Source organism: Pseudomonas sp. 18058 (genome assembly GCF_902706155.1).
In the GTDB taxonomy this organism is placed as follows: Bacteria; Pseudomonadota; Gammaproteobacteria; order Pseudomonadales; family Pseudomonadaceae; genus Aquipseudomonas; species Aquipseudomonas rustica.
Genome location: NZ_CACSJY010000036.1, coordinates 1 through 56,569, shown reverse-complemented (window position 1 = coordinate 56,569; position 56,569 = coordinate 1). Strand labels below are relative to the sequence as shown.

Here is a 56,569-nt window from a genome sequence, read left to right as displayed (position 1 = left end):
AATGGACGCAGCAGCAGGCCTTCGCGAATCAAAAATTGTTTGCTGGCCTCAGTGCCGTCGTCGTCATGGCCGTAGCTGGCGAGTTCTTCGGGAATGCCCGGATCGAAGGTTACGTTGAGCAGCTTTGAGCCGTATTGCAGGCTGCCGAAGTCGCTGGCCTTGACGAAACTGGTGCCAGCGTAATTGCGTTCATCGCCGAGGATGCGGTCGAGTTCCAGCGGGTGGCCGATCGATTCGTGGATCTGCAGCATCATCTGATCCGGCATCAACAGCAGATCGCGCGGGCCTTGCGGGGTGTTTGGCGCGAGCAGCAATTGCAGGGCCTGATCGGCGACTTGCGGGCCGGCGCCGATCAGGCCGCAGCGGCTGATTACATCAGCGCCGCCCTGTTGGCCGAAGTTTTCGCGGCCGAGGCTGCGGGTCTGGCTGTCGTTGCCGTCGTAGGCGGTAACGTCGAGGCCTGGATAGACGAAGCGCTGGGCCTGGCGCAATTCAGCCCCGGCGCTGCTCAGGTAGATCTGTTCGACGTGAGTAATGCCGATGCTCACCTGCCAATTCACCAGGCGCTCATCCTTTGGCACCGAGGCGGATTCCGCGCCGAGCAGCTCAAAGCATTCGTTCAGGGACGGAAAGGGCTGTTCGAGATTGGGTGAAAAGTAATCAGCGCGATCGCTGGACACTGGCTGATCACGCAGGTCGAGCAAGGCGTGCGGTTTCAGGCGGCGGGCCTGAGTTTCGGCGCGTTCAAGCGCAGCTTGCAGACCTTGTTGCGACAGGTCGTTGGTCGCGGCATAGGCCTCAACGCCATTAACGCGAACGGTGAGCATCGCGCCCTCGTCACGGCTCAGGCTTGGCGGTTCGGCGACGTTCTTGCGCACCGACAGGTACTGCCCGGACTCGCGTACATACCGCAGGGAAAAAAACTCAGCGCCCGTGCGCAAGGCAGCGAAGCGCTGCTTGAGCTGGGGGTGGAAATCGAACATTCGGGAACCTCCTTGTCAGGGGGAAGCGGTAAAGCGACGGCGGGGAGGGGGTGAAACGGTTGCGCGAGGTCTAGAGTAGGCCTGCGTGGGGGTAGGATCAAGGGCGGTGCCGAAGAGGGGAATCTGTTGCCGAGTGGACGTTCATCGCGACAGGCGCGCGTGAATTCGTGAGCACGCCAGTCCCGGGCTGCCCACGAGGGGTAACTGTGCACGAAGTACAGGTGTTTAAAATCAGTTATTCAGATAGACGAACGCGAGTAAATAAATCACCAGGCTTGCAAGGAAGCTGGGGAGTATTTTTTTCGTTTTGGCGACGACAACGAATGTTCCTGCCAGCAGCAGTATTTTCAACCCGTCGATTATCTGAAACTGCTGTAGAAAACTCGGCGCATCAAGTTTGTTGAAAGCGGTGTCGTAGATGATCACGCCTAACATGGCTTGGGCGCTGTAACTGACAAAACGGTAGAACGAACCGTTGGTGTGCGTCAGCGCCGGAGTGTTCTTGAAAGCGAATGGCAGAGCCCTGAAAGCAAAAGCTGTTACAGCCGCGAAGCTGATGAGTAACCAGAGCATCATTGACTGGTTGCTCCTTTGCGACTGCAGCAATTTTCAATCATCACTATCAAGCCGCCAATGACGAAGGGCGTTATCAACAGGCTGTAGTCTTTGAACAGCAGGACTAGCAGAGGGGCACTGATAAACCCCAGCCAATAGCTGGAAACTTCCATGTAGTGTGGCCAGTGCTTGCCGGCCAGCGCGGTAAATTGAAGGGGTAGTAGCATGGTAATGGCGGCAGCGATCACCGGTGAGGCCAAACCTGCTCCAGCCACAAATCCGATGTAGGTGCAGATAATCGATACGGCGAAGATCGGTGCGCCTACGCCAAGCAAATACGCAAAAGGGAAGCTGGCGCTTTGTTTGAAACGTGTCATGCAGGCTGTGAAGATTGATGGCGTAAACAAAATCAGCGACGCCAGAATCTGGCGCGTCGACGTCGTTTTCAGATGAGGTACCAGTGTCGCTGAAAGCAAGACAAAACGAGCATTGAGCGCCAGGATGATTGGAATCAGCAACCAGCCGTCGCTATGGTTTTGTATAAGCAGAAACTGCAGTGGGGTGGAAAAAATGAAAAACGTTGTCGCCAGCACCTGACTCAGCGAGAGTGCTTGTGTTGCCCCCAATATCCCGATTGATAGATATAGAAAGATGAACGCGACGCCAAAGCTTATAGCGTCGCGGCCGCCATCTTTAAGCGTTTGCATGAAAGTGGATTGGTGTAGTGGTTGGCAAGCACTCATCAGTTGGCTACCAACAGGGCTGGCTGTTCGTTCAACGAATAGTACTGCTTGCGAGGCCCTTTACTGCGAAACAGCAGGCGTGGTGTTGTAGCAAATGTTGATTCGGCAGCGCGTGAGCGAGCCTCATTGACGCTGATATCAAGCGTGGGGCGCGCATGCAGTACTTTGTTGTTGGCAACGATCAGGAACGTGCCTGTTTCTGCAGTGGAAAGGTTGCATTTCGCGGCTGACAGTCCTGCGCGGATTTTATCCAGCACCTCTTGTCCACCGTTGATTGCCCGCATCCGCTCGCCACTTTGAGCGTCGATACGGAAGTCCAGTGAAAACCGGTAACCATTCCAATCGTCATATTCAACGACATTACGCACTCTTTCTTTCGTCCCGGTGACGTTTTTGCCGGACACAAAAATCGCCCGCATGCCTAATAGAGTTTGCAGTTCTTCGTCGTCGAGGGTGAGCAGCAAGTCGGCAGGATAATAATAAGCGGTCGGCGTTTGGGTTGTGTCTCGGCATACGGTGAGCGCAAGTAAATCGACATTCAGATGTTCATAAAGATCATCAGAGTGCGGCGTAATGTCGCCGTGGCCGTTACCCCATTCCCGAAAGTTTTCACCGAACGGTTTCAGATACAGCGCTTTATGATCTTCATACTCATATTTAATATCGGTCAAGTGGAACAGGTCGGCCAATGCTTCGTGGACAGTGAGGGCCAGTTCGGGAGAGTCGATTTTGAATATGTTTCGGATGCATACGGCGGCAACGCCGCCAGCGCAGCCGATTTTATCAAAATAGGCAGCGTCTTCTGAGTGAAGGTGTTCGAGAAACAAGCTTGTCAGTTTTATTTTGAGGGTGTGTATATCTTGTGCGCTGTTCTTTTTCCACCACGACTCAATGACGCCGCTCAGGTAACTGAAATCAAGAGTAACAGTTGTTTCTCGGGAAAGTTTCTGGCGAAATAAATCGGCAGACATAAATCGTTTATTGCAGTTGAGCGCCATTGGCCTTCCTTGGGTTATGGTTTTTGCTGGCGCGCATACTAATGTTTTTATTTGAAAGCGGTTGTTGGCAATTATTACAAGACTTGTTTGTTCTGCGGATGGCTAATTGCCCAGAGTGAGTTGTGCAAAGCGAATAAAAAAGCCGCCGATTCTATAAAAAGAAACGGCGGCTTTCGATTGCGTGAGTAGCGGGCTGTCAGTGCGCAGCCGGGGTGATATCACGCATCGGCTTGCCCTTCACCGGTGCATCGCCCGCGACGTAGTACGGCGCGGTACTGCGTGGCAGCGGCTGGCGGCCACGGATCTTGTCGGCGATTTTCTCGGCGATCATGATCGTCGGCGCGTTGAGGTTGCCGGTGGTGATGATCGGCATGATCGAAGCATCGACCACACGCAGGCTCTGCATGCCGTGCACGCGACCTTCGCCATCAACCACAGCCATCTCGTCGGTGCCCATCTTGCACGAGCAGGACGGGTGGAACGCGGTTTCGGCGTGCTCGCGGATGAACTTGTCCAGCTGCTCATCGGTTTGCACTTCGATGCCCGGGCTGATTTCGCGGCCACGGAAAGCGTCCAGCGCAGGCTGCTGCATGATTTCACGGGTCAGGCGGATGCCGTCGCGGAATTCCTGCCAGTCCTGCTCGGTGGCCATGTAGTTGAACAGGATGCTCGGGTGCTGGCGCGGGTCTTTCGACTTGGCCTGGATGCGACCACGGCTCGGCGAACGCATGGAACCCATGTGCGCCTGGAAACCGTGCTCTTTCACACCGTTGCTGCCGTTGTAGTTAATCGCCACCGGCAGGAAGTGGTACTGAATGTTCGGCCATTCGAATTCCGGACGCGAACGGATGAAACCGCCGGCTTCGAACTGGTTGCTGGCGCCGATGCCGGTGCCGTTGAACAACCATTCGGCACCGATGGCTGGCTGGTTGTACCAGAGCAGCGACGGGTACAGCGACACCGGTTGGGTGCACGCGTATTGCAGGTACAGTTCAAGGTGATCCTGCAGGTTTTCACCAACGCCTGGCAGGTCGTGAACCACCGGGATGTCGAGGGATTTCAGCAGTTCGGCCGGGCCGACACCGGAGCGCTGCAGAATCTGCGGCGAAGCGATGGCGCCGGAGCACAGCAGCACTTCTTTGCGCGCTTTGACTTCAACGCGCTCTTCAGCCGAACCGACCAGATAACGCACGCCAACCGCACGCTTGCCTTCGAACAGAATCTTGTCGGTCAGGGCGTGGGTGACGATGGTCAGGGTCGAACGCTTTTTCGCGGTGTCGAGGTAGCCACGGGCGGTGGAAGCACGACGGCCGTTCGGCGTCACGGTGCGGTCCATCGGGCCGAAGCCTTCCTGCTGATAACCGTTCAAGTCTTCGGTGCGCGGGTAACCGGCCTGTACGCCCGCTTCAACCATGGCGTGGAATAGCGGGTTGTTGCCAGCCTTCGGCGTGGTCACGCTGACCGGGCCTTCGCCACCGTGGTAATCGTTCGGGCCGATGTCACGGGTTTCGGCTTTGCGGAAGTACGGCAGGCAGTCGAGATACGACCAGTTTTCCAGGCCCGGCAGTTTCGCCCAGCCGTCGTAGTCCATTGCGTTACCACGGATGTAGCACATGCCGTTGATCAGCGAGGAACCGCCGAGGCCTTTGCCGCGACCGCATTCCATCCGGCGACCGTCCATGTGTGGCTCGGCGTCGGTTTCGTAAGCCCAGTTGTAACGACGACCTTGCAGCGGGAACGCCAGAGCGGCCGGCATTTGCGTGCGGAAGTCGAGGCGATAGTCCGGGCCGCCTGCTTCGAGCAGCAGAACGGTGACGCCGGCGTCTTCAGTCAGACGGGTCGCCAGAGTATTACCGGCCGAGCCGGCACCGATGATGATGTAATCGAATTCTTGGGACATTGAATGCACCCTCTTTGAAGTTGGTCAGGTCAACTGTGACCGCGCACCTGTGGCGAGGGGATTTATCCCCGTTCGGCTGCGCAGCAGTCGCAGAGTCAGCGACTGGGTTCTGTCTGGATATTTGCAGTGCCTGGAGGGGGCTGCTTCGCAGCCCAGCGGGGCGGTGCGACGTTTCGCTGAATCCCCTCGCCACAAAGGCCCCATCCAGACTCTGCGTCAGATCAGAACACCGAAACGTAATCGCCCAGCTCGACCTGTACCGATTTGATGCGGGTGAAGTTGTTCAGCGAGCTGATGCCGTTTTCACGGCCAACACCCGACTGCTTGTAGCCGCCGACCGGCATTTTTGCGTCGGACTCGCCCCAGGCGTTGATCCAGCAGATACCGGCTTCCAGTTGATGAATCACGCGGTGCGCGCGGTTCAGGTCTTTGGTGACGATACCGGCGGCCAGGCCGAAGTCGGTGTCGTTGGCGCGGCGGATCACTTCTTCTTCGGTTTCGTAGGAGAGGATCGCCATCACCGGGCCAAAGATTTCTTCACGAACGATGGTCATGTCGTCGGTGCAATCGGTGAACACGGTCGGTGCGACGAATGCGCCTTTGGCGAATTCGCCGTCGGTCAGACGCTCGCCGCCGCACAGGACGCGGGCTCCTTGCTCTTTACCCTTGGCGATGTAGCCCAGCACGCTTTCCATGTGCGCGAAGCTGACCAGCGGGCCGAAGTTGGTGTTTTCGTCTTCCGGGTTGCCGATGCGGATGCGTGCAACGCGTTCAACGATCTTGGCTTCGAAAGCGGCTTTCAGGTGCGCCGGAACGAACACGCGAGTGCCGTTGGTGCAGACCTGACCGGAGCTGTAGAAGTTGGCCATCATCGCGGTGTCGGCAGCGCGATCGAGATCGGCGTCGTCGCAGATGATCAGCGGGGACTTGCCGCCCAGTTCCATGGTCACGTCTTTCAGCGATGAAGCCGAAGCGCTGGCCATTACTTTCTTGCCAGTGTCGGTGCCGCCGGTGAAGGAGATTTTTTCGATGCGCGGGTGCTCGGTCAGCCAGGTACCGACTTCACGGCCGCTGCCGGTCAGGACGTTGAACACGCCGTTTGGCAGACCGGCTTCGGTGAAGATCTCGGCCAGTTTCAGGGTGGTCAGCGAGGTGACTTCGCTTGGCTTGAAGATCATCGCGTTACCGGCAGCCAGGGCTGGCGCGGATTTCCACAGAGCGATCTGGATCGGGTAGTTCCACGCGCCGATACCGGCGACAACGCCCAGCGGCTCGCGACGGGTGTAGACGAAAGAAGTGTCGCGCAGTGGAATCTGCTCGCCTTCGATCGCCGGCACCAGGCCTGCGTAGTATTCCAGCACGTCAGCGCCGGTAACGATGTCGACGTACTTGGTTTCGGAGAAGGATTTACCGGTGTCCAGGGTTTCCAGCGCAGCCAGCTCATCGTTGCGCTCGCGCAGGATGTCGACGGCACGGCGCAGGATGCGCGAACGCTCCATGGCGGTCATCGCGGCCCAGATTTTCTGGCCCTTTTCAGCGGCGACTACAGCGCGCTCGACGTCTTCCTTGGTCGCACGTTGCACCTGTGCGAGGACTTCACCGTTAGCCGGGTTGATGGCTTCGAAGGTGGCATCGCTGCCGGCGTCCGAGTACGCGCCATCGATGTAAAGTTTTTGCAGTTCGAAACGGGCCATAGTGTCCTCGCAAGTGCATTAGTGGTTGGCGTTGACCACCGCGGTGAGGCTGCGGTGGCAGTGAGGGGCCGAGCGTTTTCTGTGTGCTCTAGCTCACCTTCTTGGCCAATTGGAAATCCATGTATTCGTAAGCGATCTGTTGCGCCTGTGCCGTGTCGAAAGCATCTCCCGACAGCGCGCCGCGCAACCACAAACCGTCAATCAACGCTGCCAGGCCACGCGCTGCGGTGCGCGCATCTTCGAGCGGCAACACACGGCGGAACTCGCAGCACAGGTTGGAATACAGACGGTGATCGTTGATCCGCTGCAACCTGTGCAAAGACGGCTGGTGCATGCTGGTGGCCCAAAAGGCCAGCCAGGTTTTCATTGCCGGGCCATTGACCTGGCTGGCGTCGAAGTTGCCTTCGATGATCACCTGCAGATGCGCCCGTGGGCTGTCATCTGCCAGCGCTTGGCGGCGCAGGGTGACGTTCTCGCTGAGGACGCTCATCAGATACCGCATCGTGGCGGCAATCAGGCCGTTCTTGTCCTGAAAGTAATGACTGATGATGCCATTCGAGACACCGGCCAAACGGGCGATCAGCGCAATGCTGGCGTCCCCCATTCCGACCTGATCGACCGCCTGCAAAGTGGCTTCGATCAGTTGTTGGCGGCGGATGGGTTGCATACCGACCTTGGGCATCTTGCACATCTCCTTAGGCCTTCCGAGGGGCGATCAACGCTCATCGGATTGAGGGCCAGTCTATTTTGTTTTGATTGAACGTTCAATCAACAAAGAATAAGATCTGCGACAAATCGTCGCTGCTTACAGATTTTTCCCACATGTGAATGGCGCAAAAACTGACATCCAAAACCGCTCGAACCCTATACGCCACGGCGCTCTCAGGGTTCGGGCTTTTTTCGGGGTGTCTTTATATCACCCGTCGGTCGGCTGCCAACTAACCGATTAGTCGGGTGCCGTGTTGCCTTGTGTTCTTCTCTCGCACTGCCTGGAGCATTTGTGCCATGAGTTCTGCCTCGCTAATAAAGACCCCGCCCGAGAAGGTGACGGTCAACGGTTGGGTGTTTCACACCTCTACCGCGCTGATTCTGTTGTTGACCGCCATTCTGATTATCGCCCCGCAAGAGGCCGGCAGACTGTTGGGTATCGCTCAGGCCTGGTTGTCGCGCAGCTTCGGCTGGTACTACATGGTGGTGATCGCCGCCTATCTGGTCTTTGTCGTCGGTCTGGCGTTTTCCTCGTACGGCAAACTCAAACTGGGCAGCAAGGACGACACCCCGGATTTCAGTTACGGCGCCTGGGCGGGGATGCTGTTCTCGTCGGGTATCGGTATTTCGCTGCTGTACTTCGGCGCGTCCGAGCCGCTGGATCACTACTTCAATCCGCCGGAAGGCGCTTCGGCCACCAACATGGCTGCGCGTCAGGCGGTGCAACTGACCTTCCTGCATTGGGGCCTGCACGGCTGGGCGATTTATGCACTGGTCGGTCTGGCCGTGGCGTACTTTGCTTACCGTCATAACCAGCCGCTGGCGTTGCGTTCGGCGCTGTATCCGCTGGTCGGCGAGCGTTGGGTCAAAGGCGCGGCCGGTCACGCGGTGGACGGCTTCGGCATGTTCGTAACGCTGCTGGGTCTGGTGACGAACCTGGGGATTGGTTCGCTGCAAGTGTCGTCGGGCCTGGAAAACCTGTTCGGCATGGAACACAGCAATACCAACCTTTTGATCGTGATCATCGTGATGAGCACCGTGGCGACCATCGCTGCCGTGTCCGGCGTGGAAAACGGCATTCGTCGTCTGTCCAACCTGAACATCGTGCTGTTCAGCGGTCTGCTGATTTTCGTGCTGTTGTTCGGCCCGACCTTGCACCTGCTCAACGGCTTCGTGCAGAACATCGGCGACTACCTCAACGGCATCGTGCTGAAAACTTTCGACCTCTATGTGTACGAAGGCAGCGCCGAGAAAACCGAACGCTGGATGGGTCTGTGGACTCTGTTCTACTGGGCGTGGTGGATTTCCTGGGCGCCATTCGTCGGCATGTTTATCGCGCGTATTTCCCGTGGTCGCACCGTGCGTGAACTGGTGGCTGGCGTACTGCTGATTCCGCTGGGCTTCACTTTGGCCTGGCTGTCGATCTTCGGTAACTCGGCGCTGGATCTGGTGATCAACCAAGGAGCGGTTGAGCTCGGCAAGACGGCGCTGGAACAGCCGTCGATGGCGATCTACCAAATGCTTGAGCATTACCCGGCGTCGAAAATCGTCATCGGTGTATCGATCTTTGTTGGCTTCGTGCTGTTCCTGACCCCGGCCGATTCTGGCGCGGTGATGATGGCGAACCTGTCCTGCAAGGGCGGCAACGTCGACGAAGATGCGCCGCACTGGCTGCGGATTTTCTGGTCGGCCGTGATCACCCTGGTGACCATCGGCCTGCTGTTCGCCGGTAACTTCGAAGCCATGCAAACCATGGTGGTGCTGGCCGGTCTGCCGTTCTCGGTGGTGTTGGTGTTCTTCATGTTCGGCCTGCACAAGGCGATGCGCCAGGACGTGCAGATCGAACAGGAGCAAGCGCAACTGGCGGAGCGTGGTCGTCGCGGTTTCAGCGAGCGTCTGACGCAACTGGATCTGCAGCCAAGCCAATCGGTGGTGCAGCGTTTCATGGACAAACAAGTCAGCCCGGCGCTGGAAGACGCCACCGCGCAGATGCGTGCGCAGGGTCTGACAGTGCAGACGCTGCTGGGTAAATCCAAGCGTTGCATGGGTGTGCGTGTCGAGATGGAAGAGGGCAACCCTTTCGTTTACGAAGTCAGCCTGGATGGTTATCTGGCGACGCCGACTGAATCGGCGCAGTCCGATGAAGCACGCCAGCGTTACTACCGCGCTGAAGTGTATTTGCACAACGGCAGCCAGGATTACGACCTGATGGGCTTCACGCAGGATCAGATCACGCGGGATGTGCTCGATCAGTTTGAAAGCCATCGGCAGCTCCTTGGCCGGGTGTATAGCTAAACCGCTAAAACAAAAGGGGCTCGATTGAGCCCCTTTTGCATGATCGTTCCCACGCTCCGCGTGGGAATGCATCAATGGACGCTCCGCGTCCGCTGTTGTGGGACGCGGAGCGTCCCGGGCTGCATTCCCACGCAGAGCGTGGAAACGATCACGCCGCGATCCTCTCGCGGCGTTTTTGTCTCCGGGGTTCTTACCCCAGGTTCTTGCCCAGCAACGCGTGATACAACTCGCTGTCGCCCAGGATCCCCACCACATGATTGTTATCGTGCAGCACCAGTTTGTTGCCGGTCTGATAACGAATCTGCAACGCATCGCGCATGCCGATGTTCGAATCCACCAGCGTCGGCTTACGCTCCAGCCCTTCCACCGCTTGCCCCGGCGCCCAGTTCTGCAAATTCAGCACCGAACCGTTCTGCCGCGCACCCTTGATGGTGTTGCCCTCAGCCAGATCCAGCCACGAATCGCCGCCCGGATCCAGGCACACCGAACCATTGATGCGTTTGCAGTTGTCCAGCGTGCGCATCAGGCTGCGGCCGCACAGCACGTTGAGCGGATTGGTGTGCGCGACAAACGTGCGCACATAGTCGTCCGCCGGGTTCAGCACGATCTCTTCCGGCACGCTGTACTGGATGATCCGGCCGTCTTTCATGATCGCGATGCGGCTGCCGAGTTTCAGTGCTTCATCAAGGTCGTGACTCACGAACACAATGGTCTTGCTCAGCTTGCGTTGCAGCTCCAACAACTCATCTTGCAGACCCTGACGGATCAACGGGTCGAGTGCCGAGAACGGTTCGTCCATCAGCAAAATATCGGCGTCCATCGCCAGCGCCCGCGCCAGACCAACGCGTTGCTGCATACCGCCAGAGAGTTCGTCAGGCTTCTTGTTGCGCCATTGCGTCAGGCCGACCAGTTCGAGTTTGTCGTCGACCAGTTTGCGCCGTTCTTTCTCCGGACGGCCCTGCATTTCCAGACCGAAACTGATGTTTTCGCGCACCGTCAGCCACGGCATCAGCGCGAATTTCTGGAAGACCATGGCGATGCGTTGGGTGCGCATCATTTTCAGTTCGGCCGGGGTGCACGAGGCGATGTCGATCTGCTTGCCTTCATGCTCGACGAACAGCTTGCCGCGGCTCACGGTGTTGAGGCCGTTGATGCAGCGCAGCAGGCTCGACTTGCCCGAACCGGACAGGCCCATCAGCACGCAGATTTCGCCCTTGTTGACGTCCAGCGTGGCTTTTTCCACGCCGACGATCTGCCCGGTTTTCTTCAGGATCTCGTTGCGGGTCATGCCCTGATCGAGCAGCTTGAGCGCCTCGCGTGGATCCTTGGAGAAGATTACGTCTACGTCTTCGAAGCGAATTATGCTCATGCGTCACCCCCTACTTTGGCGTCGGGTTGTTTGCAGATACGGTCGAGCATGATCGCCAGCAGTACGATCGCCAGGCCTGCTTCGAAGCCCAGGGCGATATCAGCAGTGTTCAGTGCGTTGACCACCGGTTTGCCGAGTCCGTCGGCGCCCACCAGTGCGGCGATCACCACCATCGACAGCGACAGCATGATGCACTGGGTGATGCCGGCAGCGATGCTCGGCATGGCGTGAGGCAGTTCGATCCGTGAGAGCAATTGGCGACGCGAGCAGCCGAAGGCCTTGCCGGCGTCCATCAGTTCTTGCGGGACATCGCGGATGCCCAGGTAGGTCAGGCGGATCGGCGCAGCGATGGCGAACACCACCGTGGAGATCAGGCCCGGCACCACACCCAGCCCGAAGAGGGTCAGGGTAGGAATGAGGTAAACGAAGGTCGGTACGGTCTGCATCAGATCGAGTACCGGACGCATTAACGTGTAGAACATCGGTTTGTGCGCGGCGACGATGCCCAACGGCACGCCGATGACCACGCAGACCAGGGTCGCGAACAGCACCTGGGCGAGGGTTTCCATGGTTTCCTGCCAGTACCCCAGATTGAGGATCAGCAGAAAGGAAGCGATGACGAAAACGGTCAATCCCCATTTGCGCTGGATGAAATGCGCGAGCAGGGCGATGAGGCCGATCAAGACAAAAGGGTTGAACCAGGTGAGCGCAAACGTCACGCCGTGGATCATCGTTTCCAGTGTCACGGCGATTGCGTCGAAGGTGTTGGCGCCGTGTTGCGTCAACCATTCAACGAAGCCCGCGATGTACTGGCCTAAAGGTATTTTCTGATCAATCAGCATGGTAGTGAACGTCCGCATGCGAGGAAATAAACAGCCCGAGGGAGCAAGCTCCCCCGGCATAAGCGATTACTGATTCAGCTTGGCTTTCACGGCCTCCAGGCCAGGTTTACCGTCAATGGTGGTCACGCCAGCGAGCCAGGTATCGAGCACTTGTGGATTCTTTTTCAGCCAGGCCTTGGCGGCCGCGTCAGGCTTCATCTTGTCGTCGAGGATGTTGCCCATCAGTTCGCTTTCCATGTCGACGTTGAACTCCAGGTTTTTCAGCAACTGACCGACGTTGCTGCATTCCTCGGCGTAACCCTTGCGGGTGTTGGTCGCCACGGTTGCCGCACCGAAATCGGGGCCGAAGAAATCATCGCCACCAGTCAGGTATTGAATCTTGAAGCGTTTGTTCATCGGGTGCGGCGCCCAGCCGAGGAAGACCACGGCGGTGTCGCGTTTTTGCGCGCGATCAACCTGCGAGAGCATGCCCGCTTCCGACGATTCGACGACTTTGAAGCTGGCGGTTTTCAGGCCGAAAGCGTCCTTCTCGATCATGCTCTGGATCAGACGGTTGCCGTCGTTGCCAGGCTCGATCCCGTAGATCTTGCCGTCGAGTTCTTTCTTGAATTTGGCGATGTCGGCGAAGTCGTGCAGACCTTTGTCATACAGGGCTTGCGGCACGGCGAGGGTGTACTTGGCGCCCTTGAGGTTGGTGCGCACGGTTTCCACGGTACCGGCGTCGCGGTAGGCCTTGATGTCGTTCTCCATGGTCGGCATCCAGTTACCGAGGAACACGTCCATGTTCTTGCCGTCGGCCAGCGACTTGTAGGTCACGGGCACGGATATCATGGTGGTCTTGGTTTTGTAGCCGAGGGCGTTGAGAACAACGGAGGTGGTCGCGGTGGTCGCGGTGATGTCAGTCCAGCCGACATCGGAGAAATTCACGGTACTGCACTGCGCCGGTTCTGCAGCTTGCGCCAGTAACGGCAGACTCAGCATGGCGGCCAATAACAACGACGGGGAACCTTTCATGGATGGACTCCTTGGTGTTTTTTTTGGCAGTGTTCCGACTGTGGACCACCGCACTTATAGGTTGCGGTTGGATGGCGTTCTGGAGACAGCTCTACCACGGCGCCTTGCAATCGAGTCATAACGATCATGTACCAGTGAAAATCTGACGCCTACAGGGGGGGTCGTATCCAGTACAGGGATGGTCGTATCTAGTGTCGGTGACGTCGTTTACAGCTTTTTTCTGCCCCGATCAGCCATCTGAACCGCACAAAAACGGCGAAAACCGGGGCGAAAACGGCGCGGCGCTGGTGGACATGAGTGCGTCGGTGCCAGACGTCGTGCGTCCCGACAAAAGCCCGATGATGCGGGCATTCTGGCGGATCGCAGCTTGAGCGTAGCAGCTCCGCCAGCGGGCGCTTTTGCGTCCCGGACCGGCATCCTCAGGAGCTTTGCAGCAATGGCTATCAGCGTTTTCGACCTGTTCAAAATCGGCATCGGCCCGTCCAGTTCCCACACCGTCGGGCCGATGCGCGCGGCGGCGTTGTTTGTCGAGTCGCTGCGGGGCAAGCATCAGCTGGAACAGGTGCGGCGGATCGAGGTGCAACTGTTCGGTTCGCTGTCGGCCACCGGTATCGGTCACGGCAGCGACAACGCGGTGATCATGGGTTTGATGGGTGAGTGGCCGGACGCAATCGACCCGGCGCAGATTGGCCCGCGCATTCAGGCACTGCGTGAAACCGATACGCTGTTATTGGACGGTCGTTTATCAGTGCCGTTTGTCTGGGCGCGAGACATGCGTCTGATCGATGAAAACCTGCCGTTCCATCCCAATGCCATGACGATTGTTGCCGAAGGCGATCACGGTGAATTGCATCGCGACACCTACTATTCAGTTGGCGGCGGTTTTGTCGTGGATGAAGCGCAGGCGTCCAGCGGTGTCGTCGATCTGGATCGCACTGAATTGCCGTATGACTTTTCCAGCGCGGTTGAACTGTTGGATCTATGCAAGAAGAACAACTTGCGCGTCGCTGAATTGATGATGGCTAACGAAAAGGTCTGGCGCAGTGAAGAAGAGATTCGCGCCGGCCTGATGAAGCTATGGCGGGCGATGCAGGATTGCGTCGAACAGGGACTGAAACACGAAGGCATCCTGCCCGGCGGTTTGAATGTACGGCGGCGTGCGGCGAAGTTGCATCGCAGTCTGCAGGAATTGGGCAAGCCCAATGTGATCGGCTCGACGCTCAGCGCGATGGAGTGGGTCAACCTGTTTGCGCTGGCGGTGAATGAAGAGAACGCAGCAGGCGGGCGCATGGTGACGGCGCCGACCAATGGCGCGGCGGGGATCATTCCGGCGGTGCTGCACTACTTTATGAAGTTCAGCGAGGCGGTGACGGACGCCAACGTGGTCGACTACTTCCTGAGTGCGGCGGCGGTGGGGATTCTGTGCAAGAAGAATGCTTCGATCTCGGGTGCCGAAGTCGGCTGTCAGGGTGAAGTCGGTTCGGCGTGCGCAATGGCGGCGGCGGGGCTGGCGGAGATTCTCGGTGCTACGCCGGAGCAGTTGTGCAACGCGGCGGAGATTGGCCTGGAACACAACCTTGGGCTGACCTGCGATCCGGTTGGTGGACTGGTGCAAGTGCCGTGTATCGAGCGCAATGCGATTGCGGCGGTGAAGGCGATTAACGCAGCGCAGATGGCTTTGCGTGGTGATGGTCAGCACTTTATTTCGCTGGATCGGGTGATCCGCACCATGCGCGATACCGGGGCCGACATGCATGACAAATATAAAGAGACCTCGCGGGGTGGGTTGGCGGTTAGTGCGGTTGAGTGCTGAGACCGAGTCGCCTCTATCGCGAGCAGGCTCACTCCTACAATTGGAATGCGTTCCCCTGTAGGAGTGAGCCTGCTCGCGAAGGCGCCAGACCAGTCAAAACTGCTCGCCAAGTGAACACAGCCAATCAAACACGCCACCTTTTAGCGCGTCGCAATCAGATAAGCGCCTTTCTCAGCCACACCGCCCAACCACCACCCCTACCGCCCGTCCCCCGTGCCTGTGGTGACACTCCGATACAAATGCGCTCAGCCCTGTTCCCACAAGTGCTACCGATTTGCTCACGATCCTTTGCGCAGGGCTATCACCCGCCCTGATGGCACTTCGAAACACCTTCCGTCGCACGGCTTGTATAGACACTTCAGCAGGTCGTTTTCAGGAGTTATTGAACGGCCATCCAACTTTAGGCATGGCAATTGCTCTGTCATAACAAAGCCCGTCTCCCACGTGAGAACGATGGCCATAACAAGAGCCTCCGCCTGAGGCCATCACCCGCTTTGTGTGAGGAGATACCGCGATGACGTCGTTCAACTCCGGGGCCCAACCCCAGAACCGTGCGCCTCAATCCATCGGCTTTCTGCTGCTGGACAATTTCACGCTGATTTCTCTGGCCTCCGCAGTAGAACCCCTGCGCATGGCCAACCAATTGTCCGGTCGCGAGCTGTATCGCTGGAGCACCCTCACCGTCGATGGCGGCCAGGTGTGGGCCAGTGACGGTCTGCAAATCACCCCAGACGCCTCCATGCACAAAGCCCCGCCACTGGACACCATCATTGTCTGCGGCGGCATCGGCATTCAACGCACCGTTACCCGTGAACACGTCTCGTGGCTGCAAAGCCAGGCGCGCCAGTCCAAGCGCCTCGGCGCCGTGTGCACCGGCAGTTGGGCACTGGCCTGCGCCGGGTTGCTCGACGGTTTCGATTGCAGCGTGCACTGGGAATGTCTGGCGGCGATGCAGGAAGCTTTTCCGCGCGTGGCCATGAGCACGCGTCTGTTCACCCTTGACCGTAACCGTTTCACCAGTTCTGGCGGCACCGCGCCGCTGGACATGATGCTGCACCTGATCAGCCGCGATCACGGCCGTGAACTGTCCGCCGCGATCTCGGAAATGTTCGTCTACGAGCGCATCCGCAACGAGCAGGATCACCAGCGCGTGCCGCTCAAGCACATGCTCGGCACCAATCAGCCGAAACTGCAGGAAATCGTTGCGCTGATGGAAGCCAATCTGGAAGAGCCGATCGATCTGGATGAATTGGCGGTGTATGTGGCCGTGTCGCGTCGACAGCTGGAGCGCTTGTTCCAGAAATACCTGCATTGCTCGCCGTCGCGTTACTACTTGAAGCTGCGCCTGATCCGCGCCCGGCAATTGCTCAAGCAAACGCCGATGTCGATCATCGAAGTGGCTTCGGTGTGTGGGTTTGTATCGACGCCGCACTTCTCCAAGTGCTACCGCGAATACTTCGGCATTCCGCCGCGTGACGAGCGCGTAGGTTCCAACACCACCCAACAAGTGGCGATGCTGCCGCTGCCGCAAGCGATTGTGATGTCGCCGCTGTCGGGGCCGATGTCGGCGTTGAGTCAGGCGCGCAATGAATCGACGTTTGCCAGCGTAAGGCTCTGATAAGGATCGTTCCCACGCTCTGCGTCCCAAAGGGCCGAACGCGGAGCGTCCGTTGAGGCATTCCCACGCAGAGCGTGGGAACGATCATGCATTCCAATGTAGGAGCTGCCGAAGGCTGCGATCTTTTGATCTGCTTTCAGGCGCTATGGCTTTGCTGATAGTCCGCCAATGCTGGCAACAACTGCTTGTCGATCGCCTGCCGCACTGCCGGCTGAATACTGGCGCCGCTCGTGTACATGTCCTTGACCATCTTGCGCAGTTCAAACGCACGAACATTATCCAGACCCCGCACCGCGCACTCGCAGGCCTGCTCGGCTGTTGAACCGCTCGGCACCTGAAAACCCAAGGCCTTGAGCTGTCCCAACAGGTCTTCCTGGTCAATCAAATCGGCGTACATCATCACGCAAATCCTTCTGTGGCAACGGAGGTCTTGGCTTGATTCTGTAAGGCCGGAACGGGGACGGCAAGGGCGTTTTGTCTGTGTGGCTGCGACGACTATGAACAGGTCGTTTTCGGCTAACTCGACAGACAGGGGAGTGGGCACACTGGCGCAAGCTCGCTTCACGAAGGTTTGGTCACCCTCGCACGGCAGCTCCTCAACAGTAGCTTGAGCCCCGATCCGGTCACGGCTGGTATCGGGGCTTTTTTTGGACTGGTGAAAAGCAAAAGATCGCAGCCTTCGGCAGCTCCTACATTGGAATGCGTTTCTCTGTAGGAGCTGCCGAAGGCTGCGATCTTTTTACGGTCTAACGCTGCAACACGAGAATCCGCGACAACAACTCATCCCGGTCGATATAGCAGCCCTGAAAATGCCGCGCCCCGGTGGCCGGGTCAAAAGCATTGCGCGCATGCAACGTGCGGCGATTATCAAAGCACCACAGCTCGCCGGGATTGAGCCGCTGCATCAGCCGAAAGCGTGGCTCGCGGGTCATCGCGATAAATCGCCGATACGCCCGATACAACAGCGGCATCTGTTCCACCGACGTATCAAACGCCCCGCGCAAGAAGTTCGCCATGCGAATCTCCTCCACGCTCCCCAGCGCATCCAAAGCAATGATCGGCGCCAGGCAGCGATAGTCGCTATGCCGATCCTTATTGCGAAACTCCACGGGGATTTCACACAGGGCCTGAAACGACGCCGGGTCTTCACTGCGCAACGCATCAGCAATCGCAAAGCCATCGACAAAAATACTCTCGCCACCCTCGGCGTCATTCACCAGACAATGCAGAAATTGCAGCCCCGGTTGCAGCTCACGGGTGGGTAGATCCGTGTGCAATGGCAGGTTGAATGCGGTGTAGGCATTGCTGTCGGCATCGGCCTTGGATTGCACGTTGAACAGCACGCCGAAATTGCTCTCGCGGATGAATGAAATGCGCTGGGCGATGAGTTTCAGTGAACCGGGTTCGGTGGGTACGACGCGTACTTGGGTCAGACCGATGTCGCGAATGGCGAGTATCCATTGCAGGAGGGCGGCGTTGTCGTTCATCAGCGCCGCGTACTCGAACACCGGCAACTGCAAATCGCTGCGCCACAGGTAGGGCTTGGGTTTGGCTTCCATACGTTCTGCGCGGGATTCATCGTCGTAGGCGTGAGCGCGTAGCCAGCCCGGATCAAAACGGCTGAGGTGGCCGTCCTGCCAATCGATGCGTAAGCAGCCATCGGTGTCGATGTGTGAGGCGGCAGGTTTCAGGTCTATGGCGGCATCGACGATCTCGAAAACCTGTTCGCGCGTAACGTTGTAAACGCATTGCTGACACGGGCAATTGTCCCGTAACCAGACATGGTGAAACGGGCTGACGCGGCCGTCAGCCCACTCGATGGCAACACGATCCGCCAGGCTCTGCACGCCGCTTAGCGCGCTGATCAACGGATAAGTACGGAAGTCGGCAACAGCAGCAGCGGTGTTCATGGCGGCTCCTTGCGATCGATGGAATTACCGGGCGGGTGGCAGCGCGATGACGCGGCCGATGTAAGCGGGAGCGGGCAGGTCTTTCTGCTCCGTGACGATGGCTTGCAGACGGCTCAAGGTGTCGGCGCTGAACGGTGCCGAACGTGGCCCGGCGAGGTCGACGTGGAGGAGCATTTGCTCGTTGCCGGCCAGTTCCTGATCGTCACCGACCTTGTGCAGGCTGTGATAGAGGTGCAGGCGTTTGCTGTCGTGGCCGATGATTTGTGTGCGCACCTCGACTTCGGTATCGAGCTTCACTTCGTGGAGATAGTTGAGGTGCAGTTCGAGGGTGAACAGCGAGTGGCCGCTGGCTTCGCGGTTGTTGCTGTCCATGCCGAGGCGATCCATCAGGGCATCGGTGGCGTAGCTGAAAATCAGCAGGTAGAAGGCATCGCGCAGGTGGCCGTTGTAGTCGACCCAGTCGGGGATGATTTTGGTTTGGTAGGTGATGAGGCGGGGCATGGTTTGGGTTCCGGGCATTGGGCGGGTTTTTAAGATCAAGAGCTACCCCCTCACCCCAGCCCTCTCCCCCAAGGGGGCGAGGGGGAAAGGGAGCCGATTTTTATGCTATTCAAAACTTGAGTTCGGCTCGGTGGTGCAAGTCGGCGTAACTCTAACAATCAATTCGGTCAGTCCCCTCTACCTCTGGGAGAGGGCTAGGGTGAGGGCGGCGGTTTGAAGCGAGCCCATTACTCGCTGAACGCCATGCCATGCTTTTCCTTGGTGGTCTTCACCGCCTCAAGGACCGCCAGCAAGCAATCATCACGATAGCGCTCCAGCGCCGAAATGCTGTGCCGACCGAGCTGATCGCTGGTGCCATCGACCACATCATCAATCAACTTGTCAGTCAGTTCCGGCGCCGGCAGATACGTCCACGGCAACTGCAACGCCGGGCCGAATTGCGACATGAAGTGGCGCATGCCCGCATCGCCGCCGGCCAAGGTGTAAGTCAGGAAAGTCCCCATAAACGACCAGCGCAATCCAGCGCCAAAACGGATCGCATCGTCGATCTCGCCCGTGGTCGCGACACCGTCGTTAACCAGGTGCAACGCCTCACGCCACAGCGCTTCGAGCAAGCGGTCGGCGATGAATCCTGGCACTTCCTTGCGCACATGCAACGGGCGCATGCCGAGGGATTCGTAGACTTTCATTGCTGCTTGCACAGCTTCCGGCGCAGTGTTCTTGCCGCCAACAACCTCAACCAGCGGCAACAGATAAACCGGGTTGAACGGGTGGCCGACCACGCAACGTTCCGGATGCGTCGAACTCTCGTAAAACTCACTCGGCAACAGCCCCGAAGTGCTCGAACCAATCAATGCATTCGGCTTGGCCGCTGCGCTGATTTTGCTGTGCAGATCGAGTTTCAGCTCCAGACGTTCCGGAGCGCTTTCCTGAATGAAATCGGCATCGCGCACGCATTCTTCGATGGTCGCGACAAAGCGTAGACGATCCTGCGAAGCACCCGGTGCCAGTCCGTTTTTCTCCAGCGCACCCCAGGCATTGGCGACGCGTTTGCGCAGCGCCGCTTCAGCGCCGGGCGCCGGATCCCAGGCCACGACGTCGAGGCCATGGGCGAGGGCACGGGCGACCCAGCCACTGCCGATGACACCGCTGCCCAGCGCAGCGAAGGTTTTGATTTCGGTGATAAAGCTCATAGGAATTTTCCCGTGGAAAGTAATCCCTGTAGGAGCTGCCGAAGGCTGCGATCTTTTGATCTTGATCTAAAAAAACAAGATCAAAAGATCGCAGCCTTCGGCAGCTCCTACAGGTGAAATTGGGGGGCTGTGAGAGCCCCATTTTTTGGCTGAGGCTTAGCCGCGCTGGGTCAGGCCCATCTTCTTGCGGCCTTCCGCCGGGGTCAGAACGCGGGCGCCGAGGCGGCTGAGGATTTCGCTGGCGCGTTCGACCAATTGGCCGTTGGTCGCCAGCACGCCTTTGTCCAGCCACAGGTTGTCTTCCAGCCCGACCCGCACGTTGCCGCCAAGCAGCACCGCTTGCGCCGCCATCGGCATCTGCATCCGGCCAATGCCGAACCCTGCCCACACTGCATCGGCGGGCAAGTTATCGACCATGGCTTTCATCGTCGTGGTATCCGCCGGTGCGCCCCATGGAATGCCCAGGCACAGCTGAAACAGCGGGTTATCCAGCAAGCCTTCCTTGATCATCTGCTTGGCAAACCACAGATGCCCGGTGTCGAAAATTTCCAGCTCAGCCTTCACGCCCAGCTCGGTAATGCGCTTGGCGCCGGCGCGCAGTTGCGCCGGAGTGGACACGTAAATAGTGTCGCCATCGCCAAAATTCAGGGTGCCGCAATCGAGGGTGCAGATTTCCGGGAGCAATTCTTCTACGTGCGCCAGTCGGGTCAATGGGCCGACCAGATCGGTGTTCGGGCCGAACTCCATCGGGTTCTCGCCCGCGCCGATTTCCAGGTCGCCGCCCATGCCGGCGGTGAGGTTGACGATGATGTCGACGTCCGCCTCGCGGATGCGCTCCATCACTTCGCGGTACAGCGCAACGTCACGGCTGAACTTGCCGGTTTGCGGATCACGCACGTGGCAGTGCACGACGGTGGCGCCAGCCTTGGCGGCTTCAACGGCCGCCGCAGCGATTTGTTTCGGGGTGACCGGCACATGAGGGCTTCTGGCGGTCGTGTCGCCAGCACCGGTGAGTGCGCAGGTGATGATGACGTCGTGGTTCATGGTGCGGTTTCCTTCAGGCGTGATGGGTCTGTCCGCAGCCCGTTTCGGGGCTGCGAAGCGTGGTTCAGTCCTCTCTCTCCCGTCAGGGAGAGGGGCTTTAAATTGAGAGGGTTATTTGCTGGTCAGCTGGAGGTTTTCAGCGGCTGGTTTGCCATCGAACGTGGTCACACCGTCGAGCCAGCGCTGCTTGTCTTCCGGGTGATCCTTGAGCCATTGCTTGGCGGATTCGAAAGCATCCTTGTGATCGAGCAGCGGCTGCATCATCCGGCTCTCGTCTTCGGCGGTGTAGGTCAGATTGCTCAGCAAGCGACCGATGTTCGGGCATTGCTCGGCGTATTTCGGCGCGGTCACCGTCCACACCGTGGCCATGCCTTCGTTCGGGCCGAGGGCGTCTTCACTGCCGGTGAGATAGGTCATCTTCACGTTGACGTTCATCGGGTGCGGCGCCCAGCCGAAGAACACCACGGCCTCTTTGCGGCGCACGGCGCGATCGACGGCGGCGAGCATGCCGGCCTCGCTCGACTCGACCAACTGGAACTTGCCGAGGCCGAACTGGTTCTTGGCAATCATTGCCTTGATCTGCGTATTGGCGCCCGAGCCCGGCTCGATGCCGTAAATCTTGCCGCCGAGTTCCTTTTCGAACTTGGCGATGTCGGCAAAGGTTTTCAGGCCTTTATCTGCCAGATAGGTCGGCACCGCGAGGGTGGCGCGGGCGTCCTTCAGGCTCGGTGCTTCAAGGACTTTGACCTGATTGGCGTCGACAAACGGCGTAATGGTTTGCGTCATCAACGGGTTCCAGTAACCGAGGAACAAGTCCAGACGCTGATCGCGAATCCCGGCGAAGATGATTTGCTGGGACGCGCTGGTTTGTTTGGTGTTGTAGCCGAGGCCGTCGAGCAGTACCTGGGTCATCGCACTGGTGGCGATCACGTCGGTCCAGTTGACCACGCCCATGCGCACGTTCTGGCATGACGCAGGTTCGGCCGCCATGACGCTGGCGCTCAAGAAAGCGGTACCGCTGAGTGCAAGAACACAGCTGCTGATCAGTCGTTTCATGTCGGGTTCCTCGGCAGGTCGTTATTGTGGTTCCCGGCATCTGGTGCGCCGGTGATGCAAAGTTACGCAGCAATGCGCCCGTCAAAGCGCACTACGGCGACGGGCATTTGCACTGTAGCGACCTGCACGCTTGAACGCTGACGACAATCGGCGTATCAACGATCCACGCTCCCCTCCCTCTCGTTACCCGCGAATCGAGTGCGCACATGTCTCAGGATTTCTATTTCTTGCTGATGCCGGGCTTCTCCGCCATCGGCTTTATCTCCGCCATCGAACCGCTGCGCGTGGCCAACCGCTTTCGTGGCGAGCTGTACCGCTGGCACGTACTCAGCGCTGATGGCGGGGCGGTGCTGGCGAGTAACGGTATGTCGGTCAACGCCGATGCTGCGCTGGAACCCCTGAAGAAAGGCGCGACGTTGTTGGTGGTGGCCGGGTTTGAACCGCTGAAGTTCGCCACGCCAAACCTTGAACATTGGTTACGGCGGCTGGATAACGATGGCGTGACGTTGGGCGCCATCGACACGGGCAGCTTTGTCCTTGCCGAAGCCGGGTTGCTAGAGGGCCATCGCCTGACCCTGCACTGGGAAGCGATCGATGCGTTCAAGGAATCTTATCCACAGCTCAGCGTCACTCAAGAGCTGTTCGAGATCGACCGTCGGCGCATCACCTCGGCGGGCGGCACCGCGTCCATCGATCTGATGCTCGATCTGATCGCCCAGGCCCATGGGCCGCAGCTGGCGATTGAGGTCAGTGAGCAGTTTGTGCTGGGGCGGATTCGCCCGCGCAAAGACCACCAGCGCATGGAAGTCGCTACGCGTTATGGCATCAATAACAAGAAACTGGTGCAGGTGATCGGCGAGATGGAGCAGCACAGCGAACCGCCGCTGACCACGCTGCAATTGGCGGAATCGATCAAAGTCACGCGGCGGCAACTGGAACGGTTGTTTCGGCTGCATCTGAACGATACGCCGAGCAATTTCTATCTGCGATTGCGCCTGGAAAAGGCCCGGCAGCTACTGCGCCAGACCGACATGAGCGTGCTCGAGGTCAGCATCGCCTGCGGGTTTGAGTCACCGTCGTATTTCACCCGCAGCTATCGCGCAAAATTCGCCCGCTGCCCCCGCGAAGACCGGCGTACCGCCCAAGCCTGAAATCAAAAGATCGCAGCCTTCGGCAGCTCCTACAGGGAAATGCAGCCCAATGTAGGAGCTGCCGAAGGCTGCGATCTTTTGATCTTACTTTTTCACCAACGCCGAACACGCCGCTTTATAAGCCTCATGCTGATATTTGTTCAGCGTCCCCGGCAGCTCAAAATTATGCTTCTTCGCCTGCGCATTGATCGTCTGCGGCGACAACAGCGTCACCTCACAGCCATCGAGCAACTGCAAAATCCCTTCAATCTTGAACGTCGTCGGCCCACCGGCAAACTCACCTTTCTTGCTGCGCTTCTTGATCGCAATCCTGTCAACCGAATTCTCACGCACAAACGACGCCACCTGCGCTGCGAACAGCTTCACGTTCGCCGCTTCGTCATCTTCGTCGAGGGCGATTTTCTTGGTGGCGAGGGGAATGTGGCTCAGGGTCGAACCGTCGAGAGCGGCCACGGCGATGATCGCTTCGCTGCCTTTGATTTCAATGCCGCAGATGTTCATGGAGAATTCCTTGAAGTGAAGAGGACAGCTTACAACTCAAGCTGACTGGCGGTGATGCCGAATGCCGCTGCAATTTTCTCGCGAGTGGCCTTGCGTGGCTTGGCGACTGATTCCTGCTGTGCAAGCGCCGGTTGCGAAATACGCATGCGTTTGGCGACTTCTTCCTGAGTCAGGTTAAGGTGTTCGCGCCAGGCACGGATCGGTGTGGCCCCATCGACCATCCGACTGACGACCTCATGGGGAATCAGATTTGGTTGTATTTTCTGTGCGACGTATTGCGCATAGGGAATGACCACGAAGGCCGGTTTGCCCTCGGCGTCGTTGATGATTTGGATGTCTTTGGACAATTTCATGTTCGGAGAAATATAAGTCTTTTATAAGATTCGAGGATCTTTGCTTATATTTCTCGCGAGACCAACCAGCAACGTTTGACGGCATGTTGCGAGTAATCAGGATCACTCCTGCCCAATCGACTCCAAAAACTCCGACCGCTCATCACTCATCCGCGCCACGCAATCATTCTGCGCAATGGTAAAAGCCTTGCTCCCCGCCGTAGCCGGGAATGCCTCAACCGCGCAATCCGCATCCCGCGTCTTCAGCCACTGCTGTTGAGCAGTCTTGAGTTTGGCGGTGATGTCCGCCAGTTGCGTGGCGTTTTTGCCGTATGCGGTCTGCATGCGTTCGGTCAGGCTGGCGTAGTTGTCTTTGAGCAGGTCTTCGGCGGTGGTGCGGCTGTAGGTCGAGCATTCCAGGGTCTGGACGTCGTTTTCGACTGCGTCGCACGGGTTGTTGTCGGACTCTTCGGCGGCGTGTACGCCGGTCGCAATCAGTGCCAGGGCCAGGAAGATCGATTTCATTGTTGTCGCCGCTCTAATCCAGTGGTGTTTGCAAGATGCCGGTGATTCTGGCTCAAGCGTGCGGGCTTGGAAAGGTGGCCGGTCGGGGCGGCGGATGACCCTTTGTCGCGGATTGACGCTTTCGGCAATTCCCCTGTCGTTTTTGCACCCGGTCGCCCCTGCACCGAGGCATATGCTGGCCCCAAAGCGCCGGCAGACGATTCGGCGCATGAATCGCCAATAAGGGGACGCCTGATGAGCCCAGCCGAATTACACGCCGACAGCATCGTTATCGACGGTCTGATCATTGCCAAATGGAACCGCGAGCTGTTTGAAGACATGCGCAAGGGCGGTTTGACGGCAGCCAACTGCACTGTGTCGGTGTGGGAAGGGTTTCAGGCGACCGTGAACAATATTGCCGCCAGCCAGAAGCTGATCCGTGACAACAGCGACCTGGTGATGCCGGTGCGCACCACCGCCGACATCCGCAAAGCCAAGGAGCAGGGCAAAACCGGCATCCTCTTCGGCTTCCAGAATGCCCACGCCTTTGAAGACCAGATCGGCTATGTCGAGGTGTTCAAGCAGCTCGGCGTCGGCATCGTGCAGATGTGCTACAACACCCAGAATCTGGTCGGCACCGGTTGCTACGAACGTGACGGCGGCCTGTCGGGTTTCGGTCGCGAAATCGTTGCCGAGATGAACCGCGTCGGCGTGATGTGCGACCTGTCTCACGTCGGTTCCAAGACTTCTGAAGAAGTCATCCTCGAATCGAAAAAACCGGTCTGCTATTCCCACTGCCTGCCGTCGGGGCTCAAAGAGCACCCGCGCAACAAGTCTGATGAAGAACTGAAGTTCATTGCCGACCACGGCGGTTTTGTCGGCGTGACCATGTTCGCGCCGTTCCTCGCCAAGGGCATCGATTCGACCATCGACGACTACGCCGAAGCGATCGAGTACGTGATGAACATCGTCGGCGAAGACGCCATCGGCATCGGCACCGATTTCACCCAGGGTCACGGCCAGGACTTCTTCGAATACCTGACCCACGACAAGGGCTACGCCCGCCGTCTGACCAGCTTCGGCAAGATCATCAACCCGCTGGGCATCCGCACTGTCGGCGAGTTCCCGAACCTGACCGAAACCCTGCTCAAGCGCGGCCATCACGAGCGCGTCGTGCGCAAGATCATGGGCGAGAACTGGGTCAACGTCTTGAAAGACGTCTGGGGCGAGTAACGCTGACTCAAGACCGCCGCCGCACTGCCCCCTCTCCTGCGGGAGAGGGTTGGGGTGAGGGCAGCGGTCACCACTGAATCCACTATTTTTTCTGGAGTTAACTTTCCATGGCCAAGATCGCCCCGCAATTGCCAATCGAAGTCGACAGCGAGACCGGTGTCTGGACCTCCGACGCCCTGCCGATGCTCTACGTACCGCGCCACTTTTTCGTCAACAACCACATGGGCATCGAAGAAGTATTGGGCGCTGACGCCTACGCCGAGATCCTCTACAAGGCCGGCTACAAATCCGCCTGGCACTGGTGTGAAAAAGAAGCTGAATGCCACGGCCTGGAAGGCGTCGCCGTATTCGAGCATTACATGAAACGCCTGTCGCAACGCGGCTGGGGCCTGTTCAAGATTGAGGACATCGACCTCGACAAAGGCACTGCCAGCGTCAAGCTCGAACACTCGGCATTCGTCTACGTCTACGGCAAGGTCGGGCGCAAGGTCGACTACATGTTCACCGGTTGGTTTGCCGGTGCGATGGATCAGATTCTTGAAGCCCGCGGCAGCAAGATTCGCACGGTTGCCGAGCAAGTTTACGGTGGCTCCGAAGAAGGCCACGAAGACGGCTTGTTCACCGTCAAGCCGTTGTAAGTCGAGGAACCCGCCATGGCTTTCGAAGCAATGTTCCAGCCGATCCAGATCGGCAAACTGACCATCCGCAACCGCGTGCTCAGCACTGCGCACGCTGAGGTCTACGCAACGGACGGCGGCATGACCACCGACCGCTACGTCAAATACTACGAAGAGAAAGCCAAGGGCGGCATCGGCCTGGCGATTTGCGGCGGTTCTTCCAGTGTGGCCATCGACAGCCCGCAAGGCTGGTGGAAATCGGTGAACCTGGCGGACGACCGGATCATTCCGCACTTCCAGAATCTGGCGGACGCGATGCACAAGCATGGCGCCAAGATCATGATTCAGATTACCCACATGGGCCGTCGTTCGCGCTGGGATGGCGAGCACTGGCCGACCCTGCTGTCGCCGTCGGGCATCCGCGAACCGGTGCACCGCGCGACCTGCAAAACCATCGAGCCGGAAGAAATCTGGCGGGTGATCGGCAACTACGCCACTGCCGCCGCGCGGGCCAAGGCCGGCGGTCTCGACGGTGTCGAACTGTCCGCCGTGCACCAGCACATGATCGACCAGTTCTGGAGCCCGCGCGTCAACAAGCGTACGGACGAGTGGGGTGGCAGTTTCGAAAACCGCATGCGTTTCGGCCTCGAAGTGCTCAAGGCTGTGCGCAAGGAAGTCGGTGATGATTTCTGCGTCGGCATCCGTCTGTGCGGTGACGAATTCCACCCGGACGGTTTGTCCCACGAGGACATGAAGCAGATCGCCAAGTACTACGACGACACCGGCATGCTCGACTTCATCGGTGTGGTCGGTTCGGGTTGCGACACCCACAACACCCTGGCCAACGTTATCCCCAACATGAGTTATCCACCGGAGCCGTTTCTGCACCTGGCTGCGGGCATCAAAGAAGTGGTGAAGGCGCCGGTTTTGCACGCGCAGAACATCAAGGATCCGAACCAGGCGACGCGCATTCTCGAAGGTGGTTACGTCGACATGGTCGGCATGACCCGCGCGCACATCGCTGACCCGCACCTGATCGCCAAGATCAAAATGGGCCAGATCGATCAGATCAAACAGTGCGTCGGCGCCAACTATTGCATCGACCGTCAGTACCAAGGTCTGGACGTGCTGTGCATCCAGAACGCCGCGACCTCCCGTGAATACATGGGCGTGCCGCACATCATCGAAAAATCCACCGGCGTCAAACGCAAAGTGGTCGTTGTCGGTGCCGGGCCTGCGGGGATGGAAGCCGCTCGCGTGTCGGCTGAACGTGGCCACGACGTAACCTTGTTCGAGAAGAAAGAATTTATCGGCGGGCAGATCACCACGGCATCGAAAGCGCCGCAGCGTGACCAGATTGCTGGCATCACCCGCTGGTTCCAGTTGGAACTGGCGCGGTTGAAAGTCGATCTGCGTCTGGGCACGGCAGCTGACGTTGCGACCATCATGGACTTGCGTCCGGACGTGGTGGTGCTGGCGGTTGGCGGTCATCCGTTCCTGGAGCAGAACGAACACTGGGGCGCCGCTGAAGGTTTGGTTGTCAGCAGCTGGGACGTGTTGGACGGCAAGGTCGCGCCGGGCAAGAACGTGCTGGTGTACGACACCATTTGCGAGTTCACCGGGATGTCGGTTGCCGACTTCCTTGCTGACAAGGGCAGCCAGGTCGAGATCGTCACCGACGACATCAAACCGGGCGTGGCCATCGGCGGCACGTCGTTCCCGACCTACTACCGCAGCATGTACCCGAAAGAAGTGATCATGACCGGCGACATGATGCTGGAGAAGGTTTACCGCGAAGGCGACAAATTGATCGCGGTGCTGGAGAACGAATACACCGGCGCCAAAGAGGAGCGGGTGGTCGATCAGGTGGTAGTGGAGAACGGCGTGCGCCCCGACGAAGAGCTGTATTACGGGCTCAAGGACGGTTCGCGCAACAAGGGCCAGATCGATATCGATGCCTTGTTCGCGATCAAACCGCAGCCATCGTTGAGCACCACGGGCGACGGTTACTTGCTGTTCCGCATCGGCGACTGCGTGGCGCAGCGTAATACCCACGCAGCCATCTACGACGCGTTGCGGTTGTGCAAAGACTTCTAAGCCTCGCGAACGATCGTTCCCACGCTCCGCGTGGGAATGCCGCAATGGACGCTCCGCGTCCGCTTTGGGACGCGGAGCGTCCCGGGATGCATTCCCACGCAGAGCGTGGGAACGATCATTGAACGCCGTGTTTCTCCAGGTTGTACTGGTGGGAGCTTCACCATGTTGAACACCCTTCTTCCAATCCTGTTGTTCGCAGCTCTGGGCCTTGGTGTCCTTGGCGCGTTGCGGCGGGTGGCCATGTGGCTTCGGGGCCGGGCCTCGAAGGTCGACCTGATCGGCGGCCTGTTCGCCATGCCCAAGCGTTACATGGTCGATTTGCACCATGTCGTCGCGCGGGACAAATACATCGCCAACACCCACGTGGCCGCGGCCGGCGGTGCGGTGGCGTCGATTGTGCTGGCGCTGCTGGTGCACGGTTTCGGCCTGCATAACCGCATTCTCGGTTACGCCTTGCTGCTGATGACGGCGGTGATGTTCGTCGGTGCGATTTTCGTTTACCTGCGTCGGCGCAACCCGCCAGCGCGGTTGTCGAAAGGCCCGTGGATGCGCCTGCCGAAAAGCTTGCTGGCATTCTCGGCGTCGTTCTTTCTGCTGACTCTGCCGGTGGCCGGAATCCTGCCGGAAAACTTCGGTGGCTGGGTGCTCGCGGCCATTTTGGCGATTGGTGTGTTGTGGGGCGTGTCGGAACTGTTCTTCGGCATGACTTGGGGCGGGCCGATGAAACACGCCTTTGCCGGTGCGTTGCATTTGGCTTGGCACCGTCGCGCTGAGCGTTTTGGCGGCGGTCGTTCCACGGGCCTGAAACCTTTGGATCTCAATGATCCGTCAGCACCGCTGGGTGTTGAGAAACCCGTAGATTTCACCTGGAACCAACTGCTCGGATTCGACGCCTGCGTGCAGTGCGGTAAATGCGAAGCCGCATGCCCGGCCTTCGCCGCCGGCCAGCCGCTGAACCCGAAAAAACTCATTCAAGACATGGTCGTCGGCCTCGCCGGCGGTACCGATGCGAAATTCGCCGGCAGCCCGTATCCCGGCAAACCAATCGGCGAACACAGCGGCAATCCGCATCAACCGATCGTCAATGGTCTGGTCGACGCCGAAACCCTCTGGTCGTGCACCACTTGCCGCGCCTGCGTCGAGGAGTGTCCGATGATGATCGAGCACGTCGACGCCATCGTCGACATGCGCCGTCACCTGACCCTGGAAAAAGGCGCGACCCCGAACAAGGGCGCCGAAGTCCTCGAAAACCTCATCGCCACCGACAACCCCGGCGGTTTCGCCCCGGGCGGGCGGATGAACTGGGCGGCGGACTTGAACCTCAATCTGCTCAGCGAAAAGAAATCCACCGACGTGCTGTTCTGGGTCGGCGACGGCGCCTTCGACATGCGCAACCAACGCACCCTGCGCGCCTTCGTCAAAGTGCTGAAAGCGGCGAAAATCGACTTCGCCGTGCTCGGTCTTGAAGAGCGTGACAGCGGCGACGTAGCGCGCCGTTTGGGCGATGAAGCAACCTTCCAGTTGCTCGCCAAACGCAACATCCAGACCCTGGGCAAATACAGCTTCAACCGCATCGTCACTTGCGATCCGCACAGTTTCCATGTGCTGAAAAACGAGTACGGCGCGTTCGACGGCAACTACCTGGTGCAGCACCACAGCACCTACATGGCGGAAATCATTCAGGCCGGCGCACTCAATCTCGGTCAGCACAAAGGCAACAGCGTGACCTATCACGATCCGTGCTACCTCGGCCGCTACAACGGCGAGTACGAGGCGCCGCGTGAAGTGCTGCGCGCGCTCGGCATTGAAGTCAAAGAGATGCAGCGTTCCGGCTTCCGCTCACGCTGCTGCGGCGGTGGCGGCGGGGCGCCGATCACTGACATTCCGGGCAAGCAACGGATTCCCGACATGCGCATGGAGGACATCCGCGAGACCGGCGCCGAACTGGTGGCCGTGGGTTGTCCACAATGCACGGCGATGCTCGAAGGCGTGGTCGAACCGCGTCCGTTGATCAAGGACATTGCCGAACTGGTGGCCGACGCGCTGCTCGAAGACGCCGCGCCAAGCAAGCCTGCCACCCCGGCCAAACGTGAACCTGCGGAGGCCCACTGATGAGCGACATTATCCGCCGCGACCCGCGCGCCGAATGGATTGCCCGTAACCGTTTGCACCCGCTGCACGCGGCAATGCAACCGGCGCAGCACAGCTGGATGGGGCCGAACGGCGTCATCCGCAAGAACCTGCACGGCATGGGTTTTATCGGCCCCAACGGCATCAAACGGATCGACCGCAGCGGCGCGCAGCAGGGCGGGGCGGTCAAACGTTCGGCGGCTGTGGAAGTGCAATTGCCGCTGCATCAGGTGCCAGCCCCGGCGTTTTACATCAGCGTGGTGCCGGACATGGTCGGTGGCCGCTTGAGCAGCCACGATCGCGATTTGCTTGGCCTCGCTCATCATCTGGCCGGCAAGGATGGCGCGGTGTTGGCGGTGGTCTTTGGCGAGCATAAGGAAAACGCGTTCGCTACTGCTGGCGTCGATCGTTTGTTGGTGCTCGAAGGTGAAGCCTTCAGCGGTTATGCACCGGAGCAGCGCGTGCAGGGTTTGCGTGCTGTGGATAACCAGTTCAATCCGCGTCACTGGCTGCTACCGGACAGTCGCAGCGGTGGCGGTGAACTCGGTCGACGCTTCGCCGCAGCACTGGGCGAACGCCCGGCGACGCGGGTCTGGCAGGTCAAGGATCAGGATTGCATCGGCCGCGCCGGTGCTGGCTTGCAGGATCTTGCACGTCCGCTCGCGCGGTTGATTCTGGCGTCGGCGGAATGTGCCGAACCGGTCAGCGAAACCCGTCATGAAGCGTTGCCGGTTGAGTTATCCACAGGCGTCGCCCGCAGCCTGTCGCGGATCGAAGATCTTGGTGCTGTGGCGGTCGACCCGGCAGCGATTCCGATGGCCGAAGCGGAGTTCATTTTCTCCGGCGGTAACGGCGTCAAGGACTGGGCGCTGTTCCACGAAACGGCTGCCGCACTCGGCGCCACCGAAGGCGCATCGCGGGTGGCGGTGGACGATGGCTTTATGGCGCGTGATCGCCAGGTCGGCGCGTCTGGCACCTGGGTCACCGCGCGGGTGTATGTCGCTGTGGGTATCTCCGGGGCGATCCAGCATTTGCAGGGCATTGGCGCCTGCGACAAGGTCGTGGCGATCAACCTCGATCCCGGTTGCGACATGATCAAACGCGCCGACCTCTCGGTGATCGGCGAAAGCGCAGAGATTCTTCAAGCCTTGATCGCGGCGGTGGCGGCTTACCGCAACGACGCCAAGCGCGATGCGGCTTAAGGAAACGCTATGAACACGAAAGTTATCAGTCTGGTTTCAATCGGCGCTCACCCGACCTCCGGCCGGCCACGTCGCGCCGAGCAAGATGCGCGCGCTGTGGAGTTGGGCCTGCAACTCGCTGGGGATAACCTGCAAGTGCTGCATGCCGGCGATGTTGCCGAACCGGCGTTGCGCGCCTATCTGGGCATGGGCCTGGAACAGATGCATGTGCTTGAGCAACCGACTGGCGCTGATGCGTTACCGGCGCTGACCGCGTATCTCCGCGATGCGGGGGCGCAAGTGGTGCTGACCGGCAGCCAGGCCGAAACCGGTGAAGGCTCGGGGATGTTGCCGTTTCTGCTCGCCGAAGGTTTGGGCTGGCCGCTGGTGGTCGGGTTGGCGCAGGTTGAGTCGATCAATGATGGATCGGCGTTGGTGCTGCAGGCTTTGCCGCGTGGGCAACGACGTCGCTTGAAGGTGAGACTGCCGTTTCTCGCGACTGTGGATAACGCTGCGCCGAAACCTCGGCAGAGTGCTTACGGCCCGGCGCGACGAGGTGTACTGGAGGCGGACGACGTTGAAGTTATCGATGATGAACTTCTGTCCGTCGCCACCCTGCAACCGGCCAAATCACGGCCAAAACGCCTGAAAGTGATCAAAGCCAAAAGCGGTGCTGACCGGATGAAAGCCGCCACAGCAAAAGCCAGCGGCGGCGGTGGGCAAGTGCTCAAAGGCGTTACCCCACAGGCAGGCGCCGAAGCCATCCTCAAACTCCTCATCGAAGAAGGCGTCGTCCGCTGACACCGCTGACACCGCTGACACCGCTGACACCGCTGATCCTCTGTAGGAGCTGAGCTTGCTCGCGAAGACGGTGTGTCAGTCGGCGGATGTGTCGACTGAAACACCGCTTTCGCGAGCAAGCTCAGCTCCTACAAGTCATTTGTTGACATGAAAAATCCCCGGCATTCCTTTGCGATCAGCTTCAACCACAGGTTAAAACACCCGCTCAAACCCCCGAGGAGTCAAGTGAATGACCGTTGAGTTTCGACCTGCCCGGCGCACGGATGCGCGCGACATTGCGCGTTTGTTTCAGATCTCTTCGGAGGGTGCTTCGGACTACATCTGGAGCCAATTGGCGGAGCCGGGTGAGGCATTGCTCGATGTCGGTGAGCGGCGCTATGCCCGCGATGATGTGGATTTTTCCTGGCAGAACTGCCTGATCGCTGAGGCCGACGGCCGCGTGGTTGGCATTATGCACAGTTACGTCACGCGCGAAGATCCAGCCCCGACCCCGCCCACCGACCCCGTGCTAGCGCCATACGCCGACATGGAAGTGGCGGACACGCTGTACATCTCCAGCCTCGCGCTGCACGAAGGTTGGCGCAATCAAGGGTTGGGCGTGCGCTTCCTCCAGCATGCCCAGGCCCGCGCCGATCAGCTCGCGCTCAAAGGTCTGAGCCTGATCGACTACGCCGCCAACACCGGCGCCCGCCGCTTCTATGAGCGGCATGGCTTCGGCATCGTCAAAACCTGCCAAGTGGTTCCGCATCCGATGATCCGGGTGACGGGCGAGGCCTATCTGATGCACCGAACATGAACTCGGTTATCCACTGACGAGGGTTTACACACAATCCCTGTTGGTCAGTCTGTGGATAACGTGTTCACCCTTCGCTGCAAGTCATGTCTGCCGTGGCTTGCGGGCCGCAGATCAAAAAACAACCAGCTTAAGTTACGGTTTTTACAGGATTTTTCTGCGGGATAACTGCGTAAGTTACCCCCGATCTCTGTTGGCGCATCTGTGGATAAGATGTTCGCTAACCCCTGAGAGCTATATATAACGCGGCTTTCAGAGAGTTGATCAATAACTGATCAATTCGCGCTTTTGACTCGATGAATTGCCCGTTGGGCCTGATATTTCGCAGTCTTCAGGGCTTTTCCACAGCAGGCATTAAGTTACCCCCGATCTCTGTTGGTGCTTCTGTGGATAAGGTGTTTGCCATCCGCTGAAGGCCACGAATGGCGTGGCTTGCAGGTTGTTGATCAAAAAGCGATCAATGTGTTTTCAAAACCGTACTTCTGGATAAGTCACGGTTTTTCTTTGCAAATCAGTGGGATATTTTCCGAGTCATCCACAGTTGTCCCCATTTGCTGTGGGTGGGTGTGTGGATAACTTGTTTGCGGAAGGCTGGGAGGCTTGGTGGGTATGGGGTGTGGGGTGGTTGATCAGAAATTGTGCAATCTGGCTTTAGGGATGTGGTGTTTGTCAGGACGCCTTCGCGGGCAAGCCTTGCTCCTACAAGGGAACTCATTCCATTTGTAGGAGCAAGGCTTGCCCGCGAAGCTTTAGATCTTAGCCCTGTACAGGCACACCTTTGAGGTAAGGCGCAGGCTCGGCCCCAAGGTTGTTCAGCAAGCGCTCGCTGTACCAATCCACAAAATTCACCACACCAAACTCATAGGTCTTCGAATAAGGCCCAGGCTGATACGCCGTCGAGTTGATCCCGCGCTGGTTCTCCTCAGCCAGACGCCGATCCTGATCATTGGTCGCATCCCACACCTGACGCATGCGATCAACATCGTAATCCACACCCTCAACCGCATCCTTGTGCACGATCCACTTGGTGGTGACCATGGTTTCCTGCGCGCTGATCGGCCACACGGTGAAGACGATGATGTGGTCGCCCATGCAGTGGTTCCAGGAATGCGGCAGGTGCAGGATGCGCATCGAACCCAGATCCGGGTTCTTGATGCGGCCCATCAGTTTCGCGCAGCCCTGTTTGCCGTCGAGGGTCATCGACACGGTGCCTTTGAGCAGCGGCATGCGCACGATGCGGTTGCGCAGGCCGAAACTGGCGTGGGCGTAAGGAATCTTTTCGGCTTCCCAGGCTGCAGCGGAGGCGGCGACGTGATCCTTGAACGCCTGATCGGCGCGCGGGTCGGTGACGTCGTCCCATTCCAGCAGGGTTTTCAGCAGTTCCGGGTGCGACGCGTTGCAGTGGTAGCACTCGCGGTTGTTTTCCAGCACCAGTTTCCAGTTGGCTTTTTCCATCAAGGTGGTGGTGATCGCCACCTTGGTGTTCTCCATGTCGTACGGTTCCATGTAATGGTTCAGCGTCGACAGGAAGTCATCAATGGCCGGCGGATTCTCTGCCAGGCTGATAAAGATGTAGCCGCCGGCGGTTTTCACGTTCACCGGTTTGAGGCCGTACTGCTTCATGTCGAAGTCGGCGCCCATTTCGGTGCCGGCGAACAACAGGCGACCGTCCAGTTCGTACGTCCACTGGTGATAGTGGCAGACCAGTTTGGCGACCTTGCCCTTCTCGCTGGTGCACAGGCGCGAGCCACGGTGGCGGCAAACGTTGTGGAACGCATGCACTACGCCTTCAGCGCCACGAATGACGATGATCGGGTTCTTGCCGATCTGCAGCGTCAGGTAGTTGCCTTTGGCCGGGATCTCGCAGGTCATGCCGGCAATCAACCACTCTTTCTGGAAGATCTCCTGCATGTCGATATCGAAAAGGCGTTCATCGCTGTAGAACGGTTGTGGCAGCGAGAACGTGCGCTCGCGCTCCTGGAGCATTTGTGCGGTGGCCTTGCGTGCGGGTTCCAGCGGATCGCCCAGGCTGATTTTTGCGGTGACGTCCATCGATGTGATCCTCATGGCCCTCTACGTGGCCGGCGAATGTGGCTAATCAGGGGTGCTGCAAAGTGGCTACGCAAGGTGTAAAGAATCTGTCTTGGTGTTGGGGCGAGTGTGGGCCCGGCGCGGGGCGCAACCTTATCCATGGGCGACATGATGCAATCTGTTCCCGACGCGCAACCCCCGGTGGTTGGGGGCTGGTCGCGATAAGTATGCCGATGTCGCGGATAGGTAAACGGGCGGTTCGCGCTATACGCAGAATCGCCGACATGAGGCCGACAGTCGGCCGTGGAGAACAGCATGTCCAACAGCTTCCTGAATCCGGTCACCACCCAGACCTGGGCCAATGGCCGACACATCGTCCGTTGCGTCAAAGTCATCCAGGAAACCTGGGACGTGCGCACCTTCTGCTTTATGGCCGACCAGCCGATCCTGTTCTTCTTCAAGCCCGGGCAGTTCGTGACCCTGGAGCTGGAAATCGAAGGCCAGCCGATCATGCGTTCGTACACCATTTCCAGTTCGCCGTCGGTGCCGTACAGCTTTTCGGTGACGATCAAACGCGTGCCGGGCGGCAAGGTCTCGAACTGGTTGCACGACACGCTGCATGAAGGGCAGGAGTTGGCGGTGCACGGGCCGGTCGGGCTGTTCAACGCCATCGACTTCCCAAGCCCGAAAGTCCTCTATCTCAGCGGCGGCGTCGGCATTACGCCGTGCATGTCGATGGCGCGCTGGTTCTACGACACCAACGCCAACGTCGACATGACCTTTATCCACAGTGCGCGCTCGCCGAAAGACATCATTTACCACCGCGAGCTGGAACACATGGCGTCGCGGATCGACAACTTCAGCCTGCACCTGATTTGTGAGAAGCACGGCTTGGGTGAGCCGTGGGCCGGGTATCGCGGTTACCTGAACCACAAGATGCTGGAACTGATGGTGCCGGACTTCCTTGAGCGCGAAGTGTTCTGCTGCGGGCCGACGCCGTACATGAATGCGGTCAAGCGGTTGCTGGAAGTGGCTGGTTACGACATGTCGCGTTATCACGAGGAATCGTTCGGTGCCACGCCGCCCGAGGCCCGTGCCGATGCGGTGGAACAGGCGGAGCAAGCTGCGGATGCACCGGAAATCGATATCGCCGATCTGCATCAGGTCGAGTTCACCTCGTCCGGCAAGAGCATCCGTGTGGCACCGGGCGAGACCGTACATGCGGCGGCGGCCAAACTTGGGTTGATGATTCCGAAAGCCTGCGGGATGGGGATTTGCGGGACGTGCAAGGTGCTGAAGCTGGGTGGCGAGGTGGAGATGGAGCACAACGGTGGGATTACCGAGGACGACGAGGCCGAAGGGTTTATTTTGTCGTGCTGCAGTGTGCCTAAAGGTGATGTGCGTATCGAGTTTTAATGGGCGACGCCATTCCAATGTGGGAGCGGGCTTGCTCGCGAAAGCGCTGTGTCATTCAACGGTGATGTTGGCTGATTCGACGCCTTCGCGAGCAAGCCCGCTCCCACAGGGGTTATGCGTTTTAATCGATGAACAGGTCGGGCATCAGGGTTGTGGTGCTGCCCGGTTCAAAGCGGTAATGATCAAATTCAGTCACGCCGCTCTCGCGCAAAATTTCTTCATCGATCAATAGCCGCCCGGTGATCTGCCGATCGCGGCTATCCAGAATCACATGCGCCGCATCCGCCATGATCGCTGGCGTTCGCGCCTGCTTGAACGACTCCCGATTCCCCAGTTGAAACTCAATCGCCGCCGTGGCAATCATCGTCTGCGGCCATAACGAATTCACGCTGATTCCGTACGCGGCAAACTCCTCACTCATCCCCAGCGTCAGCATGCTCATGCCGTACTTGGTCACGGTGTACGGGCTGAACTGCGCGAACCATTTGTTCGCCAGATTCAGCGGTGGCGACAGATTGAGGATGTGCCCCGAGGATTTCTTCAGATAGGGCAGGGCGGCCTGGCTGCACAGCAGCACCGCGCGGGTGTTGATCTGGTGCATCAGGTCGAAGCGTTTGAGCTCGATGTGTTGCACACCAGTGAGTTTGATTGCCCCGGCGTTGTTCACCAGCGCATCGATGCCGCCGAAATGTTCGTTGGCCTGGGCGAGAGCCTGGCGCACGCCATCCTCATCACGCACATCCACCTGCAACGCCAACGCCTTGCCGCCCGCCGCTTCGACTTCAGCGGCGACGCTGTGGATGGTGCCGGGCAGTTTGGCGTGGGGTTCGGCGCTTTTCGCCGCAATCACGATATTTGCCCCGTCCCTCGCGGCACGCAGCGCAATCTCACGGCCAATGCCACGGCTGGCGCCGGTGATGAACAGGGTTTTGCCTTGTAACGACATGCCGATGCTCCTGCTTATTGTTATATGAGTGAAGGGCTCGACAGACAATGTAGACCAAGCAGATCAGGTAACGCTGTCTCCGCCATGATCGTTCCCACGCTCCGCGTGGGAATGCAGCCGTCGAGGCTCCGCGTCATAGCGGTGCTCAGCTTTACGTCTATGGTGAGGCTGGAACGCGGAGCGTCCCGAGAGGCATTCCCACGCGGAGCGTGGGAACGATCAGTGCGGAGGTCGGGCGGACTCAATTTGCTCGTTCCCATGCTCCGCGTGGGAATGCAGCCGGGACGCTCTGCGTCCCATCATTACCAGCACTGAGCCTTAATCAGCCCCGGCATTCCCGCGTAGTCTCTAGCGCTCGAATAACGCCAATGCTCCGGCAAGTCCACATACCCGCGTTTCACTGGATTGTCGTGGATGTATTCAAGCTTCTGACGCATCACCGATTCGCTGTAGACCATTTCTGCGTGTGAACCTTCCTGCCACAACTGGTAAACCCGATCCTGCTTATGCGCGCGCTGGCTAAAGCGCAAGCGTTGCAGAGCTTTGTCGGCACCTTTGCTTTGCAGATCATCGATGATTTGTCGCGCGGTGAAAGATTTGAATTGGCTGAGGCATTTACTCAGGTCGGGCGCCTGAGCGACGAAGTGAAGATGGTTTTCCAGAATCACGTAGCCGTACAGCTTCAAGTCATGGTGGGTCTGTTGATAACGCCAGCAGTTGAGCAGGTGGTCGACGATGTACGGGCGGATGAATAACGGCAACCACTCCATGATCGTGCAAGTCAGGAAATGCGGTTTGTCGGTTTCAGTAATGGTGTAGCGGCTGCGGCCCATGGGATTCTTCCTTGAATCTTGCGGTGCGACGGGAATGGAACGCGGAGCGTCCCGGGAGGCGTTTCCACGCAGAGCGTGGTAACGATCAGGGTGAGGCGGGTGGGATGATCGCGCTAGAAGAGAAGTCTGGTATTACGGTGGGAAAAGTCATCCTCGGCCGAAGATCGATCCCACGCTCTGCGTGGGAATGCAGCCATTGACGCTCTGCGTCATAGCGGTGTTTAGCGTCTGGGGATGGAACGCGGAGCGTCCCGGGAGGCGTTCCCACGCGGAGCGTGGGAACGATCAGTGCGCTGGCGTCAGGTCAGGCGGACATGACTTCGCGGATGTCGCGGGCGAGTTCGCGGACGCGTTCTTCTTCGGTGTCCCACGAGCACATGAAGCGTGCGCCGCCCTTGCCGATGAAGGTGTAGAAACGCCAGTTCTTCGCGGTCAGCGCGGCGATCGCCGGTTCCGACAATTGCAGGAACACGCCGTTGGCCTGCACCGGGAACATCAGTTCGACGCCGGGAATGTCGCTGACCAGTTCTGCGAGCAATTGCGCGCAGTGGTTGGCGTGGCGCGCGTATTTCAGCCATGCATCGGTTTCGAGGATGCCGACCCACGGGGCCGACAAGAAGCGCATTTTCGACGCCAACTGACCGGCCTGTTTGCAGCGATAGTCGAAGTCTTCCGCCAGTTTGTGGTTGAAGAACAGGATCGCTTCACCCACGGCCATGCCGTTTTTGGTGCCGCCAAAGCACAGCACATCGACACCGGCCTTCCAGGTCAGATCCGCTGGCGAGCAGCCGAGGAAGGCGCAGGCGTTGGAGAAGCGCGCGCCGTCCATGTGCAGGTGCAGGCCCAGTTCTTTGCAAGTGGCGCTGATGGCGCGAACTTCTTCCGGAGTGTAGACGCTGCCGACTTCGGTGGCTTGGGTCAGGGTGACCACGCGCGGTTTCGGGTAGTGGATGTCCTGGCGCTTGAGCGCGACTTCGCGGATCGACTGCGGGGTGATTTTGCCGTTTTCAGTGCCGGCGATCAGCAGTTTCGAGCCGTTGGAGAAGAATTCCGGGGCGCCGCATTCGTCGGTTTCGACGTGGGCGGTTTCCGAGCAGATCACGCTGTGGTAACTCTGGCACAGCGACGACAGGGCCAGCGAGTTGGCGGCGGTGCCGTTGAAGGCGAAGAACACTTCGCAGTCGGTTTCAAACAATTGGCGGAAATGGTCGGACGCGCGTGCGGTCCATTCATCGTCGCCGTAAGCGCGCTGGTGGCCGTGGTTGGCCTGTTCCATGGCAGCCCAGGCTTCAGGGCAGATACCGGAATAGTTGTCGCTGGCGAATTGTTGGCTCTTGTCGGTCATGGCCGGCTTCCGTGGTCGAGACTCTTGTGAAGGCTCGTGGTCAATGATGGTGCGCACTTTACCGAAGATCTTCCGGGGAGCACACGAGATGTCGCTGTCTGAACATTACAAGGATGCAGGCCGATTATGCACCTGAGAAAACGCGACGGCGCGCTGGATCTGCTCAAGTGGCTGGCGCTGCTGAGCATGTTGCTCGATCACCTGCGATATGTCGGGTTCTCCGCCGATTGGCTGTACGTGCCGGGACGATTGGCATTTCCGTGGTTTTGCCTGGCGATGGCGGCGAATCTTTCGCGCGATGGTTCGCGGAAGATGGAGTGGCGCTATCTGGGGTGGTTGTTGCTGTTCAGTGCGGTGAGTGAGATTCCGTATCGGTTGTACATTCCCGAGCCGGATACGTTGAATGTGATGCCTACGCTGGCGCTGGGCTTGCTGGTGGCGCGGGGGTGGCAGGATCCATCGGTGATGTCGCGATTGCTCGGTGTTGCTGCACTGGTGCTGGCGATGGTTTTCCCGGAGCGGCTGATGTTCGGGTTCTTCGGTGTTTTGTTGCCGCTGGCGATGCTGCTGGTGTTTCGTCGGCCGTGGTATTTCAGCCTGTTGCCGGGATTGGTATGCCTCGCAGCGAATCAATGGCAAGTGCTTTACTACTCGGCGAGGTTCGGCAGTAGCGTGGCCATTCTTGGGATTGCCGCGTGTCTGTTTGCGCCAGTGCTCGGAATGTTCCTGTTGCGACATGTGCGACATCTGCAGCCACCGCCAATGCGTCGCTGGGCTTACGCCCTTTATCCCGCGCATTTCCTCCTATTGCTCGCCGTCCGCCAGTTGCTCGCCTAACCCCTGTAGGAGCTGCCGAAGGCTGCGATCTTTTGATCTTGAAAATCAAAGTCAAAAGATCGCAGCCTTCGGCAGCTCCTACAGGGGGATGCATTCTTTGGGTCATTTCCAGCCATGTCGTAAACGCACCTTTGCGTGGCGTCCGCAGGCATTTGAGCTGTCTGCGCCGGTCATACCATCGGCATCAAAGGGCACTGCCGTGATTGCCAGTGCCTTACCGAGACGAATGGCGCACAGATGCCGCTGGGAGAGACGCGATGTTCAGCAAGCAAGACCAGATCCAGGGTTACGACGATGCACTGCTGGCGGCGATGAATGCCGAGGAGCAACGTCAGGAAGATCACATCGAGCTGATCGCGTCGGAGAACTACACCAGCAAACGCGTGATGGAAGCGCAAGGCAGCGGCCTGACCAACAAATACGCCGAAGGCTATCCGGGCAAGCGCTACTACGGTGGCTGCGAGCATGTGGATAAAGTCGAAGCACTGGCCATTGAACGCGCCAAGCAACTGTTCGGCGCCGATTACGCCAACGTCCAGCCGCACTCCGGTTCTTCGGCCAACAGTGCTGTGTACCTGGCGCTGATTCAGCCGGGCGACACCATCCTCGGCATGAGCCTCGCTCACGGCGGTCACCTGACCCACGGCGCCAAAGTGTCGTCCTCGGGCAAGCTCTACAACGCTGTGCAGTACGGCATCAACACCGACACCGGTTTGATCGATTACGACGAAGTGGAACGTCTCGCCGTCGAATCCAAGCCAAAAATGATCGTCGCCGGTTTCTCCGCTTACTCGAAGACCCTCGACTTCCCGCGCTTCCGTCAGATCGCTGACAAGGTTGGCGCGCTGCTCTTCGTCGACATGGCCCACGTCGCCGGCCTGGTTGCCGCCGGTCTGTACCCGAACCCGCTGCCGTACGCCGACGTGGTCACCACCACCACGCACAAAACCCTGCGCGGCCCACGTGGCGGGCTGATCCTGGCCAAGTCCAACGAAGAGATCGAGAAGAAGCTCAACGCCGCCGTATTCCCCGGCGCTCAGGGCGGCCCGCTGATGCACGTCATCGCCGGTAAAGCCGTGTGCTTCAAGGAAGCGCTGGAGCCGGGCTTCAAGGCTTATCAGCAACAAGTGATCGACAACGCTCAGGCGATGGCCAGCGTGTTTATCAAACGTGGCTACGATGTAGTGTCCGGCGGTACCGACAACCATTTGTTCCTGGTCAGCCTGATCCGTCAGGGCCTGACCGGTAAAGACGCCGACGCCGCCCTTGGCCGTGCGCACATCACCGTCAACAAGAACGCGGTGCCGAATGACCCGCAATCGCCGTTCGTGACCTCGGGCCTGCGCATCGGCACCCCGGCCGTCACTACGCGCGGTTTCAAGGTGACCCAGTGCGAAGTGTTGGCTGGCTGGATCTGCGACATCCTCGACAACCTCGGTGATGCCGATGTCGAGGCCAATGTTGCCCAGCAAGTGTCGGCCCTGTGCGCAGACTTCCCGGTTTATCGCTGAGTGTTCTGGAGTAACTGACTATGCAACGCTATTCGGGCTTCGGCCTCTTCAAACACTCCCTCAGCCACCACGAAAACTGGCAGCGCATGTGGCGCACGCCGACGCCGAAGAAAGTCTACGACGTGGTCATCGTCGGCGGCGGCGGGCACGGTCTGGCGACTGCCTACTACTTGGCGAAAGAGCACGGCATCACCAATGTCGCCGTGGTCGAAAAGGGCTGGCTGGGCGGCGGTAACACCGCGCGAAACACCACCATCGTTCGCTCCAACTACCTGTGGGACGAGTCGGCGCATCTTTACGAACACGCGATGAAATTGTGGGAAGGCCTGTCACAGGATCTGAACTACAACGTGATGTTCTCCCAGCGCGGCGTCTACAACCTGTGCCACACCCTGCAGGACATTCGTGATTCCGAGCGTCGGGTCAGCGCCAACCGCCTCAACGGCGTCGATGGCGAACTGCTCAACGCCAAACAAGTGGCTGACGAGATTCCGTACCTCGACTGCTCGAAGAACACCCGCTACCCAGTGATGGGCGCGACCGTTCAGCGTCGCGGCGGCGTCGCCCGTCACGATGCCGTGGCCTGGGGCTTTGCCCGTGCCGCCGACGCTCTTGGTGTGGACTTGATCCAGCAGACCGAAGTGATCGGTTTCCGCAAGGAAAACGGCGTGTGCATCGGTGTTGAAACCAACAAGGGTTTCATCGGTGCCAAGCGCGTCGGCGTGGTCACCGCCGGTAACTCCGGGCACATGGCCAAGCTCGCCGGTTTCCGTCTGCCGATCGAATCCCACCCGCTGCAAGCGCTGGTGTCCGAGCCGATCAAGCCGATTATCGACAGCGTGATCATGTCCAACGCCGTGCACGGTTACATCAGCCAGTCCGACAAGGGCGACCTGGTGATCGGCGCCGGTATCGACGGCTACAACGGCTACGGCCAGCGCGGTTCGTACCCGGTGATCGAGCACACCATTCAGGCCATCGTCGAGATGTTCCCGGTGTTATCGCGCGTACGCATGAACCGCCAGTGGGGCGGCATCGTCGACACCACCCCGGACGCTTGCCCGATCATTTCGAAAACCCCGGTACCGAACATGTTCTTCAACTGCGGTTGGGGCACCGGTGGCTTCAAGGCAACGCCTGGCTCGGGCAACGTGTTTGCCGCGAGTCTGGCCAAGGGTGAAATGCACCCGTTGGCCGCACCTTTCTCCATCGACCGTTTCCACAACGGTGCGTTGATCGATGAACACGGCGCTGCTGCGGTTGCCCACTAACAGGAGAAATCCCCATGTTGCATATCTTCTGTCCTCACTGCGGCGAACTGCGCTCCGAAGAGGAATTCCACGCATCCGGTCAGGCGCACATTCCGCGCCCGCTCGACCCTGGCGCCTGCACCGACGAGGAGTGGGGCGACTACATGTTCTTCCGCGATAACCCGCGCGGTCTGCACCACGAGTTGTGGGATCACGTCGCCGGTTGCCGCCAGTACTTCAACGTCACCCGCGACACCGTGACCTACGAGATTCTCGAAACCTACAAGATCGGCACCAAGCCGCAATTCACCGACAAGGCTGATTCGGCGAAAACAGCCACGACGGCGCTGGGAGAGAAGGTATGAGCCAGACCAATCGCCTGTCCAACGGTGGACGGATCGACCGCAACAAAGTGCTGAGCTTCACCTTCAACGGTCAGAGCTACAAAGGCTTCGAGGGTGACTCGCTGGCCGCCGCGCTGATCGCCAACGGCGTCGACATCATTGGCCGCAGCTTCAAGTATTCGCGTCCTCGCGGTATCTTCGCTGCCGGTGCCGAAGAGCCGAATGCGGTGCTGCAGATCGGCGCGACCGAAGCCACGCAAATCCCCAACGTGCGCGCCACGCAACAGGCGCTGTATCAAGGTTTGGTCGCGACCAGCACCAACGGCTGGCCGAGCGTCAACAACGACATGATGGGCATTCTCGGCAAGGTCGGCGGCAAGCTGATGCCGCCGGGTTTCTACTACAAAACCTTCATGTACCCGCAATCGTTCTGGATGACTTACGAGAAGTACATCCGCAAGGCTGCCGGTCTGGGCCGCTCGCCGACCGAAGTTGATCCGGACACCTACGACTACATGAACCAGCACTGCGACGTGCTGATCGTCGGCGCTGGCCCGGCCGGTCTCGCCGCTGCCTTGGCCGCGGCGCGCAGCGGTGCCCGAGTGATTCTGGCCGATGAGCAGGAAGAGTTCGGCGGCAGCCTGCTCGACTCGCGTGAAAGCCTCGACGGCAAACCGGCGATGGAATGGGTCGCCAGCGTCATCACCGAATTGAAGAACACCCCGGACGTGCTGCTGTTGCCGCGCGCCACGGTCAACGGTTACCACGACCACAACTTCCTGACCATTCACGAACGCCTTACCGATCACCTCGGTGACCGCGCGCCGATCGGTCAGGTGCGTCAGCGTATTCACCGGGTTCGCGCCAAGCGTGTGGTGCTGGCGACCGGTGCCTGCGAGCGTCCGCTGGTTTACGGCAACAACGATGTGCCGGGCAACATGCTCGCTGGTGCGGTGTCGACTTACGTGCGCCGTTATGGCGTGGCGCCGGGCAAGAAACTGGTGCTGTCGACCAACAACGATCACGCCTATCGCGTGGCGCTGGACTGGCTCGACGCCAGTCTGCAAGTGGTCGCCATCGCCGATGCGCGCAGCAATCCGCGTGGTGCATTGGTGGAAGAAGCACGCGCCAAAGGCATTCGGATTCTCACTGGCAGCGCCGTGATCGAGGCCCGTGGCAGCAAGCGCGTCACCGCTGCTCGCGTTGCTGCGATCGATGTCAAAGCGCACGCCGTGACCAGTCCGGGCGAGTGGCTCGATTGCGATGTAGTTGCCAGTTCCGGCGGTTACAGCCCGGTCGTTCACCTGGCTTCGCACCTCGGTGGCAAGCCGACCTGGCGTGAAGACATCCTCGGTTTCGTACCGGGCGAAGCACCGCAGAAACGCGTGTGCGTCGGTGGCATCAACGGTGTTTACGGTCTCGGCGATTCGCTGGCTGACGGTTTTGAAGGTGGCGTGCGCGCTGCCAGTGAAGCCGGTTTCGCTGCGGTCGAAGGCACTTTACCGAAAGCTCTCAGCCGTCATGAAGAACCGACGCTGGCGCTGTTTCAGGTGCCACATGAAAAGAACACCGCACGGGCGCCGAAGCAATTCGTCGACCTGCAGAACGACGTCACCGCTGCAGCGATTGAGCTGGCAACTCGCGAAGGTTTTGAGTCGGTCGAGCACGTCAAACGCTACACCGCGCTGGGCTTCGGCACCGATCAGGGCAAACTCGGCAACGTCAACGGTCTGGCCATCGCGGCCCGTTCGCTGAACGTGACCATCCCGCAGATGGGCACCACGATGTTCCGCCCGAACTACACGCCGGTAACTTTCGGCGCCGTGGCCGGTCGTCACTGTGGGCACATCTTCGAGCCGGTGCGTCACACCGCGCTGCATGCCTGGCATGTGAAAAATGGCGCAGAGTTTGAAGACGTCGGTCAGTGGAAGCGTCCATGGTACTTCCCGAAAAACGGTGAAGACCTGCACACCGCCGTGAAGCGCGAATGCAAAGCCGTGCGCGACAGCGTCGGCCTGCTCGACGCCTCGACCCTCGGCAAGATCGACATCCAGGGTCCGGATGCCCGCGAGTTTCTTAACCGCGTGTACACCAACGCCTGGACCAAGCTCGACGTGGGCAAGGCTCGCTACGGTTTGATGTGCAAAGAAGACGGCATGGTCTTCGACGACGGTGTCACGGCGTGCCTGGCCGACAACCATTTCGTCATGACCACCACCACTGGCGGCGCGGCTCGCGTGCTGCAGTGGCTGGAGCTTTACCACCAGACCGAATGGCCGGACATGAAGGTTTACTTCACCTCCGTCACCGACCACTGGGCGACCATGACCCTGTCCGGGCCGAACAGTCGCCAGCTGCTCAGCGCCGTGACCGACATTGATCTGAGCAACGAAGCGTTCCCGTTCATGACCTGGAAAGAAGGTCTGGTCGGCGGCGTGCCGGCGCGGGTGTTCCGCATTTCGTTCACCGGTGAGCTGTCGTACGAAGTCAACGTCCAGGCCGACTATGCGATGGGCGTGCTGGAGAAAATCGTCGAGGCCGGCAAGCAGTACAACCTGACCCCGTACGGCACTGAAACCATGCACGTGCTGCGTGCCGAGAAGGGTTTCATCATCGTTGGTCAGGACACTGACGGTTCGATGACCCCGGACGACTTGAACATGGGCTGGTGCGTGGGTCGCACCAAACCGTTCTCGTGGATCGGCCAGCGTGGGATGAACCGTGAAGACTGCGTGAAAGATCAGCGTAAGCAACTGGTCGGTCTGAAGCCGATCGATCCGAACGTGTGGTTGCCGGAAGGTGCGCAGTTAGTGTTCAACACCAAGCAGGCGATCCCTATGACCATGGTTGGCCACGTGACTTCCAGTTACGCGCACAACTCCCTCGGTTATTCGTTTGCCATGGGTGTGGTCAAGGGCGGTCTGAAGCGCCTCGGTGAGCGGGTGTTTGCACCGCTGGCCGATGGCAGCGTGATCGAGGCGGAAATCGTTTCTTCGGTGTTCTTCGATCCGAAGGGTGATCGGCAGAACATCTGACACTGATCGTTCCCACGCTCTGCGTGGGAATGCATCCCGGGACGCTCTGCGTCCCAAGAGCGGACGCAGAGCGTCCATGGCGGCATTCCCACGCAGAGCGTGGGAACGATCAAGAATTCAGGAAGGTGCTTTATGACCACAGCCAACGTGTACCAACAACGCCCGACCACCGGGGCCAAGGCCGAGTCGTCGCTGCACCATGCCGACCTCGCCAGCCTGGTCGGCAAGGGCCGCAAAAACGCCGGCGTAATCGTGCGTGAAAAGAAACTCCTCGGTCACCTGACCATCCGTGGCGATGGCCACGATGCCGCGTTCGCCGCCGGTGTCCACAAGGCCCTGGGCATCGAACTGCCCGGCGCGCTGAGCGTCATCGTCAAAGGTGAAACCAGCCTGCAATGGATGGGCCCGGACGAGTGGCTGCTGATCGTCCCGAGCGGCGAAGAGTTCGCCGCCGAACAGAAACTGCGTGAAGCGCTGGGCGATCTGCACGTTGCGATCGTCAACGTCAGCGGCGGCCAGCAAGTGCTCGAACTGAGCGGGCCGAACGTGCGTCAGGTGCTGATGAAGTCGACCAGCTACGACGTGCACCCGAATAATTTTCCGGTGGGTAAAGCGGTGGGCACGGTGTTCGCCAAGTCGCAGCTGATGATTCGGCATACGGCTGAGGACACTTGGGAACTGCTGATTCGTCGCAGTTTTTCGGATTACTGGTGGTTGTGGTTGCAGGATGCTTCGGCTGAGTACGGGTTGAGCGTTCAGGCCTGATAGATCAAGAGCCACCCCCTCACCCCAGCCCTCTCCCCCAGGGGGGAGAGGGGGAAAGGGAGCCGATCTCGGGTGTTTTTGCGATCTGCAGTCACCTTCATATTTTCAGGTCGGCGTAGCTCGAAAGAACACCTCGGTCAGTCCCCTCTCCCTCTGGGAGAGGGCTAGGGTGAGGGAAAAACCTGACACCCCGCATAAGAACAGGAGTCACCGCACCATGAGCCGCGCCCCAGACACATGGATTCTGACCGCCGACTGCCCCAGCGTCCTCGGCACCGTGGACGCGGTCACGCGTTTTCTGTTCGAGCAGGGTTGCTACGTCACCGAGCACCACTCGTTCGATGACCGCCTCTCCGGGCGTTTTTTCATCCGCGTGGAATTCCGCCAGCCCGACGGCTTCGACGAGCAATCCTTCCGCGCCGGCTTAGCCGAACGCGGCCAGGCCTTCGGCATGATCTTCGAGCTGACCGCGCCGAACTACCGGCCAAAAGTGGTGATCATGGTTTCCAAGGCCGATCACTGCCTCAACGACTTGCTCTACCGCCAGCGCATCGGCCAGTTGTCGATGGACGTTGCTGCCGTCGTCTCCAACCACCCGGATTTGAAACCGCTGGCCGACTGGCACCAGATTCCCTACTACCATTTCCCCCTCGACCCCAACGACAAGCCGTCGCAGGAGCGTCAGGTGTGGCAGGTGATCGAAGAATCCGGCGCCGAACTGGTGATCCTCGCCCGCTACATGCAGGTGCTGTCGCCGGAGTTGTGCCGCAAGCTCGATGGCAAGGCAATCAACATTCATCACTCGCTGCTGCCGGGTTTCAAGGGCGCCAAGCCGTATCACCAGGCTTATAACAAAGGCGTGAAACTGGTCGGCGCGACGGCGCATTACATCAATAACGATCTGGATGAAGGGCCGATCATTGCCCAGGGTGTCGAGGCGGTGGATCACAGTCATTACCCTGAGGATCTGATCGCCAAGGGGCGCGATATTGAAGGCCTGACCTTGGCGCGGGCAGTGGGGTATCACATTGAGCGGAGGGTGTTTCTCAACGCCAATCGCACGGTCGTTCTTTAAATTTTGGGGCTGCTTCGCAACCCATCGCGGGCAAGCCTTGCTCCTACAAGTGAGCACCTGTAGGAGCAAGGCTTGCCCGCGAAGACGTCCCCACAAGCAACACAAGAAACAGCATCTGTACCCGAGCACTTAACGCGCTGCCTGCCTGGGCAACGCGGTTCCATAAAAACAACAGCGAGGTGAAAGCATGTCTGGCAATCGTGGTGTGGTGTATCTCGGCGCGGGCAAGGTCGAAGTACAGAAAATCGACTATCCGAAAATGCAGGACCCGCGCGGTCGCAAGATCGAGCACGGGGTCATTCTCAAAGTGGTTTCCACCAACATCTGCGGCTCCGACCAACACATGGTGCGCGGCCGTACCACGGCGCAGACCGGTCTGGTGCTGGGCCACGAGATCACTGGCGAGGTGATCGAAAAAGGCTCCGACGTCGAAAACCTGAAAATCGGTGATCTGGTCTCCGTACCGTTCAACGTTGCCTGCGGGCGCTGCCGTTCCTGCAAAGAGCAACACACCGGCGTCTGCCTGACCGTGAACCCGGCCCGTGCCGGCGGCGCTTACGGTTACGTCGACATGGGCGACTGGACCGGCGGCCAGGCCGAATACGTGCTGGTGCCGTACGCCGACTTCAACCTGCTGAAACTGCCGGATCGCGACAAGGCCATGGAGAAAATCCGCGACCTGACCTGCCTCTCCGACATTCTCCCGACCGGTTATCACGGCGCCGTTACTGCCGGCGTTGGTCCGGGCAGCACCGTTTACATCGCTGGCGCTGGCCCGGTCGGTCTGGCCGCTGCCGCTTCTGCACGTCTGCTCGGTGCTGCGGTGGTGATCATCGGCGACGTCAACACCATCCGTTTGGCCCACGCCAAGGCGCAAGGTTTTGAAATCGTCGACCTGTCGAAAGACGCGCCGCTGCACGAACAAATCGCCGCGCTGCTCGGCGAGCCGGAAGTGGATTGCGCGGTGGACTGCGTCGGTTTCGAAGCACGCGGTCATGGCCATGACGGCGCGAAATCGGAAGCACCGGCCACCGTGCTCAACTCGCTGATGGGCGTGGTGCGTGTTGCCGGCAAAATCGGTATTCCGGGCCTGTACGTCACCGAGGATCCGGGTGCCGTCGACGCCGCCGCGAAAATGGGCAGCCTGAGCATCCGTTTCGGTCTGGGCTGGGCGAAATCCCACAGCTTCCACACCGGGCAAACCCCAGTGATGAAGTACAACCGCCAACTGATGCAAGCGATCATGTGGGATCGCATCAACATTGCCGAAGTGGTGGGTGTGCAGGTGATCAGCCTGGATCAGGCGCCGGAAGGGTACGGCGAGTTCGATGCGGGCGTGCCGAAGAAGTTTGTGATTGATCCGCATAAGTTGTTTAGTGCGGCGTAGGGCTTAAGCGCAATTCAAAACGGCGACCTCAAGGTTGCCGTTTTTTGTTGGAAGGCAAGGTCAGAAGTTACCCTCACCCCAGCCCTCTCCCGGAGGGAGAGGGGGCCGACCGAGGTGTTCTAAGTTTTGCATCGACCTGAGGAATCCAGTCGATTATGGATTCAGCAGAAATCTTTCACGTCGGCGTATTGCGTCAATATCCCCCAATCAGTCCCCTCTCCCTCCGGGAGAGGGCTAGGGTGAGGGGCTTTGCTTTACAGTGCCGCCAACGCCCCTTGATACAGCACCGGCCCAGTCGGCTGCCCGGTCGGCGAACCACCCTTAGGCTCCAGACTCACCGCCAACGCAATCGGCTGCCCGATCAAAACCTTCTGCGCCTCGCTCAACTCAACCTTGCCTTTACCCCCCGCCGGAATCACCCCCAGCGAAATCGGTTTGCCATCCGCCGGAATCGCCCACAGTTCCAGACTGCGATCCGCTTCAACCGCCGCCAGCGTCAGCGGCTCGACCTGCAGATAATCTTCATGCGCCTCGACTTTCAGCGCCGGTTGCGCATTGGCCGTCAACAGCGTCGCGGTGTAGCGAGCATCATCACGGTTGTACAGCGAACCGAGGAACACCAGCACAACAATTGAACAGGCCGCCGCCATAACGCGAAGCCAGTTCCAGAACGGACGTTTCTCTGGCACATGCAGCACTTGCGGTTCGATGCGCGCGGTAATGCCTTGCCACACTCGATCGGGCACCGGATGTTCCGGCAGGGATTCGGTAAGGCTCACCAGCGTTTCCTGCCATTGCGCGACTTCCGCTCGCAACGCCGCGTCGTCCAGCAGCAACTGCTCAAACCGTCGCCGCGCAGGCGCCGACATCAGACCGATCGCGTAATCCGCCGCCAGGGCGCGGCGCAGGGCAGGGGTCTGGTAGTTCATGATTCAAGGCACCGGCGCAGGCGTTCCATGCCTCGGCGGATCCACGATTTCACCGAGCCCAGCGGCGCGGCCAAATGTTCGGCGAGTTCCGAGCAGGACAAGCCGTGAAAGTAGGCGACGGTGATCGATTGGCGCTGCATGCCTTCGAGGGTTTCCAGGCAGCGATTGAGGGCGTGAGCCTCACGGGCGCTGCTCAATTGATCGTGGGCCGAGGGGCTTTCGTCCTGCAGGGCGTCCTGTTCGAGGTCGGTCAGCGGCCGGTCGCGGTGTTTGCGCAACTGGTCGATGGCCTGATTGCGGGTGATGTTGATCATCCAGGTCATCGGCGCCGACAGATGCGATTCGTAGCGCGAGGCGTTGTTCCAGATCCGTACGAAGGCTTCCTGCAACACTTCTTCGGCCAGATCCGGGCGACCCATGAAACGCAGGGCCACGCCGTGCAGGCGCGGGCCGACGCTGCGGTACAAGGTTTCGAAGGCGCGCCGATCACCCAGTGAACACTGGGCCAACAGCTGCCTCAGCTGATCGGTCTCGGCGGTGGAAATAACGACTCTCCAGGCAATGGATGGGCGACGAGGGCTAGACTCGGGCTGTTCACAGGCTAGTTCAGCGACAGCGGTTGTGCCATTCATCGCGACAATTCCAGGGTTTCACGATTCATATACGTGAGACGGGGGAAAATGGATGCTCTGCACCGGAACATGCCGGCGTATCCTCGGTCAAACCGGCAGTTTCGCTGCCCATTGACGGGTAGTTTTCACAGCGCAAGAGGATGTCTGAATGAAGATTTCACGCGGTTTTGCCTTGGCATCACTCATGACCCTGGCGGCGAGCCCGGCCTTTGCCGGTTTCAGTCTGGACGACGTCACCAAGGCCGCTGCAAGCATGCAGGGCGGCAACGCTGCCACTGCCGCAGCGCCGACCTCGGAAACGGCCGGTTTGCTGCAAGCCGTCACCGGTCTGGGGGTTACGCCACAACAAGCCGTTGGCGGCACCAGTGCCATGTTGGGTCTGGCCAAGAACCAATTGAGCAGCACTGATTATTCGCAGTTGGCCAAAGAAGTGCCGGGCATCGACAAGCTGTCGGGCGGTAGCGGCAACCTGGCGGCGTTGAGCGGGTTGCTGGGTCAGTCCGGCAAATCCGCCGGTCTGGAAAATGCCTTGGGTAACGTCAAGGACACCAATGACCTGAACAACGCCTTTGGTGCGTTGGGCATGGACAGCGGCATGGTCGGCCAGTTTGCCCCGGTACTGCTCAAGTACCTGGGTGACCAAGGCGTCGGCGGTTCGCTGCTGACCAGCCTAGGCAGCATCTGGGGCGTCGGCGCCGGTAGCTGAGTCAGCGCCGCTCGTCGCGCAGTTCGGCGATGCGCTGATCCTTCTCGTTCCAGAGCTGGTTGACCCAGCTCTGGACGGTCTGGCGAAACGCCGGATCATTTTCGTAATCGCCCTGCCACAGCGCCGGGTCGAGTTCGCGGGTCTTGATGTCGATGATGACTCTCGGCACGTTGCCGCTGATCAAATCCCAGAATCCTGGAATCCGTGCCTGTGGATAAACCACCGTCACGTCGAGGATGGCATCCAGCTGTTCACCCATCGCCGCCAACACAAACGCCACGCCGCCCGCCTTGGGTTTGAGCAAGTGGTTGAACGGTGATTGTTGTTCGGCGCTTTTCGCCGCTGTATAGCGCGTGCCTTCCAGATAATTCACCACGGTCACTGGCTGACGCTTGAACAGCTCGCAGGCCTGTTTGGTGATTTCCAGATCCTTGCCCGCCAGCTCCGGGTTCTTCGCCAGAAACGCCTTGGTGTAGCGCTTCATGAACGGGTAATCCAGCGCCCACCACGCCAGCCCCAGAAACGGCACCCAGATCAGCTCTTTCTTGAGGAAGAATTTGAAGAACGGCGTGCGCCGGTTCAGCGTCTGGATCAGCGCCGGAATGTCGACCCACGATTGGTGGTTGCTGATCACCAGATACGACGTGTCGCCGCGCAGGCCTTCGCCGCCGCGAATGTCCCATTCGGTGGGAATGCACAGGCGGAAAATCAGCTTGTCGATTTCAGCCCAGGTCTCGGCGATCCACATCACCGCCCCCGACGCATAGTCGCGCCAGCGGCCCGGCGCGACCAGTTTGAGCAGGGCAAACACCAGCAACGGCCCGATCAGGATCAGGGTGTTGAGCAACAGCAGCAGGGTGACGAAACAGCCGGTGAGCAGGCGGCGCATAAGCAACTCTATGACGTGGGTTGGGCGCGTCATGATAAGCAGCTTCGCGCGGCAGGCCAAATCGGCGCTGACGAATGTTTCACTTTATTCGCGTTAACCTGATCGTTCCCACGCTCTGCGTGGTAACGCCGCCCGGGACGCTCCGCGTCCCTGTGACGCAGAGCGTCACTGGATGCATGCCCACGCAGAGCGTGGGAACGATCAAGCGCGCAACGGTCTAAAATCCCGTTGCCCAACTCCCCAAGGAAGCCCCTTACGTGAAATCCCTCCTTGCACTGTTTGCCCTCGTCGCCCTGCCGGTCATGGCCGCCGAGCCGACCCTGTACGGCCGCTACGAATACATCGCGCTGCCGGAAATCGGCGGTGAAGTGCTCAAGGCCAAGATGGACACCGGCGCGCTGACCGCCTCGCTGTCGGCCAAGGACATCGAAACCTTCACCCGCGACGGCGAAGACTGGGTGCGCTTCCGCCTCGGCACCAAAGACGCCAGCAACAAAGTCTACGAACACAAAGTCGCACGGATCAGCAAGATCAAGAGCCGCTCGGATGAAGAGGACGAGGGTGAAAGCACCGAAGTCGCCAAACGCCCGGTGGTCGATCTGGAGCTGTGCCTGGGCGACGTCAAGCGTACCGTTGAGGTCAACCTGACCGACCGCAGCAACTTCAATTACCCGTTGCTGATCGGTGCCAAAGCCTTGCGTGAATTCGGCGCTGCTGTAAACCCGGCACGTCGCTTCACCGCCGACAAACCTGACTGCTGAGCCAAGTGGTCTCATTGACGTGACGTCAGGCTTGGGGCACCGTTCGCGCACTCAACCACGGGCTCGGACGCCATGCCTCATATCCTGATTGTCGAAGACGAAGCGGCGATTGCCGACACGCTGATTTTCGCCCTGCAAGGCGAGGGTTTTGGCACCACGTGGCTGAGCCTCGGCGCGGCGGCGCTGGAACATCAGCGGCAGACGCCGGCCGACCTGATCATCCTCGACATCGGCCTGCCGGACATCAGCGGCTTCGAAACCTGCAAACAGCTGCGACGTTTCAGCGAAGTGCCGGTGCTGTTCCTCAGCGCTCGCGATGCCGAGATTGATCGCGTGGTCGGGCTGGAGATCGGCGCCGACGACTATGTGGTCAAACCGTTCAGCCCTCGGGAAGTGGCGGCACGGGTCAAAGCCATCCTCAAACGCATGGCGCCGCGCCCGCCGATTGAAGCCACCTCGGCGTTATTTCGTATCGATCCCGAGCGCGTACAAATCATCTATCGCGGCCAGACGTTAAGCCTGACCCGCCACGAATTCCGTCTGCTGCAATGCCTGCTCGAACAACCCGAACGGGTGTTCAGCCGCGAGCAATTGCTCGATGCGCTGGGCGTCGCGGCCGATGCCGGTTACGAACGCAGCATCGACAGCCATATCAAAAGCGTACGCGCCAAACTGCGGCTGGTGCGCGCCGACGCCGAACCGATCCAGACCCATCGCGGCCTCGGTTACAGCTACAGCCCGGGGCACAGCTGATGTCGTTGGGGCTGCGGATTTTTCTGGTGTACGTGCTGTTTATCGGCCTGACCGGTTATTTCGTGCTCAACACGGTGATGGAAGAAATTCGCCCCGGCGTGCGCCAGTCCACCGAAGAAACCCTGGTGGATACCGCGAATCTGATGGCGGAAATACTTCGTGACGATTTCAAGGCCGGCACCCTCAGCGAAAATCGCTGGCCCGAATTGCTCCGCGCTTATGGTGATCGCCAGCCGCAAGCGACGATCTGGGGCTTGCCGAAAAATCAGGTCAATCACCGTATCTATGTAACCGACGCCAAAGGCATCGTTTTACTCGATTCCAGCGGCGTTGCGGTGGGTCAGGATTACTCGCGCTGGAACGACGTCTACCTGACCTTGCGCGGAGAATACGGCGCGCGTTCGACCCGCAGCGATCCGAACGACGCGAGCTCGTCGGTGATGCACGTCGGTGCGCCGATCCGCGATAACGGCAAGATCATCGGCGTGGTCACCGTGGCCAAACCCAACAGCTCATTGCAGCCTTACGTTGATCGCACCGAGCGACGTTTGCTGTTTTACGGCGCCGGTTTGATCGGCCTCGGTCTGCTGTTCGGCGCGTTGCTGTCGTGGTGGCTGAGTCGCGCGCTGCACCGCTTGACCGGTTATGCCCAAGCCGTGAGCGAAGGGCGCCGTGTTGAAGTACCGCACTATCGCGGTGGCGAACTGGAGCAACTCGCCACCGCCGTGGAACAGATGCGCACGCAACTGGAAGGCAAGGCCTACGTCGAGCGTTACGTGCATACGTTGACCCATGAACTGAAAAGTCCATTGGCGGCGATTCGTGGCGCGGCGGAATTGCTGCAAGGCGACATGCCGCCGATCCAGCGCCTGCGCTTTGTCGGCAACATCGACAGCGAAAGTGCGCGGATGCAGCAGCTGATCGAGCGGTTGTTGAACCTGGCGCAGGTCGAACAACGGCAAGGCCTGGAAGAGCGGGTTGCGGTGCCGTTGGCGGTGTTGGTGGATGAACTGTTGCAGGCGCAGGCGGCGCGGATTGAAGGGAAGCAGTTGCGAATCGAGCAGACGATTGCGGCGGATCTGTTGTTGATGGGCGAGCCGTTTCTGTTGCGTCAGGCGCTGGGTAATCTGTTGGAGAATGCGCTGGATTTCACCCCGAAGCAGGGGCTTTTGCGTTTCAGTGCCGAGCGGGTTGGTGAGCAGATTGAATTTCGTTTGTTCAATGAAACAGCGGCGATTCCCGGTTACGCGCTGCCGCGATTGACCGAGCGTTTTTACTCGCTGCCGCGCCCGGACAGCGGCCGCAAGAGCACGGGGCTTGGGCTTAATTTTGTTGAAGAAGTGGTGAAGTTGCATGGTGGTTCGATGCTGATTCGCAATGTCGAAAATGGTGTGGAAGTGACATTGCGCTTGTCCTGAAATTATCAAAAGATCGCAGCCTTCGGCAGCTCCTACATGGATTGTATATATCCGTAGGAGCTGCCGAAGGCTGCGATCTTTTGATCTTTCCACACAATCTCCATATTCCCCCCACAAAACCCCCACACCC

At 59.5% G+C, this 56,569-nt stretch carries 51 protein-coding genes (1 of these 51 cut by a window edge); 25 read left to right on the top strand and 26 right to left on the bottom strand.

Annotated elements, in window-relative coordinates; all coding sequences use genetic code 11:
- From GVL50_RS19230 to betI, 7 genes are all read right to left on the bottom strand, one after another.
- Positions 1–983 carry the 5' portion of a TldD/PmbA family protein gene (locus GVL50_RS19230; RefSeq protein ID WP_159814761.1) on the bottom strand. Its footprint begins 460 nt before the window's first position, so 983 of the gene's 1,443 nt are visible here — the first part of the coding sequence; the start codon lies at positions 981–983; the stop codon falls past the left edge of the window.
- Between the two features lie 231 nt (positions 984–1,214).
- On the bottom strand, positions 1,215–1,559 hold the full coding sequence (locus GVL50_RS19225) for an AzlD domain-containing protein (RefSeq protein ID WP_159814760.1): 345 nt from the start codon (positions 1,557–1,559) through the stop codon (positions 1,215–1,217).
- Entirely contained in the window at positions 1,556–2,245 is a 690-nt protein-coding gene (locus GVL50_RS19220) for an AzlC family ABC transporter permease (protein ID WP_256671885.1), read from the bottom strand. The genes GVL50_RS19225 and GVL50_RS19220 overlap by 4 nt, the downstream gene beginning before the upstream one ends.
- 35 nt (positions 2,246–2,280) lie before the next feature.
- The gene (locus GVL50_RS19215; RefSeq protein ID WP_159814758.1) at positions 2,281–3,279 is read right to left on the bottom strand and encodes a hypothetical protein; all 999 of its coding nucleotides are present in this window, start codon (positions 3,277–3,279) and stop codon (positions 2,281–2,283) included.
- Positions 3,280–3,475: 196 nt separating this feature from the next.
- Positions 3,476–5,179 (bottom strand): choline dehydrogenase, encoded by a 1,704-nt coding sequence (betA, locus tag GVL50_RS19210; protein ID WP_159814757.1) that lies wholly within the window; start codon positions 5,177–5,179, stop codon positions 3,476–3,478.
- A 221-nt stretch (positions 5,180–5,400) separates the two neighbouring features.
- Entirely contained in the window at positions 5,401–6,873 is a 1,473-nt protein-coding gene (gene betB, locus GVL50_RS19205) for a betaine-aldehyde dehydrogenase (protein ID WP_159814756.1), read from the bottom strand.
- 88 nt (positions 6,874–6,961) lie between these two features.
- Positions 6,962–7,555: a transcriptional regulator BetI gene (betI, locus tag GVL50_RS19200; RefSeq protein ID WP_053124587.1), complete on the bottom strand. Its 594-nt coding sequence runs from the start codon at positions 7,553–7,555 to the stop codon at positions 6,962–6,964.
- Positions 7,556–7,935: 380 nt separating this feature from the next.
- Here betI and GVL50_RS19195 point away from each other — a divergent pair, with 380 nt between their 5' ends.
- Positions 7,936–9,876, top strand: a complete 1,941-nt coding sequence (locus GVL50_RS19195; protein WP_256671886.1) for a BCCT family transporter — start codon at positions 7,936–7,938, stop codon at positions 9,874–9,876.
- Between the two features lie 190 nt (positions 9,877–10,066).
- Here the strand turns inward: GVL50_RS19195 and choV are convergent, their stop codons facing one another.
- From choV to GVL50_RS19180, 3 genes are all read right to left on the bottom strand, one after another.
- Complete coding sequence (gene choV / locus GVL50_RS19190) at positions 10,067–11,245, bottom strand: choline ABC transporter ATP-binding protein (protein ID WP_053124583.1); 1,179 nt, start codon at positions 11,243–11,245, stop codon at positions 10,067–10,069.
- Entirely contained in the window at positions 11,242–12,087 is an 846-nt protein-coding gene (choW, locus tag GVL50_RS19185) for a choline ABC transporter permease subunit (protein WP_008085763.1), read from the bottom strand. Before choW ends, choV begins: the two co-directional genes overlap by 4 nt.
- A gap of 66 nt (positions 12,088–12,153) precedes the next feature.
- Positions 12,154–13,101, bottom strand: coding sequence for a choline ABC transporter substrate-binding protein (locus GVL50_RS19180; RefSeq protein WP_159814754.1), 948 nt, complete (start codon positions 13,099–13,101; stop codon positions 12,154–12,156).
- A 191-nt stretch (positions 13,102–13,292) separates the two neighbouring features.
- Between GVL50_RS19180 and GVL50_RS19175 the strand changes: the two genes are divergently transcribed.
- The 3 genes from GVL50_RS19175 (at position 13,293) to GVL50_RS19165 (ending at position 16,532) form a co-directional block, all read left to right on the top strand.
- On the top strand, positions 13,293–13,472 hold the full coding sequence (locus tag GVL50_RS19175) for a hypothetical protein (protein ID WP_159814753.1): 180 nt from the start codon (positions 13,293–13,295) through the stop codon (positions 13,470–13,472).
- 65 nt (positions 13,473–13,537) lie between these two features.
- A complete protein-coding gene (locus GVL50_RS19170; RefSeq protein ID WP_159814752.1) occupies positions 13,538–14,914 on the top strand; it encodes an L-serine ammonia-lyase in 1,377 nt (458 codons plus the stop codon).
- A 514-nt stretch (positions 14,915–15,428) separates the two neighbouring features.
- Positions 15,429–16,532, top strand: a complete 1,104-nt coding sequence (locus GVL50_RS19165) for a GlxA family transcriptional regulator (protein ID WP_053124577.1) — start codon at positions 15,429–15,431, stop codon at positions 16,530–16,532.
- Positions 16,533–16,668: 136 nt separating this feature from the next.
- Here GVL50_RS19165 and GVL50_RS19160 read toward each other — a convergent pair whose 3' ends face one another.
- From GVL50_RS19160 to GVL50_RS19135, 6 genes are all read right to left on the bottom strand, one after another.
- Complete coding sequence (locus tag GVL50_RS19160; RefSeq protein WP_007962640.1) at positions 16,669–16,932, bottom strand: hypothetical protein; 264 nt, start codon at positions 16,930–16,932, stop codon at positions 16,669–16,671.
- Positions 16,933–17,278: 346 nt separating this feature from the next.
- Positions 17,279–18,442: a gamma-butyrobetaine dioxygenase gene (locus GVL50_RS19155; RefSeq protein ID WP_159814751.1), complete on the bottom strand. Its 1,164-nt coding sequence runs from the start codon at positions 18,440–18,442 to the stop codon at positions 17,279–17,281.
- Between the two features lie 24 nt (positions 18,443–18,466).
- A complete protein-coding gene (locus GVL50_RS19150) occupies positions 18,467–18,943 on the bottom strand; it encodes a thioesterase family protein (protein ID WP_159814750.1) in 477 nt (158 codons plus the stop codon).
- A 227-nt stretch (positions 18,944–19,170) separates the two neighbouring features.
- Positions 19,171–20,136 (bottom strand): L-carnitine dehydrogenase, encoded by a 966-nt coding sequence (locus tag GVL50_RS19145; protein ID WP_102900073.1) that lies wholly within the window; start codon positions 20,134–20,136, stop codon positions 19,171–19,173.
- Positions 20,137–20,292: 156 nt separating this feature from the next.
- The gene (locus GVL50_RS19140; protein WP_053124567.1) at positions 20,293–21,180 is read right to left on the bottom strand and encodes a 3-keto-5-aminohexanoate cleavage protein; all 888 of its coding nucleotides are present in this window, start codon (positions 21,178–21,180) and stop codon (positions 20,293–20,295) included.
- Between the two features lie 111 nt (positions 21,181–21,291).
- Positions 21,292–22,236: a choline ABC transporter substrate-binding protein gene (locus tag GVL50_RS19135; RefSeq protein WP_053124565.1), complete on the bottom strand. Its 945-nt coding sequence runs from the start codon at positions 22,234–22,236 to the stop codon at positions 21,292–21,294.
- A 206-nt stretch (positions 22,237–22,442) separates the two neighbouring features.
- Between GVL50_RS19135 and GVL50_RS19130 the strand changes: the two genes are divergently transcribed.
- The gene (locus GVL50_RS19130) at positions 22,443–23,387 is read left to right on the top strand and encodes a GlxA family transcriptional regulator (RefSeq protein ID WP_159814749.1); all 945 of its coding nucleotides are present in this window, start codon (positions 22,443–22,445) and stop codon (positions 23,385–23,387) included.
- Between the two features lie 84 nt (positions 23,388–23,471).
- On the opposite strand, the gene GVL50_RS19125 is transcribed toward GVL50_RS19130, so the two are convergent.
- The 3 genes from GVL50_RS19125 to GVL50_RS19115 form a co-directional block, all read right to left on the bottom strand.
- Positions 23,472–23,888 carry a DUF3010 family protein gene (locus GVL50_RS19125; protein ID WP_158959954.1) on the bottom strand — a complete coding sequence of 139 codons (417 nt, stop codon included), beginning with the start codon at positions 23,886–23,888 and terminating at the stop codon, positions 23,472–23,474.
- A gap of 29 nt (positions 23,889–23,917) precedes the next feature.
- A complete protein-coding gene (locus tag GVL50_RS19120) occupies positions 23,918–24,241 on the bottom strand; it encodes a helix-turn-helix domain-containing protein (protein ID WP_159814748.1) in 324 nt (107 codons plus the stop codon).
- 102 nt (positions 24,242–24,343) lie between these two features.
- Positions 24,344–24,745: a lysozyme inhibitor LprI family protein gene (locus GVL50_RS19115; RefSeq protein WP_008083168.1), complete on the bottom strand. Its 402-nt coding sequence runs from the start codon at positions 24,743–24,745 to the stop codon at positions 24,344–24,346.
- Between the two features lie 234 nt (positions 24,746–24,979).
- Here GVL50_RS19115 and GVL50_RS19110 point away from each other — a divergent pair, with 234 nt between their 5' ends.
- The 7 genes from GVL50_RS19110 to GVL50_RS19080 all read left to right on the top strand — a co-directional run bounded on the left by GVL50_RS19110 (position 24,980) and on the right by GVL50_RS19080 (position 33,579).
- A complete protein-coding gene (locus tag GVL50_RS19110) occupies positions 24,980–25,957 on the top strand; it encodes a dipeptidase (protein ID WP_159814747.1) in 978 nt (325 codons plus the stop codon).
- A 107-nt stretch (positions 25,958–26,064) separates the two neighbouring features.
- Positions 26,065–26,595, top strand: coding sequence for a DUF5943 domain-containing protein (locus GVL50_RS19105; protein ID WP_159814746.1), 531 nt, complete (start codon positions 26,065–26,067; stop codon positions 26,593–26,595).
- 15 nt (positions 26,596–26,610) lie between these two features.
- The gene (gene dgcA / locus GVL50_RS19100) at positions 26,611–28,671 is read left to right on the top strand and encodes a dimethylglycine demethylation protein DgcA (protein WP_053124557.1); all 2,061 of its coding nucleotides are present in this window, start codon (positions 26,611–26,613) and stop codon (positions 28,669–28,671) included.
- A 162-nt stretch (positions 28,672–28,833) separates the two neighbouring features.
- Positions 28,834–30,783, top strand: a complete 1,950-nt coding sequence (gene dgcB / locus GVL50_RS19095; protein ID WP_159814745.1) for a dimethylglycine demethylation protein DgcB — start codon at positions 28,834–28,836, stop codon at positions 30,781–30,783.
- A complete protein-coding gene (locus GVL50_RS19090; protein WP_159814744.1) occupies positions 30,783–32,003 on the top strand; it encodes an electron transfer flavoprotein subunit alpha/FixB family protein in 1,221 nt (406 codons plus the stop codon). Before dgcB ends, GVL50_RS19090 begins: the two co-directional genes overlap by 1 nt.
- A 9-nt stretch (positions 32,004–32,012) precedes the next feature.
- Positions 32,013–32,783 (top strand): electron transfer flavoprotein subunit beta, encoded by a 771-nt coding sequence (locus GVL50_RS19085; RefSeq protein WP_159814743.1) that lies wholly within the window; start codon positions 32,013–32,015, stop codon positions 32,781–32,783.
- Between the two features lie 229 nt (positions 32,784–33,012).
- Positions 33,013–33,579, top strand: a complete 567-nt coding sequence (locus GVL50_RS19080) for a GNAT family N-acetyltransferase (protein WP_159814742.1) — start codon at positions 33,013–33,015, stop codon at positions 33,577–33,579.
- A 753-nt stretch (positions 33,580–34,332) separates the two neighbouring features.
- On the opposite strand, the gene gbcA is transcribed toward GVL50_RS19080, so the two are convergent.
- Entirely contained in the window at positions 34,333–35,628 is a 1,296-nt protein-coding gene (gbcA, locus tag GVL50_RS19075) for a glycine-betaine demethylase subunit GbcA (RefSeq protein ID WP_053124549.1), read from the bottom strand.
- Positions 35,629–35,922: 294 nt separating this feature from the next.
- Between gbcA and gbcB the strand changes: the two genes are divergently transcribed.
- Entirely contained in the window at positions 35,923–37,023 is a 1,101-nt protein-coding gene (gene gbcB / locus GVL50_RS19070) for a glycine-betaine demethylase subunit GbcB (RefSeq protein ID WP_053124547.1), read from the top strand.
- A 121-nt stretch (positions 37,024–37,144) separates the two neighbouring features.
- On the opposite strand, the gene GVL50_RS19065 is transcribed toward gbcB, so the two are convergent.
- The 3 genes from GVL50_RS19065 to GVL50_RS19055 all read right to left on the bottom strand — a co-directional run bounded on the left by GVL50_RS19065 (position 37,145) and on the right by GVL50_RS19055 (position 40,147).
- Positions 37,145–37,969: an NAD(P)-dependent oxidoreductase gene (locus GVL50_RS19065; protein ID WP_159814741.1), complete on the bottom strand. Its 825-nt coding sequence runs from the start codon at positions 37,967–37,969 to the stop codon at positions 37,145–37,147.
- A gap of 302 nt (positions 37,970–38,271) precedes the next feature.
- Positions 38,272–38,802, bottom strand: a complete 531-nt coding sequence (locus GVL50_RS19060; RefSeq protein WP_159814740.1) for a transposase — start codon at positions 38,800–38,802, stop codon at positions 38,272–38,274.
- A gap of 304 nt (positions 38,803–39,106) precedes the next feature.
- Complete coding sequence (locus GVL50_RS19055) at positions 39,107–40,147, bottom strand: low specificity L-threonine aldolase (protein WP_008084160.1); 1,041 nt, start codon at positions 40,145–40,147, stop codon at positions 39,107–39,109.
- A gap of 126 nt (positions 40,148–40,273) precedes the next feature.
- Here GVL50_RS19055 and GVL50_RS19050 point away from each other — a divergent pair, with 126 nt between their 5' ends.
- The 8 genes from GVL50_RS19050 to fdhA all read left to right on the top strand — a co-directional run bounded on the left by GVL50_RS19050 (position 40,274) and on the right by fdhA (position 50,351).
- Positions 40,274–40,984, top strand: coding sequence for a TraX family protein (locus GVL50_RS19050; protein WP_159814739.1), 711 nt, complete (start codon positions 40,274–40,276; stop codon positions 40,982–40,984).
- Positions 40,985–41,241: 257 nt separating this feature from the next.
- Entirely contained in the window at positions 41,242–42,495 is a 1,254-nt protein-coding gene (locus tag GVL50_RS19045) for a serine hydroxymethyltransferase (protein ID WP_008086924.1), read from the top strand.
- A 20-nt stretch (positions 42,496–42,515) separates the two neighbouring features.
- Positions 42,516–43,766 carry a sarcosine oxidase subunit beta gene (locus GVL50_RS19040; RefSeq protein ID WP_003206307.1) on the top strand — a complete coding sequence of 417 codons (1,251 nt, stop codon included), beginning with the start codon at positions 42,516–42,518 and terminating at the stop codon, positions 43,764–43,766.
- Between the two features lie 14 nt (positions 43,767–43,780).
- Positions 43,781–44,110, top strand: coding sequence for a sarcosine oxidase subunit delta (locus GVL50_RS19035; RefSeq protein WP_007913119.1), 330 nt, complete (start codon positions 43,781–43,783; stop codon positions 44,108–44,110).
- Positions 44,107–47,124 (top strand): sarcosine oxidase subunit alpha, encoded by a 3,018-nt coding sequence (locus GVL50_RS19030; RefSeq protein ID WP_159814738.1) that lies wholly within the window; start codon positions 44,107–44,109, stop codon positions 47,122–47,124. The genes GVL50_RS19035 and GVL50_RS19030 overlap by 4 nt, the downstream gene beginning before the upstream one ends.
- Positions 47,125–47,256: 132 nt before the next feature.
- Entirely contained in the window at positions 47,257–47,889 is a 633-nt protein-coding gene (locus GVL50_RS19025) for a sarcosine oxidase subunit gamma (RefSeq protein WP_053124537.1), read from the top strand.
- Positions 47,890–48,106: 217 nt separating this feature from the next.
- On the top strand, positions 48,107–48,964 hold the full coding sequence (gene purU, locus GVL50_RS19020; protein WP_008086918.1) for a formyltetrahydrofolate deformylase: 858 nt from the start codon (positions 48,107–48,109) through the stop codon (positions 48,962–48,964).
- A 187-nt stretch (positions 48,965–49,151) separates the two neighbouring features.
- Positions 49,152–50,351, top strand: a complete 1,200-nt coding sequence (fdhA, locus tag GVL50_RS19015; RefSeq protein ID WP_008086916.1) for a formaldehyde dehydrogenase, glutathione-independent — start codon at positions 49,152–49,154, stop codon at positions 50,349–50,351.
- Between the two features lie 254 nt (positions 50,352–50,605).
- On the opposite strand, the gene GVL50_RS19010 is transcribed toward fdhA, so the two are convergent.
- The gene (locus GVL50_RS19010; RefSeq protein WP_159814737.1) at positions 50,606–51,280 is read right to left on the bottom strand and encodes an anti-sigma factor domain-containing protein; all 675 of its coding nucleotides are present in this window, start codon (positions 51,278–51,280) and stop codon (positions 50,606–50,608) included.
- On the bottom strand, positions 51,277–51,912 hold the full coding sequence (locus tag GVL50_RS19005; protein WP_159814736.1) for a sigma-70 family RNA polymerase sigma factor: 636 nt from the start codon (positions 51,910–51,912) through the stop codon (positions 51,277–51,279). Before GVL50_RS19005 ends, GVL50_RS19010 begins: the two co-directional genes overlap by 4 nt.
- Positions 51,913–52,060: 148 nt before the next feature.
- Here GVL50_RS19005 and GVL50_RS19000 point away from each other — a divergent pair, with 148 nt between their 5' ends.
- The gene (locus tag GVL50_RS19000; protein ID WP_053124529.1) at positions 52,061–52,618 is read left to right on the top strand and encodes a DUF2780 domain-containing protein; all 558 of its coding nucleotides are present in this window, start codon (positions 52,061–52,063) and stop codon (positions 52,616–52,618) included.
- Position 52,619: 1 nt separating this feature from the next.
- Here the strand turns inward: GVL50_RS19000 and GVL50_RS18995 are convergent, their stop codons facing one another.
- The gene (locus GVL50_RS18995) at positions 52,620–53,507 is read right to left on the bottom strand and encodes an acyltransferase (protein WP_159814735.1); all 888 of its coding nucleotides are present in this window, start codon (positions 53,505–53,507) and stop codon (positions 52,620–52,622) included.
- Positions 53,508–53,764: 257 nt separating this feature from the next.
- Here GVL50_RS18995 and GVL50_RS18990 point away from each other — a divergent pair, with 257 nt between their 5' ends.
- From GVL50_RS18990 to creC, 3 genes are all read left to right on the top strand, one after another.
- The gene (locus GVL50_RS18990) at positions 53,765–54,268 is read left to right on the top strand and encodes an ATP-dependent zinc protease (protein ID WP_053124525.1); all 504 of its coding nucleotides are present in this window, start codon (positions 53,765–53,767) and stop codon (positions 54,266–54,268) included.
- Positions 54,269–54,340: 72 nt separating this feature from the next.
- Complete coding sequence (gene creB / locus GVL50_RS18985; RefSeq protein WP_159814734.1) at positions 54,341–55,021, top strand: two-component system response regulator CreB; 681 nt, start codon at positions 54,341–54,343, stop codon at positions 55,019–55,021.
- Positions 55,021–56,439: a two-component system sensor histidine kinase CreC gene (creC, locus tag GVL50_RS18980; protein ID WP_159814733.1), complete on the top strand. Its 1,419-nt coding sequence runs from the start codon at positions 55,021–55,023 to the stop codon at positions 56,437–56,439. The genes creB and creC overlap by 1 nt, the downstream gene beginning before the upstream one ends.
- Positions 56,440–56,569 lie beyond the last annotated feature (130 nt).

What these genes read in the sequence shown, in the direction of transcription:
- GVL50_RS19220 (WP_256671885.1), bottom strand. Translation starts at nt 2,245, where the DNA reads ATGCAAACGCTTAAAGATGGCGGCCGCGACGCTATAAGCTTTGGCGTC.
- GVL50_RS19160 (WP_007962640.1), bottom strand. Translation starts at nt 16,932, where the DNA reads ATGATGTACGCCGATTTGATTGACCAGGAAGACCTGTTGGGACAGCTC.
- GVL50_RS19090 (WP_159814744.1), top strand. Translation starts at nt 30,783, where the DNA reads ATGAGCGACATTATCCGCCGCGACCCGCGCGCCGAATGGATTGCCCGT.
- gbcB (WP_053124547.1), top strand. Translation starts at nt 35,923, where the DNA reads ATGTCCAACAGCTTCCTGAATCCGGTCACCACCCAGACCTGGGCCAAT.
- betB (WP_159814756.1), bottom strand. Translation starts at nt 6,873, where the DNA reads ATGGCCCGTTTCGAACTGCAAAAACTTTACATCGATGGCGCGTACTCG.
- GVL50_RS19130 (WP_159814749.1), top strand. Translation starts at nt 22,443, where the DNA reads ATGTCTCAGGATTTCTATTTCTTGCTGATGCCGGGCTTCTCCGCCATC.
- GVL50_RS19085 (WP_159814743.1), top strand. Translation starts at nt 32,013, where the DNA reads ATGAACACGAAAGTTATCAGTCTGGTTTCAATCGGCGCTCACCCGACC.
- GVL50_RS19060 (WP_159814740.1), bottom strand. Translation starts at nt 38,802, where the DNA reads ATGGGCCGCAGCCGCTACACCATTACTGAAACCGACAAACCGCATTTC.
- GVL50_RS19225 (WP_159814760.1), bottom strand. Translation starts at nt 1,559, where the DNA reads ATGATGCTCTGGTTACTCATCAGCTTCGCGGCTGTAACAGCTTTTGCT.
- GVL50_RS19150 (WP_159814750.1), bottom strand. Translation starts at nt 18,943, where the DNA reads ATGCCCCGCCTCATCACCTACCAAACCAAAATCATCCCCGACTGGGTC.
- GVL50_RS18995 (WP_159814735.1), bottom strand. Translation starts at nt 53,507, where the DNA reads ATGCGCCGCCTGCTCACCGGCTGTTTCGTCACCCTGCTGCTGTTGCTC.
- GVL50_RS19145 (WP_102900073.1), bottom strand. Translation starts at nt 20,136, where the DNA reads ATGAGCTTTATCACCGAAATCAAAACCTTCGCTGCGCTGGGCAGCGGT.
- purU (WP_008086918.1), top strand. Translation starts at nt 48,107, where the DNA reads ATGAGCCGCGCCCCAGACACATGGATTCTGACCGCCGACTGCCCCAGC.
- GVL50_RS19120 (WP_159814748.1), bottom strand. Translation starts at nt 24,241, where the DNA reads ATGAAATTGTCCAAAGACATCCAAATCATCAACGACGCCGAGGGCAAA.
- betI (WP_053124587.1), bottom strand. Translation starts at nt 7,555, where the DNA reads ATGCCCAAGGTCGGTATGCAACCCATCCGCCGCCAACAACTGATCGAA.
- GVL50_RS19065 (WP_159814741.1), bottom strand. Translation starts at nt 37,969, where the DNA reads ATGTCGTTACAAGGCAAAACCCTGTTCATCACCGGCGCCAGCCGTGGC.
- GVL50_RS19040 (WP_003206307.1), top strand. Translation starts at nt 42,516, where the DNA reads ATGCAACGCTATTCGGGCTTCGGCCTCTTCAAACACTCCCTCAGCCAC.
- GVL50_RS19135 (WP_053124565.1), bottom strand. Translation starts at nt 22,236, where the DNA reads ATGAAACGACTGATCAGCAGCTGTGTTCTTGCACTCAGCGGTACCGCT.
- creB (WP_159814734.1), top strand. Translation starts at nt 54,341, where the DNA reads ATGCCTCATATCCTGATTGTCGAAGACGAAGCGGCGATTGCCGACACG.
- GVL50_RS19105 (WP_159814746.1), top strand. Translation starts at nt 26,065, where the DNA reads ATGGCCAAGATCGCCCCGCAATTGCCAATCGAAGTCGACAGCGAGACC.
- GVL50_RS19005 (WP_159814736.1), bottom strand. Translation starts at nt 51,912, where the DNA reads ATGAATGGCACAACCGCTGTCGCTGAACTAGCCTGTGAACAGCCCGAG.
- dgcA (WP_053124557.1), top strand. Translation starts at nt 26,611, where the DNA reads ATGGCTTTCGAAGCAATGTTCCAGCCGATCCAGATCGGCAAACTGACC.
- GVL50_RS19045 (WP_008086924.1), top strand. Translation starts at nt 41,242, where the DNA reads ATGTTCAGCAAGCAAGACCAGATCCAGGGTTACGACGATGCACTGCTG.
- GVL50_RS19000 (WP_053124529.1), top strand. Translation starts at nt 52,061, where the DNA reads ATGAAGATTTCACGCGGTTTTGCCTTGGCATCACTCATGACCCTGGCG.
- gbcA (WP_053124549.1), bottom strand. Translation starts at nt 35,628, where the DNA reads ATGGACGTCACCGCAAAAATCAGCCTGGGCGATCCGCTGGAACCCGCA.
- GVL50_RS19025 (WP_053124537.1), top strand. Translation starts at nt 47,257, where the DNA reads ATGACCACAGCCAACGTGTACCAACAACGCCCGACCACCGGGGCCAAG.
- GVL50_RS19180 (WP_159814754.1), bottom strand. Translation starts at nt 13,101, where the DNA reads ATGAAAGGTTCCCCGTCGTTGTTATTGGCCGCCATGCTGAGTCTGCCG.
- GVL50_RS19055 (WP_008084160.1), bottom strand. Translation starts at nt 40,147, where the DNA reads ATGACCGACAAGAGCCAACAATTCGCCAGCGACAACTATTCCGGTATC.
- betA (WP_159814757.1), bottom strand. Translation starts at nt 5,179, where the DNA reads ATGTCCCAAGAATTCGATTACATCATCATCGGTGCCGGCTCGGCCGGT.
- GVL50_RS19030 (WP_159814738.1), top strand. Translation starts at nt 44,107, where the DNA reads ATGAGCCAGACCAATCGCCTGTCCAACGGTGGACGGATCGACCGCAAC.
- GVL50_RS19125 (WP_158959954.1), bottom strand. Translation starts at nt 23,888, where the DNA reads ATGAACATCTGCGGCATTGAAATCAAAGGCAGCGAAGCGATCATCGCC.
- GVL50_RS19155 (WP_159814751.1), bottom strand. Translation starts at nt 18,442, where the DNA reads ATGAACACCGCTGCTGCTGTTGCCGACTTCCGTACTTATCCGTTGATC.
- GVL50_RS19110 (WP_159814747.1), top strand. Translation starts at nt 24,980, where the DNA reads ATGAGCCCAGCCGAATTACACGCCGACAGCATCGTTATCGACGGTCTG.
- GVL50_RS19035 (WP_007913119.1), top strand. Translation starts at nt 43,781, where the DNA reads ATGTTGCATATCTTCTGTCCTCACTGCGGCGAACTGCGCTCCGAAGAG.
- choV (WP_053124583.1), bottom strand. Translation starts at nt 11,245, where the DNA reads ATGAGCATAATTCGCTTCGAAGACGTAGACGTAATCTTCTCCAAGGAT.
- GVL50_RS19050 (WP_159814739.1), top strand. Translation starts at nt 40,274, where the DNA reads ATGCACCTGAGAAAACGCGACGGCGCGCTGGATCTGCTCAAGTGGCTG.
- choW (WP_008085763.1), bottom strand. Translation starts at nt 12,087, where the DNA reads ATGCTGATTGATCAGAAAATACCTTTAGGCCAGTACATCGCGGGCTTC.
- GVL50_RS19140 (WP_053124567.1), bottom strand. Translation starts at nt 21,180, where the DNA reads ATGAACCACGACGTCATCATCACCTGCGCACTCACCGGTGCTGGCGAC.
- GVL50_RS19080 (WP_159814742.1), top strand. Translation starts at nt 33,013, where the DNA reads ATGACCGTTGAGTTTCGACCTGCCCGGCGCACGGATGCGCGCGACATT.
- GVL50_RS19170 (WP_159814752.1), top strand. Translation starts at nt 13,538, where the DNA reads ATGGCTATCAGCGTTTTCGACCTGTTCAAAATCGGCATCGGCCCGTCC.
- fdhA (WP_008086916.1), top strand. Translation starts at nt 49,152, where the DNA reads ATGTCTGGCAATCGTGGTGTGGTGTATCTCGGCGCGGGCAAGGTCGAA.
- creC (WP_159814733.1), top strand. Translation starts at nt 55,021, where the DNA reads ATGTCGTTGGGGCTGCGGATTTTTCTGGTGTACGTGCTGTTTATCGGC.
- GVL50_RS19215 (WP_159814758.1), bottom strand. Translation starts at nt 3,279, where the DNA reads ATGGCGCTCAACTGCAATAAACGATTTATGTCTGCCGATTTATTTCGC.
- GVL50_RS19010 (WP_159814737.1), bottom strand. Translation starts at nt 51,280, where the DNA reads ATGAACTACCAGACCCCTGCCCTGCGCCGCGCCCTGGCGGCGGATTAC.
- GVL50_RS19115 (WP_008083168.1), bottom strand. Translation starts at nt 24,745, where the DNA reads ATGAAATCGATCTTCCTGGCCCTGGCACTGATTGCGACCGGCGTACAC.
- GVL50_RS19165 (WP_053124577.1), top strand. Translation starts at nt 15,429, where the DNA reads ATGACGTCGTTCAACTCCGGGGCCCAACCCCAGAACCGTGCGCCTCAA.
- dgcB (WP_159814745.1), top strand. Translation starts at nt 28,834, where the DNA reads ATGTTGAACACCCTTCTTCCAATCCTGTTGTTCGCAGCTCTGGGCCTT.